This window comes from Pantoea sp. PNA 03-3 (assembly GCF_003201175.1).
Taxonomy (GTDB): Bacteria; Pseudomonadota; Gammaproteobacteria; order Enterobacterales; family Enterobacteriaceae; genus Pantoea; species Pantoea stewartii.
This window is the reverse complement of sequence record NZ_QICO01000001.1, coordinates 1,265,496-1,322,643: the sequence shown is the minus strand read 5'-3', so window position 1 is coordinate 1,322,643 and position 57,148 is coordinate 1,265,496. Positions and strand designations below refer to the sequence as shown.

Here is a 57,148-nt window from a genome sequence, read left to right as displayed (position 1 = left end):
CATTCCGCCCAGGGTGGCGATCAGGATCAGGTAATCAGGCATTTTGGTGTCTTTGCCGACCAGCAGTGGGCGCAGGATGTTATCCACCAGCCCGACGATGACTACAAAGAAGCCCACAAGAAACAGCCCCTTCCACAACGCCCCGGTTGCGAAGAAGAAAATCGCAGCGGGCACCCAGATAATAGCGGAGCCGACGGCAGGAATAAGCGACAGGAAACCCATCAAGGCCCCCCAGAGCAGGCTGCCATCAATATCGGTAATCCAGAAGGCGAGCCCACCTAAAATCCCCTGTACCACACCGACCACGACCGTGCCTTTTACCGTCGCGCGCGACACGGCGGCAAACTTCTTAAACAGATGGTGTTTTACATAGGTAGACAGCGGCAGCGCTTCCAGAATCAGATGGACCAGGTACGATCCATCTTTCAACAGGAAGAACAGCAGATAGAGCATGATGCCGAAGCCGACGGTGAAGCTGAATGTCCCCTTACCGATGATAAAGGCGCTACCGGCCAGGTACTGGCCGCCTTTGAGGGCAAAGGCCGACAGCTTTTGCTGAATCTGCGTAGCATTGTCCAGGTTGTTTTCTGCAAGGTAATGTTTGGCCCAGCCTGGCAGATGTTGCAGCAGATCGGCGAAAACGACCGGGAACTGGGCCGAGTTGGTTTGCAGCTTGTGGTAAACCGTATTTACTTCGACCACCAGCGATGACGCAATAATCGCTAAAGGCGTAAAGACGATCAGACAGATGCACAACAGCGTCAGCAGGGCGGCAAGCCCGTTACGATCGCCCAGCTTGCCTCGCAAATACGTTTTCAGCGGATGGAAGATCACGGCCAGCACGGCAGCCCAGAGAATCGGCGAGAAGTAAGGCGCTAATACCTCGAAAAAAGCCACCGTCGCGATGGCCAGTATCAGCAGGAAAAACCCGATAGTAAGTCCTTTAAAGCGCATAGGATAACCTCATGTAAACATCCCTTGATAAGCACGTATGCCGATGCGGGCATTGGCCACCCGAAAGTGTATGAATGTGGCATCGGGAATCAACGATCAATTCTGTTTTTATTTTCTCCTCACGCTGCGTTCGCCAGCGCATTCTTCAGTCGCAGACAACCGACGAGAGACAGGCCATGTCGCGCCCCCGGCCGCGGCCGCGAACGATGCCTACCTTAGCGTAGCGGGTTCGGGCGGTTTTGCTGGCGCAGCGCGACAGATTTCTGAGATAAGCCTGCCACTGACGGCTGACGCGCGGCCCAGGCTTGCGAAATAAAACTGTCATACAGCAATGCTAGCGTGACAACCGGCAAGGTCAGAGAAAAAAGGAATAATAATGAAAATGCACATTACCCTGATTGCGGCGGCGCTGTTCATGACGCAACAGGCGCAGGCAATCCCGTTGTCTGAAGCCAGTGCGCTGGCGAACAAAACGTCTCAGGGCTCATCCAGTCCGGTATTCAATGCGCTTGAACTGCAGGCGCTGGCGGCAGAGCGCACGGCCATCCAGAACGGTGCACCTACGCTCAGCCGTGACCAGCTAAAACAGGCGAAACAAAGTGACAAACTCGCCGACTATCGCTGGCTGAAAGCCAGTGGCTACAATTTCCAGACCCAACCCCTGCAACAGGCGGGCATTGCGCTGTTATCGGGATTCAGTACGCTGCCGGATAACGTGATGAACGCTAACCGGGCCACAGTGACATCAATTAATCTTAATGCCACGCAGGGCGAACGCCGTCAGGCGCTGGCGGACGCCGAAGGGATTAGCTATCTGTATTTCCTTGCCGATGCCCTGGGACCGCGCTTAGGTAAAGCTTTTCTTGCGGCCTATGAAAAAGGCGAGCTGAGTAAAGCTGCCGCGCTGATAAAAGCCAGTGAAGTCAGCACCAGCGCGGCAAAAAAACACTTCGACTATCCACGTCCTTTCCTGCACAAAGGCAATACGATTCATCTGGTGCCGGATGACACGGTGATCAAAGATAACCAGCCTTATACGGCCGATGGGGGTTCTTTTCCCAGCGGACATACCAATACCGGCTACACCGATGCGTTATTGCTGGCTGAGATGATCCCGGAACGTTTTGATGCGTTGCTGCAACGGGGCGCGCGTTACGGGTATTCGCGGCTGGTTCTGGGCGTACATTATCCGCTGGACGTGATGGGATCGCGCATGGTGGCCCAATATAACGTCGCACATTATCTGAATGATGCTGCTTACCGGACGTTATTCGCAGAGGCTCGCCAGCAACTGCGTAGTGCGCTGGAAAAAGAGTGTGGTACCACATTAGCGGTGTGCGCAAAACCTGCGGGACAGGATGATCCCTATGGCACTGGCAGCATGAAGCCGTTTTACCGTTTCACCATGAGCTATAACCTGCCGAAGGTGGCAGGCAATAAGGCCAGGTTAACGGTTCCCGACGGCGCAGAGGTGTTGCTTGAAACCGCCTTGCCTCAACTGTCGGCGAAGCAGCGCCGTGCGCTGATGGTGAAAAGCGCGTTACCCGCCGGTTACCCACTGGGTGGGCCGGGCGCGGATCAGGCATTCTGGCAGCGGCTGGATTTAGATGCGGCCTACGCCCAGGCGAAGCACCGTTAACCTGTAACGGGCGGGAAACCCCGCCCGTGTTTGCTACAGCGTCGCCTGGGTTGGCGTCATGCCCGGCACCAGAATTACTTTTCGGCACGCTTCTTCCCGTTTTTCAAAGATGGCATAGCCCCGTGCCGCATCCTCCAGCGGCATATGGTGCGTCACAATCTCTTCCGGGGTTAAATGCCCTTTTTCGATGAGGCTGAGCAGGTCGGGCAGATAAGCATGAACATGCGTCTGGCCCATTTTGAAGGTCAGGCCCTTGTCAAACGCATCGCCGAACAGGAAGCCGTGAATAAAGCCGGCGTACACACCGGGCACGCTGACAATCCCGCCCCGGCGAACGGCCGCAATACACTGACGTAACGCTTTCCCGCTGCTGCCTTCCAGTTTCAGGTTAGTTAATACCGTTTCTGTCAGGCTGCCCTTGGCTTCAAAACCAACGGCGTCAATGACCGCATCCACGCCGCGATGGCCCGCACTGTGCTCAATGATCCAGGCGGCGGGATCGTCAGTTTTATCGAAATTAATCGGGATCACACCATAACGTTCCCTGGCAAAGTCCAGCCGGTAGTCATTATGATCGATCATATAGATCTGTTCTGCGCCCTCCAGGCGGGCGCAGGCGGCGCTGAGTAAGCCAACGGGGCCAGCACCAAAGATCGCGACGCTTGAACCCGACTTGATTTCAGCGTTTTTGACCGCCTGCCAGGCGGTCGGCAGGATATCAGACAGAAACAGCACTTTCTCGTCCGGGAGCGTTGCAGGCACTTTAAACGGACCGGTATTCGCTTTGGGAACTCGGACATATTCCGCCTGACCGCCGGGGATACCGCCGTACAGTTTGCTGTAGCCAAACAGGGCCGCAGGTGGCGTAATTTTTTTGCGGTTTAAGATCGCGCCTCTTCCGCTGTTGGTGTTTTCGCACGCGGCGTACTGATGCAGATGACAAAAAAAGCAGTCGCCGCAGGCAATCACAAACGGAATCACCACCCGATCACCTTTTGCCACGGCGGTCACTGCGCGACCTGCTTCCACCACTTCGCCCATGAACTCGTGGCCAAAAATGTCGCCATGATCCGTACCCGGGATTTTTCCCCGGTACAGGTGCAGATCTGAGCCACAAATAGCCGTGGCGGTAACGCGAAGAATAATATCATCGGCCGCTTCCAGACCGGGATCGGCAACATTATCAACGCTGACTTTATGCGGACCATGCCAGGTTAAGGCTTTCATGTAGTTGACTCCTGTAAACCGTTGAAGGACAGCAACGGCGCGGTCGGCGATACCAGCCCGACAACAGTCGTCGCCAAAATTTGTAAGGGTGCTTGAAGTGTAGTGAGGGAAAAACGGGTAAGCAGAGCGGTGGGGTGAAACCAGGAAACAACCACGGCCTGTAAAGCCTTTCCTGTAGGGGATGATGCGCATAACCCGCCCGGAATCTGCACGATATGACGCATTACTTGAACTCAGGTCGTCAGATAGTGTAAAAAAACGCACGCGCAATCGATTACGCAGCGGCAGCCTGAGGCATTCCTGTCGCCCGCGTTTACCTGTTCCCTCTGAGAACGGCCACACTTTTACCCGCAACTGGCCGCCTTTGCGGCTGATGCATACTCTGGAAAAGCTAATGAAAACCTCGCACACCCGCCCCCTGGAATCTGCCCGCATTACAGAAGAAACGGGCTGGCGTAAAACGGATACCGTCTGGATGCTGGGGCTTTACGGCACCGCAATCGGCGCAGGCGTCCTGTTTCTGCCCATCAATGCGGGGATGGGCGGTCTGTTGCCGCTGATAATTATGGCGCTGCTGGCTTTTCCGCTGACATTTTTTGCCCATCGCGCCTTAACGCGTTTCGTGCTGTCAGGCAGTCATCCGGCGGGCGACATCACGGATGTGGTGGAGGAGCATTTTGGGGCTGGCGCAGGCAGGTTGATCACGCTGCTCTATTTCTTTGCTATCTACCCCATTTTGCTGATGTACAGCGTGGCGATGACGAATACGGTCGAAAGCCTGATGGTCAATCAACTTGGGTTGACTGCGCCCCCGCGCGCCTTACTGGCGCTGCTGTTAATTGTAGGCATGATGACGGTGGTGCGCTTCGGCCAGACCATGATTGTCAAGGCGATGAGCGTGCTGGTTTATCCCTTCGTCGCGGTGCTGATGTTGATGGCCGTCTGCCTGATTCCTCACTGGCACGGCGCTGCACTGCAAACGTTGCACAGCGGCGGCGGCAACCTGTGGAGCACCTTGTGGCTGGCCCTGCCGGTGATGGTCTTTTCTTTTAATCACTCGCCGATTATCTCATCATTTGCGGTGGCCAAACGTCAGGAATACGGCGCCCAGGCTGAGCAAAAATGCTCACGGATTCTGGCCTGCGCGCACCTGTTAATGGTGCTGACCGTCATGTTCTTTGTGTTCAGCTGTGTGCTGAGCCTGTCCCCTGATGACCTGCGGTCAGCGAAAGCTCAGAACATTACGATATTGTCCTATCTGGCGAACCATTTTAATGCGCCGCTGATCGCCTGGACGGGGCCGGTAATCGCCATGGTCGCAATCGCTAAATCCTTTCTCGGGCACTACTTAGGGGCACGCGAAGGGTTTAACGGCATCGTTAACAAAGCGCTGCGTAGCCGGGGCAAGACGATTGCGCCTCAGCGGCTGAATCGCCTGACGGCAGGCTTTATGCTGCTGACGACCTGGCTGGTGGCGACGCTCGATCCTAATATTCTGAGCATGATTGAAACCCTGGGCGGCCCGGTGATTGCGGTCATTCTGTTTTTAATGCCGATGTACGCTATTCATCGTATTCCTGCCATGCGTCAATACAGCGGCAAGCTCAGTAATGTCTTTGTGGTGGCCAGTGGGCTGATTGCCATTTCCGCTATTTTCTATTCGCTTTTGCAGGCGTGACTGACGCGCGGCTGGCAACGCCGCCCTGTGTTTCTGCCGGACAGCGATCCTCTGTTCACGGCTTCAGACGTATTCGTTAAAAAAAGTTTTAAATTTTTTACGAATTTGCATGTTAAAGTTAACGAGAATAATTCTTATTCCTTAACAGGGTTACTAAACATGAAATTCGGTATTTTTGCAGCAACATTGTTGGCCTCAACCGTCTGTTCGGCAACGACGTATCCTGTCACCGTCACCGACATGGATGGCCAGCGTATCACGCTGCAGAAAGAGCCCCGGCACATCATTTTGCAGGACGGGCGCGACATTATGGCGCTGGCGTTGCTGGATCGTGATAATCCGTTCAAACGCGTCGTGGCCTGGAACAATCTGCCCAAAAAGCAGGACACGCAAACGTGGGCGCTGCTGGAGAAAACCTGGCCGCAGGCTGCCAGTATTGTGGATATGGGATTCAACGATCAGGGACAGGTAAACCTTGAAAGCGTGCTGGCGCAGAAGCCGGATCTGATGATTGCGCAACTGCGTGCCAAACCGGCGCTGATGCAATCTGGGGTACTGACCACGCTGAAAAGCCTGAATATCCCGGTCGTGTTTGTCGATGACGAACTGCATCCTAAGCAAAACACGGTGCCAGGGATAACGTTGCTGGGCAGCGTGCTGAACCGTGAAGCGGAGGCGAAAGCCTATACAGATTTTTATCAACAGCGCTGGCATGCGCTGCAAACGAAAATCGATCAGGTCAAAAACAAGCCTACCGTCTTTATTGAACCGATCGCCGGTAACAGCGACAGCTGCTGTTTTACCCACGCTCACAGCGGCTGGGGCGGGCTGGTTGAGGCGGTCGGCGGCAAAAATATTGGCTCGTCACTGCTGCCCGGTAATGCCGGTTTTGTGTCGCTGGAGAAGATCATCGCCATGAAGCCGGACGTTTACATTATGACCGGCTCGAAACGGTCCAACAGCAACGTGTTGCCGCTGGGCTACGGGGCGAATAAACAGGATGTCGCCACCACTTTTACCACATTACTAAAACGCACAGGGCTGGCGCAGATTGAGCCGGTGAAACAGGGAAAGACCTACGGGATTTATCACCACTTTTATAACCATCCCTACAACATTATTGGTATGGAAATTCTGGCAAAAGATCTTTATCCAAAGCAGTTTAGTGACCTGGATCCTACCGCGGATTACCACAACATTATCCGCCAGTTTACTAAATTACCGGATGCGCCCGTCATGCTGAGTTATCCCTGATACCTTTCCCTGAGGCGCGAACCTGTTGACCGCCGCGTGCAGGCTGAATTATGTGTTGAGTCAGCCTGCATCACGCGCGGCGGTTGAGGCTGATCCGCTTATCGGAAAGGATTCCGTTACGTTGCCGATGACCGCGCGCCTCTGGCTGACGCGCTTTCGTGCCGTTTAACATCATGGTCGGGCTGACCCTGCTCGCCTGATTACGCGTGAGTCTCTGCTGTCACCCTGTTGTTCTTCTACCTGCGGCGTCGTTCAGCGCGTCCTGAGACACGGCGCTTTCATCTGCTGACTTTTAAGAGTTTTGGCGATACTTATTGTGACGCCTCATGCCGATAGTAGTCATAACGGCGCGTCGTCGCCGTTACACTGGAGGCAGTACCATGAAAAAAATAAAATCAGTTTTAGTGAGTGTCCTTTTAGCATACAGCACCCTGTACAGCCTGCCGGGACTGGCGGATGGCCCCGGTGGTCCTGGTGGCCCATGGCATCATCCGGGACACGGTCCTGATGGTTTCGGCCCGCCGGGCCTGCGACGCGAAGGACCGCCGGGACCGGGTGGACCGCCACCGCCTGATGCGCGTCGTGACTACGACCACGATCGGTTTGCGTGGGAAGGGCATGAATTCCGGCGCGGCCGACCCGTTCCACGGGAATATTGCGGCGACAGATACCGGATCGATGACTGGCGTGAGCGCGGGTTGAGAGAGCCACCGGAAGGGCAGCACTGGGCGGATATCGATGGTAACTATGTGCTGATTGCAGCGGCCACCGGCATTATCACCTCACTCATCCTCAACAACGCGTTTCATTGATCACCATACAGGGATGGCAGATGCCATCCCTTTTTTATGCCACATGCGCTGCATTATCAGGCTATTCTGACAGTGAATCCTGAACGTTTCCCTGCTAAGGAGTTCTGATGACCACGGTAAAAATGGTTGCCGTTGATATGGACGGCACCTTTCTGGATGACAAAAAGCAGTACAACCGCGCCCGTTTTCTTGCCTGTTACCACCAGCTCAGCCAGCGAAACATCAGGTTTGTGGTCGCCAGTGGCAATCAATACCACCAACTGCGGTCGTTTTTTCCTGAGATCGCCAGCGAGATCGCGTTCGTCGCTGAAAATGGCGCACTGATTATCGACAGGGATGAAGAGCTGTTCTGTGGCGCGTTCTCACGCAGCGACATTGATGCCGTGCTCGATACGTTGAAAAACGGACACTATCCCGACCTGCGTTATCTGCTTTGTGGACGAAACAGCGCCTATTATTTTGAGGGAATGGATGAAACGTGGCTGGTGAAGATGCGTCACTACTGTCACCGGCTTAAGCCAATACGTACGCTTGATGAGGTGGCTGACGATCGGATACTGAAATTTGCGCTGAATCTGTCAGACGATTACGTCGAGCCTTTAATGGCGGATATTGGTCGCCTGCACGCAGGATCGGCAGCAGCCACATCCAGCGGTCACGGCTCGGTAGACTTAATCGTGCCCGGTCAGCATAAAGCCAATGGCCTGAACCTGCTGGCACAGCGCTGGGACATTTCCCACGATCAGGTGCTGGCCTTTGGTGATGGCGGTAACGATCTGGAAATGCTCCAGCAGTCCGGGTACAGCTTCGCCATGCGCAATGCGCCGCAACGAGTAAAGCAAACGGCGCGTTTTTTGGCTCCCGGAAACAATGAGGAAGGTGTCCTGCAGGTGATTGAACAGATGCTGGCAGGGGAAGCGCCGTTCAATACAGCGGCAGCGCAGCAGAGGTAGTGGCCTGATGCGGGCGGGCAAAACGCCCGCCCGTGGGCTACGCGGTGACGGTCCAGGCACGAACAAGCATGTCGTGCATCTCATCTTTACTGTAGCTGATCAGACTGTTTTTACTGTTCGCGCGGGCCAGAATCCAGGCCACGTCCGCTTCGCTCAGCGTCGGGCCATCCAGCCAGAATGCGGTAATCGCGGTACGTTGCAGCCAGGCTTTCAGGTCACGTGCCGGAGAGTCCGTGTGCGTGCCAAACAGCTGCTGATGCATGTCGGCCATCAACTGACGTTGTTCAGGATGCTGGCTCACGGCCAGATGGTCCAGAAACGTGAATAACAGCCTGCCGCAGACTTCGCCATGATGGAAAGGCTTTATCGCCCCCAGCTCGCCCGCAATACCGTGAATCACGCCCAGACCGGCAGTGCTCAGGCTGACACCGCCCAGCCAGGAAGCCATCATCATCGCCTCACGCGCCCGATCGCCTGTTTCATCCAACTGGTTCAAGGCCGGCCAGGCCTGGATAAACTGACGCAGCCCGCTCAAGGCCATCTGACGGGTAAAGTGGTTGCCCTTGCCAGACAGGTAGGCTTCAAACAGATGTGTGAAGGCATCGATCCCGCAGGTCGCCAGCACAGTATCGGGGGCGCCTTTGAGTAAGTCGGGATCCAGGATGGCGACCTGCGGCACAAATACCGGATGACGCAGCGACGCTTTGATCTGGATATCCTGCTGGTCGGTCACCACCGCGTTTTGGGTAACTTCGCTGCCGGTGCCCGCCGTGGTCGGAACGGCGATGAGGGGAAGGGTAACCGGGTTGACCGCCGTATCGCCGACTTTTTCCAGATAACGGGCCGTGGAGAGTGGATGCTGAATCATGGCGCTAAAGGCTTTAGCCGCATCCAGTACGCTTCCGCCGCCTATCGCGACGACCCGATCAACATGCCCTCGCCAGCGGGTGACCCAGCCATCAATATCCGCCGGGGAAGCCTCATGGCTGACAATTTCATAACCCACAATATGATCGTTCAGGGTGGTTTTGATACGTGCATAAGCTTCCCCCTGCAAAAATGACCGGCCGCAAAAGAGCAGAGTGGCCTGGGGTTGGGCAGCCAGCAGAGGAATCAGCTTGCTGAGGCTTCCCCGGCCAAAAAGGGTATGTTGATTGCTGTACAGCTCACTCAGATTGTCACTCACCCGCGCATCCTTTTGTCTCTTCGCTAAGCTTTGAGTGTAACGAAAACCCAACGTCAGGCCTTAAGAAACTTTCTGATAGCGGTCGGTTAAAAAGTTGATCACCTTCGCAAAACGTAAATTCATCCCTGGCGGGGTGATGCGCGAGTCGGGATGTTACCCTTAACATGTTATCGGTAACAGGGTGTGTCAAAACATGAATGTCACGACATTTCCCTGATTTTAAGCGTCCTCCGGGACCACGATAACCAAGCGGCACTGACATCATTCAGGGCATCAGGTGGAGAAAAATTATGCCATTACTCTATGTGGCGATTGGCGTGGCATTACTGTTACTGCTGATGATTCGCTTTAAACTTAATGGTTTTATCGCGTTGATTCTGGTTGCGCTGGCGGTGGGCGTGATGCAGGGCATGCCGGTCAACAAAGTGATTATTTCAATTAAAAATGGCGTGGGCGGCACGCTGGGCGGTCTGGCGCTGATTATGGGTTTTGGCGCGATGCTCGGTAAACTGCTGGCCGACTGCGGCGGCGCGCAGCGTATTGCCACCACGTTGATTGCGAAGTTTGGCACGCGGCATATTCAGTGGGCGCTCGTGCTGACCGGCTTCATCGTGGGGTTTGCGTTGTTTTATGAAGTCGGTTTTGTCTTAATGCTGCCGCTGGTGTTTAGCGTCGCCGCATCAGCACGTGTCCCGCTGCTGTTTGTGGGCGTGCCGATGGCCGCGGCACTGTCCGTAACCCACGGTTTTCTGCCTCCCCATCCGGGCCCGACCGCCATTGCGACGCTGTTCAACGCAGATATGGGGAAAACGCTGCTGTTTGGCACCTTACTGGGCATTCCAACGGTGATTCTTGCGGGGCCGGTTTATGCCCGTTTCCTGAAAGGCATTGATAAACCGATTCCGGAAGGCCTGTACAACCCCAAAACATTCACGGAAGCGGAAATGCCGGGCTTTGGGGTCAGCGTCTGGACATCGCTTGTGCCTGTAATACTGATGGCGCTGCGCGCGGTGGCCGAAATGGTTCTGCCTAAAGGGCATGCCTTGCTCCCTTATGCTGAGTTCTTTGGCGATCCCATCATGGCGACACTGATTGCTGTGCTGATTGCTATCTTCACCTTCGGTCTGAATCGTGGTCGCAGTATGGAACAGGTCATGGATACCCTGAGCGACTCCATCAAGATTATCGCCATGATGCTGCTCATCATTGGCGGCGGCGGTGCCTTTAAACAGGTCCTGGTGGACAGCGGCGTGGATAAATACATCGCCGGTATGATGCATGCAACCAGTCTGTCGCCTCTCTTCATGGCATGGTCAATCGCTGCTGTGTTACGTATTGCACTCGGATCCGCTACCGTTGCGGCCATTACGGCAGGCGGCATTGTGGCACCACTGATTGCGACCAGCGGTGCCAGCCCTGAACTGATGGTCATTGCGGTGGGCTCGGGCAGTGTGATTTTTTCACACGTTAACGATCCGGGGTTCTGGTTATTTAAAGAGTATTTTAACCTGACGATAGGCGAGACGCTTCGCTCCTGGTCTGCGCTGGAAACCATTATTTCGGTGTGTGGGCTGGTGGGCTGTTTGTTGCTCTCTTACGTGGTATAGAAATCAGAGCGTAGAAAACAAAAGGGCCGCACAGAACGGGCGGCCCAAAAGGTTAATCTGCATCTTCAAAACCCGCTTTCACCATTTCTTCTCGCAGTGCGCGGGCAATCTCACGGTTACCGCCCGTAACCGGATAAATCACATTGTTGACCACATCATCAAGGTAATGCTCCGCAAACTCTTGTCGGGTCAGTTGCGTGCCGCCTTCATCATTGATGGCGAAAAAACCTTTGATTTTGTCGCCGCTGTACTTTGCCTTAAGGCTGTAGCGGCCCATACTGGTATTAATACTGCTCATAAGGTCTCTCCCTGCTCTGCATTTGGACTGTCAACATTCTCGGGCTTTCCTGTCGGCATAAATTTTAGCCAGGAATAATCTGCAAAACGAAACGGCAGGCCGCACTAAAGCCACGCGATGCGATACTTCTCACAGAAAGAAACCGCTAAAACCGATTATTGCCTTCCGGGATGCGATCACGGCTGGCAAAAAGCAAACGGCAAAATCTCGCCTATACTGTCAGGGGATTGTTTTATTAGGTAAGGGATATGAAATGAAAATAATTTTGTGGATCATCGCCATCATTTTTATCGTCGGACTGCTGACGCTGACAGGCGTGTTTAAGCTCATCTTCTGATCGTGTTTTTACGGGCATCCAGACGGGTGCCCGATGCCTAAAATTTTCCTGTGTGTTGTTTCTTTCCCCTTCGTATTTCAGCCTGCATCTCTGCGTCATCCCGACCGGCTGTGCCATCCCCAGGTATGTTGTGGCCGCAATCGCTGTTCTTCTCATCAAGGCCCTTGTACGCCCGCACAAGCAGGATCAACGCCCGGTTTCATAGAGGAGTAGGACAGGGACACACCATATTTTAGCGGGCTTCTCAGTAAGCCCGGTTGCCTGTAAGTTGCTGTTTCGCTAGCTGAAGGGCAGGTAAGCGGCTATTTGCCCTTGCCGTTTGGGATGTGTTCAGATTTTTTACGTTAAAATTTCCCCACTTTTCCGTAACATGAATGATAATTACATGCTGAAAATACCCGGAGAGGGACACGTATCCGGGATCGAGGCGTTTTTCCGTTACTGAGTTTCAGTGTGGAATACTGAATTTAATCGAAACGATACAGGTAGCATTGACGTGAATAAATCTCTTTTTTCAGGCCCCTTTTTGGCCCTGTTTGTCTCTTTTTCCCTCCAGGCCGCCACATTTACCCAGCAAATCAAATCCGGCTGGAACACCTTTAGCGATAATGTTCAGCAAACCTGGGAACAACCGCAGAGCATCGATCTTTATGTGCCTGCCATCACCTGGCACAACCGTTGGACCTATGACAGAGAGCATATTGATCGCTACAACGAACGTCCCTGGGGAGCGGGCGGTGGCGTTTCCCGTTACGACGAGAAAGGGAACTGGCATGGCCTTTATGCGATGGCGTTCAAAGACTCCTTTAATCATTGGGAACCCTTTACAGGCTATGGCTGGGAAGCGACCTGGCGCCCGCTCACTAATCAGGCATTTCATTATGGACTGGGCTATACGGTTGGGGTAACGGCAAGGGATAACTGGGGATATTATCCCATCCCGGCTATATTACCTCTGGCATCAGTAGGTTACGGCCCGGTGAACTTTCAAATGACTTATATTCCAGGGACTTATAACAACGGGAACGTGTATTTTGCCTGGGTGCGCTGGCAGTTTTAACTGTCCGCGCCAGTGAATAAGTCACCGAAGGGTAAATAAAATGGATATTTATCACTTTTTCATCAAATCAGGCTGGACAAAACCTTCAGCAATTGCTGTACTAGATGACGACACAGTTTAGTGTCCATTTTTCATGTAAAGGTAATATAGATGTCTAAGATTAAAGGTAACGTTAAGTGGTTTAATGAATCTAAAGGATTCGGTTTCATTACTCCTGAAGATGGCAGCAAAGATGTATTCGTACACTTCTCTGCGATCCAGAGCAATGGCTTCAAAACTCTGGCTGAAGGTCAGCGTGTAGAGTTTGAAATCACTGACGGCGCAAAAGGCCCATCTGCTGCTAACGTTATCAGTCTGTAAGTTAACAGTCAGAATTCTAAAAACCCGCCTTCTGGCGGGTTTTTTTATGCCTGCGTTAATCTGATTTTTGCGGCGGCGAGAACCCTACTTGCGGTGCTGCTCACTTTAACCTCACGAACGGCTGCTTTCCTGCTACCTTTCTTAATCCAGCCAGCCGCTTATCCGCCGTCAGGACGGTATTTCAGCGCATAAATTGCGCTACCAGTCACAGATAGCTCCTGTAACATAATTATAACAACCTCCCGAGGCAGCATTTTCGGGCTGATCGGGTTATAACTACCTTTCTACATCGCAGAGGAAGAGGTGACAGGATGAATATTCGCCCCGCCCAGGCCAGGGACAGTTTCGTGTTGAGCGCGCTGTTAAGTGAATTAGGTTATGGCGGCACAGAGTCGTTTATTGAACAGCGCCTTGCCCAGTTGATAACCGATCCCAGTGAAACGCTGCTGGTGGCCGAACACGGTAATCAGGTGCTGGGTTTTCTCTCTATGCACTTCATCCCACAACTGGCCCTGGCCGGTGATTTTGCCCGTATTAGCTATTTTTGTATTGCCGATGGTGAGCGCAGCAAAGGGGTGGGACAGACGCTGCTTAAGCAGGCTGAAGCGCTGGCGGCGCACCATGGCTGTGATCGCATGGAAGTACATTGTCATGCGTCACGCCTTAAAGCCAACCAGTTTTATGGCCGCGAAGGGTATGTTGAATCACCACGCTACCATGTGAAAGCCTTACAGCCATTATAAGCGCCACAGCAGGGCTGCTGTCGGCAGGGAGGATGACGAATGAAAGTCGCGCTGGGTCAGTTTGTCGTTAAACGGGAATGGCAGGAGAATGCGCAAGCCTGTATAAACATGATGGCACAAGCCCGGGAAGCCAGCGCCGATCTGCTGGTGCTACCGGAGGCCGTGCTGGCCACAGATATGACCAACCCTGACTGGATACGGGAAGCGGCCCAACCGCTGAACGGCCCGTTTCTGACCCAGTTACTGACCGCCAGCCAGGGGCAGGCGCTGACGACCGTGTTCGGGATGCATGTGCCGGGCGACAGCCATAAAGTCTTTAACGTTCTGGTGGCCATTCGCGACGGCAAGATTCTGGCGGAATACCGCAAGCTGCATCTGTACGACGCCTTTTCAATGCAGGAATCGGCGCGGGTTGAGGCCGGTCAGGACGTGCCGCCGTTGGTGCCCGTGGCGGGCATGAACGTTGGGCTGATGACCTGCTATGACGTGCGGTTTCCGGAAATGGCACGACGTCTGGTGCTGGATGGTGCTGACGTGCTGGTCGTGCCATCAGCGTGGGTCAGAGGACCGCTAAAAGAGATGCACTGGGATTTACTCACCCGAACGCGAGCGCTGGAAAATACCTGTTATGTATTGGCGGTGGGCGAGTGCGGCGCACGTAATATTGGCAACAGTATGGTGATCGATCCGCTGGGCGTACCCATAAGTCGCGCCGCGGAGTCGCCTGCTTTGATCGTTGCCGATCTGGACCCACAGCGCATTGCGGCGGCGAGGGCTATGCTGCCGGTGCTGGAGAACCGTCGCTTTGCCCGGCCAGAGCTGGATCCGGCGCGTTGATCCCCGAGGCGCGGGGGGAACGGGCAAAGCGTAGCGCATAAAATGCGTCGGACGTTTTCTTACTCTGTTACAGATTCCGCTTGAGGTTGCCCCTAAACTGCGCCTAAATAGTCATTACCGTTATTCGTCAGATTATAAGGTTAAATATGGAAGGTATCAGTATTGCCAAGCTGCTGATTATCGGTGCGCTTATCGTACTGCTTTTTGGCACCAACAAGTTACGTTCTCTGGGTGGCGATCTGGGCTCCGCAATCAAAGGCTTTAAAAAGGCTATGAAAGACGAAGATTCCAGTGCAGCACGTACCTCAGCGGAAGAAACCCCTGCAGAACGCGTTTCTCATAAAGAGTAAGACCGCGTCAAAATGACAGAAGTGTTACTTTTTATTTCTGACTGCAGAAAAAAACCAGATTGCGGACAATCTGGTTTTTGTTTTTTCTGCACCTGACACAACGGCAAATGCTTATTTCACTTCCAGCCCTTTTGCCTGCATATCCGCATGATAAGAAGAACGCACAAAGGGTCCACAGGCCGCGTGGGTAAAGCCCATCGCCAGCGCTTCTTCTTTCATTTCATCGAACTCCGCCGGGCTGACATAACGCTGAACAGGTAAATGGTGACGGCTGGGCTGTAAGTACTGTCCCAGAGTAAGCATTGTCACACCGTGACGACGCAGATCGCGCATGACCTCAATGATTTCAGCATTGGTTTCACCCAGACCAACCATTAAACCGGATTTCGTCGGTACATCAGGATGCGCCTCTTTAAAACGCTCCAGCAGCTTCAGCGACCATTCATAGTTGGCACCCGGACGCACCTGACGGTATACACGCGGCACGTTCTCAAGGTTGTGGTTAAACACATCTGGTGGGGTGGCGGTCAGAATCTCGAGCGCACGATCCATGCGACCACGGAAGTCGGGTACCAGCGTTTCGATCTTGATATTAGGGCTTTTTTCGCGGATGGCGGTAATACAGTCCGCAAAATGCTGAGCACCGCCGTCGCGCAGATCGTCGCGGTCCACGGAGGTGATTACCACATAGCGCAATGCCATGTCGGCAATGGTCTGTGCCAGCTTACCGGGTTCATTCGCGTCGGGCGCGTTGGGGCGACCGTGTGCCACATCGCAGAACGGGCAACGGCGGGTACAAATTGCACCCAGAATCATAAAGGTGGCGGTACCGTGGTTAAAGCATTCGGCAAGGTTAGGGCAGGAGGCTTCTTCACAAACAGAGTGCAGACCGTTTTTACGCATCGCCGCTTTAATGCCCTGAATACGACTGGAGTCCGCAGGCAGTTTGATTTTCATCCACTCCGGCTTGCGTAAGATTTCTTGCCGGTCAACGGCCACGGTTTTCACCGGGATCAGCGCCATTTTGTCTGCGTCACGGTATTTGACGCCGCGTTCCATCTGAATTGGTTTACTCATAAATCAGCAGGTTCCGGTCGGATTGCGATTTGAAAGCTGTCTCACTCAACCCGAGAAGGCGGCTTTCAACTTTATTTGAAAAAAGTGCAAAAATTATATCATCTCAGCGGCCATTAAGCAGCCACAGACGTGCGTGATAAGTTACATATTTGTAAATACGCACGCACCGTCAAGGTAAGGCCGGTTCCGTCTCATGCCATTCCACCTGCTGATAACCTAACTGGCGGGCGAAGGTCTCGGCAAGCCGTGGGCGGACATCCGCCAGCGTGACCTCCGGGCAAAAATGTTTTAACTGCGTCATGTGCATGCCCGCGTAACCGCAGGGGTTGATACGCAAAAAGGGGCTGAGATCCATATCGACATTGAGAGCCAGCCCATGAAACGAGCACCCTTTGCGAATGCGCAGGCCCAGCGAGCAGATTTTTTCTTCTCCGACATAAACGCCGGGTGCATCGGCGCGCGCCCGAGCCGCCACACCAAAGCTGTCCAGTACGGCGATCACCGTTTCTTCTAACGCGGTGACAAGCTGACGCACGCCGGTTTTGCGACGTTTAACATCGATCAGCACATACATGATCTGCTGGCCCGGACCGTGATAGGTCACCTGGCCGCCGCGATCGCTCTGTACCACCGGAATCGAGCCGGGCATCAACAGGTGCTCGGCTTTGCCTGCCTGGCCCTGGGTAAAGACCGGCGGGTGTTCAACCAGCCAGACTTCATCACGGCTTTCGGCGTCGCGCTGGTCGGTGTAGCGATGCATCGCGTCTGAGGTTAACTGCCAGTCACATAAACCAGGCTGGCGAATAAGGAGCGTTTCAGCTGACAAAACGAATATCCGTTAAGAGGGCAGAGGCTGAGTATAACGCCGGCCGCGCGGAAGTGAAATGATGAGCGTAAAAGGAAGGCTGAGACGTTTTCCGCCGCACCGGCGCGGTCAGCAAACAAAAACGGGCCAGCCGGTAGCACCGACATGGCCCGTTGGCAGTATGACTGACAGTGTTACAACACCATGCGCACGATTTCAATTTTGCCCAGTTCTTCATACAGGGTTTCAACCTGTTCGATATGTGTCGCATTAATGGTGACGTTGACCGAGTGATAGTTACCCTTGCTGCTCGGTTTCACTTCAGGGCTGTAATCGCCGGGAGCATGGCGCTGCACCACTTCAAGCACCAAATCAACCAGCTCCGGTTGTGCCAGCCCCATCACTTTATAGGTAAACGGGGTCGGGAATTCGAGCAGTTCATTCAGTTTGGTTTTCATAATCACTCCGGTACTTAAAAAACAGGCTCCCGCCGAAGCGGGAGCATCATATTAACCTGTAATGGGGGCGAGGTGGCGGTTTTTCAACCGCCGCCATGCACCTTTAACCAAACCAGTGATGGAACATCAGTTTGATGTAGTCAACGATACGGCTAAAGAAGCCGCCTTCAGAGACTTCGTTCAGCACCACCAGAGGGCGTTGATCGATGGTTTTGCCATCTAACTGGAAGTTGATGCTGCCCACAACCTGATTTTTCTTCAACGGCGCATGCAGTTCAGTATTGCTCAGCACATAGCTGGCTTTCAGGTCTTTCATACGGCCACGAGGAATGGTCAGATACGCATCTTTTTCCACGCCCAGCTGTACGCGATCGCTGTTACCAAACCACACGGGCTCAGAGGCAAACTCTTTGCCGGCTTTCAACGGTGCAACCGTTTCAAAGAAGCGGAAGCCCCAGGTCAGCAGCTTTTTGCTTTCGGTTTCACGGCCCTTAAAGGTATGTCCACCCATTACGGCGGAAATCAGGCGCATCTGACCTTCTGTCGCAGAGGCAACCAGGTTATAGCCCGCCGCTGCGGTGTGGCCGGTTTTGATCCCGTCGACCGACAGACTGGTATCCCACAGCAGACCATTACGGTTCATCTGGCGAATGTTGTTGAAGGTAAACTCTTTTTCTTTGTAAACCGCATACTCTTCCGGCACATCACGGATAAGCGCCTGACCAATCAACGCCATATCACGGGCGGAGCTGTATTGGCCTTCGGCGTCCAGGCCATGGACGGTCTGGAAGTGCGTGTTCTGCAGACCCAGCGCTTTCACGTAGTTGTTCATCAGCCCTACGAAAGCATCCTGGCTGCCGGCAACATAGTCCGCCATCGCGACGCAGGCATCATTACCAGACTGCAGGACGATACCGCGCGTTAACTGAGAAACCGGTACGCGATCGCCGGGTTTCAGGAACATCAGTGATGATCCTTTAAAGACCGGATTGCCCGTTGCCCAGGCATCCTGACCAACAGTCACCATGTCGTCCTGATGAATTTTCCCGGCTTTCACTGCCTGACCGATCACGTAGCTGGTCATCATCTTTGTCAGACTGGCAGGATCGCGGCGTGCATCGGCGTTCTTTTCAGCCAGCACTTTGCCTGAGTTGTAGTCGATAAGAACGTAGGCTTCCGCATCAATATCCGGAACGCCCGGAATCATGGTCTTAAGATTGACATCATCAGCAATGGCGGCATGGCTGAGAGAGAAAGCGATCAGTGATCCCACTGTCAGGCGTTTTAACAAACGAGAAGGTTTCAGCGTGTTCATGTGTGGGACGACAACATCCATGGGTTTAGGGTTAAAAAAAGTCATTCATCATAACAAATGCCTGATTAACAGGCATCCGGCTTGATAACTGGGTTGTTAACAGACGTTACCAGTCATGAGTAAAGCTGTTGTTTAACGACCTGCGGTGGTCACAAAAGCCGCGCTCTGACCCTCACGGCTCAGGCGCTGCTGTAGCGCCACAGCTTCGGTACGGGTTTTGTAACCGCCGAGCTGTACGCGATAAACGTTGTTCCCCGCGTTTTCCACTGCGCCGGGTACGCCGAAGCGCTGGCGCAGACTGCTGAGCAGCTGGCGCGCACGTGCTGCATCATTGATAGCGCTGACCTGGACGACATAGCCGGACAGCGAAGCGCTGCTGCTCTGGCTGGATGAAGCGGCGTGAGGCGCGGCGGCGCTGGCAACCACCGGTGCGGCAGTGGCGGGGGCCGCCTCTGGCTCACTGCCTTCCAGAACACCGCTCGGTAAGGGCTGAGGGGCCCCCAGAAAACCACTGCTCTGAACGGGCGCGCCCATGGCATTGTCCGTTTTCAGAGTCGCATTACTGATGGGCGACACGTCCTGTGCGGCAGGTGCCGTTTCCATTGCCGGTGCCGTTTGCGTCTGACCGCCGCCGTTCATGACGGAGGGCGAACTCATGACGGGGCCGTTCAGATCGGGGCGCGCGGGCAGGGCGTAACTCTGTTTTGCCACAACAGTGCCGATAGTACCCGGACCCGAGAGCGTGCCATCTGGCGCGACGCTAATGTAATCCACACGGACGCGGGTGTTATTGGAGATGTTCAGACGATCGCCGGCCGCACGCGACAGATCGATAATGCGTCCTGGCGTGTAAGGGCCACGATCGTTAACGCGCACGACAATCTGACGTCCGTTGGCCAGATTCGTGACGCGCACATAACTTGGCAGCGGCAGTGTCGGATGCGCGGCGGTCAGGGCATCCGGATCAAAAGCCTCGCCGATGGCGGTACGGCTGCCCTGGGCTTCGTCGCCATACCAGGCTGCTAATCCGACTTCACTGTAGTTAGCCGGATTTTTGATGATGTGATAAGTCTTGCCATTGACGCTGTAGTCCTGACTGGTCGACGGATTGACCGGCTCATAACGCGGCTCAACGCCAGGAATTTCCACCACCGGGCCATTGTAGGCGGGCTGGGGTGGAGCACTCTGCTGTTGCGGTTCCTGGGTAGAACATGCAGCCAACACCATTGAAGCCAATACAACGCCAAGCCAGTCCTTACGCATCTGCGACCTCTTAAACACTTTTAGATAACATTTTTCGGTGTGTGTGGATCGACATTACGATGCCAAATCCCGCCATAAGCACAATAAGCGCCGAGCCGCCATAGCTGACCAGCGGCAGCGGAACGCCAACCACCGGTAAGATACCACTAACCATGCCAATGTTAACGAAAACATAGACGAATAAAATCAACATTAATCCGCCCGCCATGACGCGCCCAAAGGTGGTCTGTGCCCGTGCGGCGACGATCAGGCCGCGCATGATTAACAGCAGGTAGAGCACCAGCAGTAACAACACGCCGACCAGACCCAGCTCTTCGGCCAGCACGGCAAAAATAAAGTCCGTATGACGTTCCGGCAAGAATTCCAGCTGTGACTGAGTACCGTGCAGCCAGCCTTTACCGCGCAAGCCGCCGGAGCCAATGGCGATTTTTGACTGAATGATGTGATAGCCCGCGCCCAATGGGTCGCTTTCCGGATCAAGCAGCATCATCACGCGGTCTCGCTGATAATCATGCATCAGGAAGAACCACAGGATAGGAATAAAGGCTGCGACCAGCAGGACGGCAATGCCAATCAGTTTCCAGCTCATGCCCGACAGAAACAACACAAACAGCCCGGACGCGGCGATGAGAATCGAGGTGCCGAGGTCAGGCTGTGCGGCCACCAGCAGTGTGGGAAGAAAAATCAGCACCAGCGCAATTGCGGTATTCTTCAGGGTAGGTGGACAGACATCGCGGTTAATAAAACGCGCCACCATTAACGGCACCGCAATTTTGGCGATCTCGGAAGGCTGAAAGCGGACAAACCCCAAATCCAGCCAGCGCTGTGCGCCTTTACTGATTTGCCCAAAAGCATCCACCGCGATCAGCAGAATGACGCAGATAATATACAGATAAGGTGCCCAGCCTTCATACACTCGCGGCGGGACCTGCGCCAGCACCAGCATCACCACTAATCCCATGGCGATCTGGCCCAGTTTACGTTCCATCATGCCGGGATCCTGGCCGCTGGCACTCCAGATAACAATGGCGCTGTAGGTCAGTAGCGCAAGGATGATCAGCATAAACAGCGGATCAATGTGCATGCGCATCCAGATCGTCCGCTTCTGCGGGCTGTCATTCATCGACATGATTATTCACCTTCATAGCCAGGTGGTGTAGGCGCAGCATCCGGCAGGACAGTATTGTTATCGCCTAACATAATGTGATCCAGAATCTGGCGCATGACCGTGCCCACTGCCGGACCGGCCCCGCCGTTTTCCAGAATCATGGTGACGGCAACGCGTGGTTTATCGTAAGGCGCGAAAGCGGTCATCAGCTTATGGTCACGTAAGCGTTCAGCGATTTTATGCGCATTATACGTTTCGTTCTCTTTCAGACCGAAGACCTGTGCGGTACCGGACTTCGCGGCAATTTTGTAAGGCGCATCGGCAAAGCTTTTGTGGGCCGTGCCGTTTGGTCGGTTGGCGACGCCGTACATGCCGTCTTTGGCAATTTCCCAGTAGCCAGAGTGGATATCGCCAATCGGCTGGGAAGGCGGCTGACGATAAGGCACCAGCGTACGGCCTTCACGGGTCGCGCGCAGCAAATGCGGCACTTTGATGATGCCGTCGTTGATAAGAATCATCATCGCTTTGTTCATCTGCAACGGTGTCGCTGTCCAGTAACCCTGACCGATGCCGACTGGAATGGTATCGCCTTGATACCAGGGCTTTTTAAAGCGACGCATTTTCCAGTCACGCGTCGGCATGTTGCCAGCGCTTTCCTGAGGCAGGTCAACGCCGGTGCGCATGCCATAGCCAAATTTCGTCATCCACTCCGACAGGCGATCGATGCCCATGTCATAGGCAACCTGATAAAAGAAGGTATCAGCGGACTCTTCCAGCGATTTGGTGACATTCAGGCGACCATGTCCCCATTTTTTCCAGTCACGGTAGCGTTTCTCGGAGCCGGGGAGTTGCCACCAGCCAGGATCGAACAGGCTGGTATTGCGGTTAATCACCCCCGCACTCAGGGCGGAGACGGCAACATAGGGTTTAACGGTAGAAGCAGGCGGATAAGCGGCCTGAATCGCACGGTTATAGAGTGGGCGATTTTCATCGTTCAGCAAGCCGCGATAGTCTTTGCTGGAAATGCCGTCAACGAACAGGTTGGGATCGTAGCTGGGAGTCGACACCATCGCCAGAATCTCACCGGTGCGCGGATCGCTGACCACGACCGCTGCACGACTACCGGCCAGCAGCGTCTCGATATACTGCTGCAGTTTGAGATCGATAGTCAGATAAATATCACGACCGGCCTGGGGCGACTGCTCGTGCAACTGCCGTATGACCCGGCCACGGTTGTTAACTTCGACCTCTTCATAGCCGGTTTTGCCATGCAGCAGGTCTTCGTAATAGGCTTCGATACCGAGTTTGCCGATATCATGCGTTGCCGCATAGTTGGGCCATTTTCCCTCTTTATCCAGACGGGCCACGTCGCGGTCGTTAATTTTCGACACATAGCCCACAACATGAGTCAGTGTCTGGCCATAGGGATAATAGCGGCGCTGGTAGCCTTTCACTTCTACGCCAGGAAAGCGATACTGATTCACCGCAAAGCGCGCCACCTGCACCTCATTCAACCCGGTTTTAACCGGAATCGACGTGAAGCGGCGCGAACGTTTACGCTCTTTTTCAAACGCCTCGATATCCTCATCGGTGAGTTCGAGGACCGGACGCAAATTTTGCAGGGTTTGTTTCAGGTCATCGACCTTTTCCGGCACCAGTTCCGCCTGATAAATGGTCCGGTTCAGGGCCAGCGGCGTACCCGTGCGGTCATAGATGATGCCGCGGCTGGGCGCGACCGGCACCAGTTTGATTCGGTTTTCGTTGGAGCGGGTACTGTAATCGTCGAAACGTAAAATCTGCAGGTGATAGAGATTAACCACCAGCACGGAGGAGAGCAGTAAGACGCCGACAAAAGCAATAAAAGCCCTGCGGACAAAGACTTTTTGTTCGGCGCTGTAATCGCGAAAGGCGTTGCTTTGTAATTTCATCCGCTACTTGTAATGTCTGGAGTGAGCTTATCGGTTATTCACGATGATAAGGATGATTTGTCGTAATGCTCCATGCGCGATAGAGGCTTTCGGCAACCAGCACGCGCACCAGCGGATGAGGCAACGTTAAGGCCGAAAGCGACCAGCTCTGTTCCGCCGCCGCTTTGCAGGCTGGCGCTAACCCTTCCGGGCCGCCAATCAGCAGGCTGACATCGCGGCCATCCTGTTTCCAGCGTTCCAGCTGTTGGGCCAACTGTGGGGTTTCCCAGGGCTGTCCGGGAATATCCAGCGTGACAATCCGGTTGCCTTTACCTGTGGCGGCCAGCATCGCTTCACCTTCCTTTTCCAGGATGCGTTTGATGTCGGCATTTTTACCCCGTTTGCCCGCCGGAACTTCCGTCAGTTCAAACGGCATGTCTTTGGGAAAACGACGCAGGTATTCCATAAAACCGGTCTGCACCCAGTCAGGCATTTTGGTGCCGACGGCAACAAGCTGCAATTTCACCGCTTAACCCCAGAGCTTTTCCAGTTCATATAACTGACGGCTCTCTTCCTGCATCACATGCACGATGACTTCACCGAGGTCGACCACAACCCAGTCAGCGGCCGTCTTGCCTTCAACGCCCAGCGGCATCAGGCCGGCGGCGCGGGATTCCTGCTCAACGTGTTCAGCGATTGAGGTAACGTGGCGCGTCGAGGTGCCGGTGCAGATGATCATGAAATCAGTAATGCTTGATTTACCCTGAACGTCGAGGGTGACGATGTTCTGACCTTTCAAATCATCAATCTTATCAACAACGAACTCTTGGAGTGCTTTACCTTGCAAAAGGTTCCCCTTTAAAAACTGGTGAGAGCGGGCTGGCTGACGCCCGGGATACAGCCGAAAAATTTAGCGGCGTAGTATATCACGCCCATATCAGTCGCGATATAAGCCGGCGCGGTCGATATAGTCGATTACCGAGGCGGGCAGTAAATCGTCACAGGCGAGATGCTGATGACGACGCTTGCGAATTTCGGTAGCTGAAATGGCATAGCGCGGGGTTTCTGCCAGCCAGATGCCGCCGGCCGGACGCTGCTGCAGTTCCTGAGGATCGTGGATCACGTGTCTGTCCAGCCAGTCCTGCATGTCCGGCGTCGCCATTTCAGTCGGATAGCCTGGTCGCTGGCACACCAGCAGATGACACAGGCTCAGTAAATCCTGCCAGCGATGCCATTTTGCAAGCGTCAGTAATGAGTCCTGACCGATAATAAACCCTAACGGCTGATCGCCACGTTCAGCCCGTATGGCTTCTAACGTATCGACAGTCCATGAGGGCGTGTCCCGTTGCAGTTCGCGCGTATCGATATCAAAAAGCGGCCGCTCGCGAATAGCGCACCGCAGCATCGCCAGGCGCTGTTGCGGACTGGCTTCCGGCTGCGGCCGGTGCGGCGGCACATTGTTGGGCAACAGGGTAACCCGGGCCAGGCCAGTTTGCTGCGCCAGCGCTTCTGCCGGGCGTAAATGGCCGAAATGGATCGGGTCGAAGGTGCCGCCAAACAGGGCGTGTAAATCAGACATGGGCAAAACTCGCGGGAAAAGCACGGTTGGCAATCAGCATCGACAGCGTTTGCAACTGTGGCCAGACCGATTGTCCATAATCCTGTTTCAGCGTAATTTCGATTTGCGTCAACAGATGGATTGCCTGTTGTAAGCGCGCTGCATCAAGGCGCTGCAACGCCTCAGTAAAGAGAGGACGGCGATTTTGCCAGATGCGCTGTTGATCCATCAGTGTACGCAGAGGTTGCTGTGTCTGATGACGTTGCAGGTGCAGCAGAGTCATCAGATCGCGCTGCAGCGTCCGCAGCAATATCGTCACTTCGCTGTCTTCACTTTCCAGCTGTTGCAGGATATGCAGTGCGCGACGGCTCTTGCCTGCCAGTAGCGCGTCGACCCAGTGATAAGGCGTAAAGTGCGCGGCATCACTGACTGCGGCTTCAACGCGCGGTAGCGTGAGCTTGCCATCGGGCCACTGAAGAGACAGACGTTCAAGTGCCTGCGCCAGCGCCAGCAGGTTACCTTCGTAGCAGTAACAGAGTAGCTGGACCGCCGCATCGTCGATCGCGAGCCTCATCGCTTTGGCCCGGCTGGTGACCCAGCGCGGCAGTTGCGCCTGCTCCGGCGTCTGGCAGGGGACCAGCACCGCATGGGCTGACAGCGCTTTAAACCAGGCGCTGTTTTCCTGCGCTTTGCTGAGTTTCGCCATCCGGCAAATCAGCAAAATATCCTCATGAAGCAGCGAGGCGAGCGTGATCAGATGTTCGGCGATGGCGGCATTGGGACCATTTTCAGGAAACTGCAATGTAAGCGTCTGTCGCTGAGTAAACAGGCTCATTGACTGGCAACTGACAAACAGGCTGTCCCAGTCTGTTTGTGCATCCAGGGTAAAACTCACATGTTCTTCAAAGCCCTGCGCCACGGCGCTGGCGCGAATGGCATCCGCACTTTCCTGCAACAACAGAGGTTCATTGCCGGTTAATAAATAACAGGCGCGCAGCCCCTCACGGAGCTGCGCGCTGAGTTGTTCCGGATAAATCCTGATCATTGCGTCAGGGGTGCCGCGGAAGAGGCCGTTCCCGCAGCAGAGTGAACCGGTTTTGCCACCGTTGACGAAGAGGATGTCTGCGGGCTGTCCATCTGGGCCGCATGTACCGCCAACAGCTTACGAACCAGTTGTTCGGCTGCACGTTGACGCATCTCCTGGGTGATCATGTCCTGTTCCGCATCTTTCGCCAGGGCCGCGTTCGGGTTATCAAAGAACGAGCGATAAACGGTCGTGCTGATAGGGTAGATCCCTTTGTTGGGAATCAAGACCTGAGCCGTAACCACCATCGCCATCTGATATTCAGCGGTTGTGCCGCTGATGAAGACGGATGCGGTGCTTCGGCCCTGAGATTCCCCGCCCAGACGCAGGGTCGGTACGACCATGCTGTTTTTCTGCGTCGCTTCAACGATGTTAACGTTGTTGATTCGCAACTGCTGACGCACCACGCGCGTCAGCGGCCCGTAAGGATCGCCCGTTTCTAAGACCAGCGTTCGCAGTTCCGTCGGCACCTGAGTGGTGCCGCGCGGGTGAAAACCACAGCCAGCGGTGATCACCGCCGCCAGCATGACAAACAACCTGATAATCGGATGTCGCACAGTTCCTCCTGAACTTAACCCACAACCAGGTTAAGCAGTTTGCCCGGTACATAAATGACTTTACGAATGCTCACACCATCAAGGTATTTCGCCACCAGGGGCTCCTCAGCAGCGCGCGCCTGAACCTGCTCCTGTGTAGCCTCGGCTGCCACAGTAATTTTACCCCGCACTTTACCGTTGACCTGCACCACGACCAGCAGAGAATCTTCGACCATTGCGGCGTCATCCGCCACTGGCCATTCCGCATTGTCGATAGTGCCTTCGCCGCCCAGCGTCTGCCACAGCACGTAGCTGGCATGCGGGGTGAACGGATACAGCAAACGCGTCACGGCCAGTAAGGCCTCCTGCATCAACGCACGATCCTGCTCGCTGTCCTGCGGCGCACGCGCCAGCTTGTTCATCAGCTCCATGACCGCCGCAATCGCGGTGTTAAAGGTCTGGCGACGACCAATATCATCCGACACTTTGGCAATGGTTTTGTGCAGGTCGCGGCGCAACGCTTTCTGATCGTCATTCAGGCTGGCGACGTCCAGGGCAACCGTTGCACCTTTCTGTGAATGATCGTAGACCAGTTTCCAGACACGTTTCAGGAAGCGGTTTGCCCCTTCCACACCGGATTCCTGCCACTCCAGCGTCATATCCGCAGGCGAGGCAAACATCATGAACAGACGGACGGTATCGGCACCATAGCGCTCAACCATCAGTTGGGGATCGATGCCGTTGTTTTTCGACTTGGACATTTTGCTCATGCCCGCGTAAATCACCTCGCGGCCCTGAGTATCTACGGCTTTAACAATGCGGCCTTTCTCATCGCGCTCGACGGTCACGTCAACCGGCGAAACCCAGTTACGTTCGCCGTTAACGCCCAGATAATAGAACGCATCCGCTAACACCATGCCCTGGCACAGCAGACGTTTGGCTGGCTCATTCGAATTCACCAGGCCTGCATCACGCAGCAGTTTATGGAAGAAGCGGAAATACATCAGGTGCATGATGGCGTGTTCGATACCGCCGACATACTGATCTACCGGCAGCCAGTAGTTTGCTGCAGCCGGGTCCAGCATACCGTCCTTGTAGTCTGCACAGGTATAACGCGCGTAGTACCAAGACGATTCCATAAAGGTATCAAAGGTATCGGTTTCGCGCAGCGCAGGCTGACCGTTCACGGTGGTTTTTGCCCAGTCCGGATCGGCTTTAATCGGACTGGTAATGCCGTCCATGACCACGTCTTCCGGCAGAATCACCGGTAACTGGTCTTCTGGTGTCGGCATGACGGTGCCATCTTCCAGGGTTACCATCGGAATCGGCGCGCCCCAGTAACGCTGACGAGAAACGCCCCAGTCGCGCAGGCGATAGTTGACTTTACGCTCGCCAACGCCTTTTGCCGCCAGCGCATCTGCAATGGCGTTAAAACCGGCACTGTGATCCAGGCCGCTGCACTCGGCAGAGTTAAACAGCGTACCTTTGTCGGTCATCGCGGCGGCGCTGACGTCAGGCTCGCTGCCGTCCAGATTGAGGATAACCGGTTTGATCGGCAGATCGTATTTGGTCGCAAATTCCCAGTCGCGCTGGTCATGCGCCGGCACGGCCATGACCGCACCCGTACCGTATTCCATCAGGACGAAGTTCGCGACCCACACAGGAAGACGTTCACCCGTTAACGGATGCACGACAGACAGGCCTGTCGCCATGCCTTTCTTTTCCATGGTGGCCATATCGGCTTCGGCTACCTTGGTATTGCGGCATTCTGCGATAAAATCAGCCAGAGCAGGGTTGCTGGCCGCCGCCTGTGCCGCCAGCGGATGACCGGCGGCGACAGCGACATAGGTCGCGCCGTAGAAGGTGTCCGGACGCGTGGTATAAACTGTCACTTTTTCGCTGCTGTCTGCCACGTCAAAGGTGATTTCCACCCCTTCAGAACGGCCGATCCAGTTACGCTGCATGGTTTTGACCTGCTCAGGCCACTCTTCCAGCGTATCCAGATCGTTTAACAGCTCTTCGGCGTAATCAGTGATTTTAATGAACCACTGTGGGATCTCTTTGCGCTCGACTTTGGTGTCACAGCGCCAGCAGCAGCCATCGATAACCTGCTCGTTAGCCAGTACGGTCTGATCGTTCGGGCACCAGTTCACCGCCGAGGTTTTTTTGTACACCAGGCCTTTTTCATACAGTTTGGTGAAGAACCACTGTTCCCAGCGGTAATACTCCGGTTGACAGGTCGCCAGCTCGCGGCTCCAGTCATAGCCAAATCCCAGCAGCTTAAGCTGGTTTTTCATGTACGCGATGTTGTCATAAGTCCAGGGCGCCGGCGCGGTATTGTTTTTGACCGCCGCGCCTTCCGCAGGCAGACCGAAGGCGTCCCAGCCAATTGGCTGCAGCACGTTTTTGCCGAGCATGCGCTGATAACGCGCAATGACGTCGCCGATGGTGTAGTTACGAACGTGGCCCATGTGCAGGCGGCCAGAAGGATAGGGCAGCATAGACAGGCAGTAGTACTTCTCTTTGCCTTCCTGCTCAGTCACTTTAAACGTTTCGTTTTCATCCCACTGCTGCTGAACGCGGGATTCAATCTCTTCCGGGCGGTATTGCTCTTGCATGGCTGCCTGTGGTCCTTAATAGATGACACTTTGCTGACTTTACGATCCGCATAGCATACCCATAAGGCCGCACATCAACAACACTTCCCACTTTTACGGGGGCGATTTATCGTCAACGCATCCCTGCTTTCACTCTTTTACGCTTCCTTACCCAGCGAGCCGGGCAAATGTGACAAAGTAGCTAAACTTAGTACAGGTACTGAGCGCAAAAAGGAGAATAAAATGAATAAAGTGGCCCAGGAATATCACGCCTCACTGGCGGTATTAACCGAACGTCTTCGCCACGGCGATCGCGATCTGGATACATTAGTAGACGATCGGCGCCGTCATTTACAAGCGCACTCCGATCTGACGCCGGACGAAATCGATCGGGCGCTGACGTCGGTGCGTCGCGATCTGGCAGAGTTTGGCCGTAACTATGCAGAGGCGGAAGAGCCGGTCGCCGACTCCGTTTTTATGCGCGTGATTCGGGAAAGCATCTGGAAGGAGCTGGCAGATATTACGGATAAAAGTCAGTTAGAGTGGCGTGAGGTTTTTCAGGATTTGCAACATCACGGTGTGTACCAAAGTGGTGAGGTGGTGGGCCTGGGCAATCTGGTCTGCGAAAAATGCCACTTCACTCGCGCCATTTATACGCCGGAAACGCTGTCACGTTGCCCCGAATGCAATCACGATCAGTTTTATCGTCAGCCTTTTGAGCCGTAGAAGAAGCAGGCGGGCTTTGTGCCCGCCTGACGTTTAGTGCAGAATTTTTGCCAGGAAATCCTTTGCCCGCTCAGACTGTGGATTATTAAAGAAGTCATCTTTATGGGTGTCTTCGATAATTTTTCCTTCGTCCATAAAGATCACCCGATTGGCCACCTTACGGGCGAAGCCCATTTCATGTGTCACGACCATCATGGTCATGCCTTCCTGGGCCAGTTCGACCATAACGTCCAGCACTTCATTGATCATTTCGGGATCGAGTGCGGAGGTCGGCTCATCAAACAGCATGGCAATCGGATCCATACAGAGTGCCCGCGCAATCGCGACACGCTGCTGCTGACCGCCCGAGAGCTGGCCGGGAAATTTATCTGCATGCGCTGACAGGCCCACGCGAGTCAGCAATTTGAGGCCTTTCTCGCGGGCGGCGGTTTTGTCGCGCTTTAAGACTTTGACCTGCGCCAGCACCAGGTTATCAATAATGCTCAGGTGAGGGAACAGTTCGAAGTGCTGAAACACCATGCCGACCTTACTGCGCAGTTTGGCCAGATTGGTTTTTTTATTGTTCACTTCAGTACCGTTTACCGTAATGCTGCCCTGTTGCACAGGTTCCAGGCCATTCACGGTTTTGATCAGGGTCGATTTGCCCGAGCCTGACGGCCCGCATACCACAACCACTTCACCGGTCTTGACTTCGGTAGAGCAGTCGGTCAGCACCTGAAATTGACCATACCACTTAGAAACGTTTTTCAGGCTAATCATTTAAACCGTCCTTTTTCTTTTTAGATAGCTGACCAACAGTGACGCGCTCAGGCTGATCACGAAGTAGACCAGACCGGCAAACAACACCATCTCAACCTGGGTACCGTCACGCTCACCGATGGTGGAGGCGGTGCGGAAGAAGTCCGCCAGGCTCAGCACATACACTAACGAGGTATCCTGGAACAGGACGATGCCCTGGGTCAGTAACAGCGGAACCATGGCACGAAACGCCTGAGGCAGAATCACCAGGCGCATGGACTGCCACTGCGTCATGCCCAGCGCCAGCGCCGCGCTGGATTGCCCACGCGCAATACTGATGATGCCGGCGCGAATGATTTCCGAATAATACGCCGCTTCGAACAGCGAAAAGGCGACCATTGCCGAAATCAAACGAATGTCGGTTTTAGGGGAAATACCCAGCACCTGCTGCAGGAAACTCGGCACCACCAGATAAAACCACAGCAGGACCATAACCAGCGGTACCGAACGGAACAGGTTAACGTACAGTTTGGCAAACCAGCTGATGGGCCTGAAGGTCGACAAACGCATCACCGCCAGCAGCGTGCCCCACAGGATGCCGAAGACCACCGCCGTAAGCGTGATTTTAAAGGTAATGACCAGACCATTAAGCAGGTAAGGCAGGCTGGGAGGAATGGAACTCCAGTCAAACGCGTACATCACTTGCCTCCCATATTGCCGGGCAGACGCACTTTGCGCTCAACCAGGCTCATCAAAAACATAATCACCAGGTTGATGGCAATGTAGGCCAGCGTAATGGCCGTAAACGATTCATAGGCGTGTGCGGAATAGTCCAGCAGCTTGCCCGCCTGCGCAGCCATGTCCACCAGGCCGATCGTCGACGCGATCGCCGAGTTTTTAACCAGGTTAAGCATTTCTGACGTCATTGGCGGCACAATCACGCGGTAAGCATTAGGAAGCAACACATAGCGATAGGTTTGCGGCAGCGTCAGGCCCATTGCCAGCCCGGCATTCTTTTGTCCCCGCGGCAAAGACTGAATCGCCGCGCGCACCTGCTCGCAGACGCGTGCGGCGGTAAACAGGCCCAGACAGATCACCGACGAGATAAAGAACTGCAGGTTGGGATCCAACTCCGACTTAAACCACATGCCAAGCTTCTGACCAACCAGCTCTGGCGCCACCAGATACCAGAAGAAGAACTGCACGATCAGGGGGATGTTACGAAACAATTCCACATAGCAGGTGCCAATCGTTGCCAGCAGCCGATTAGGTACGGTACGCAGAATGCCAAAGAATGAACCTACGCAGAAAGCGATAATCCAGGCACAGCAGGAGACAGCAATTGTCACCTGAAAACCGGACCACAACCAGCCGAGATAGGTGGTATTTCCGAACGGGGCCTGTTCGAGAAAAATGCCCCAGTTCCAATCGATACCCATAACGAACTCCGGTAAAAAAGGGTAGCAGAGCTACCCTGAAGATTGATGAACGGCTTAATGCGCCTGAGTCAGGGGAACGACCCGATCAGGCGGTCTGTCCACGCCGCGGTTTCAGCAATCGAGAGGGCGACAGCGCCGCCCTTGTTATCGTTGTTAATTCAGCGCTTTATCATTCGGCGTTTTGAACAGGGCTTTCATGTCATCAGACAATTCAAAGTTCATGTTCAGGTTTTTAGGAGGAATAGGCTGTTTAAACCAGGTGTCGAACCATTTTTCTGCCTGGCCGGAGGTCTGGGCTTTTGCAATGGTGTCATCAACCAGCTTTTTGAACTGCGGATCGTCTTTGCGCAGCATACAGCCATAAGCTTCTTTAGACTGTGGCGTACCGATAATGACCCAGTCATCCGGTTTTTTCGCTTTAGCGCGTTCGCCAGCCAGCAGGGCGTCATCCATCATAAAGGCCACGGCACGACCGGTTTCCAGCGTACGGAACGAATCACCATGGTCTTTGGCGCTGATGATGCGCATATCCATCTTTTTCTCGTCGTTCAGTTTATGCAGCAGCACTTCTGACGTCGTACCTGAGGTCACCACGACAGTCTTGCCTTTCAGATCGTCAAAATCCTTAATTGGGCTGCCTTTTTTAACCAGCAAGCGGGTACCGATAACAAAAATGGTGTCGGAAAAGGCCGCCTGTTTCTGGCGCTCAAGGTTGTTGGTCGTTGAGCCACATTCGTAGTCATAGGTGCCGTTTTGCAGCAGCGGAATACGGTTCTGTGAAGTAATCGGGATCATTTTGATCTGCAGATCAGGTTTATTCAGCTTCGCTTTAATGGCATCAGCAATCGCATTTGAATAAGCCTGTGAATAGCCAACGACTTTCTGTTGGTTGTCGTAATATGAAAAGGGAACTGACGATTCGCGATGCCCGATAACAATGACGCCACTGTCATTAATTTTTTTCAGGGTACCGCTGAGATCTTCCGCCTGGGCCGCTCCCGCTGCTGCGCTCAACAGCAAAAGAGATAATGCCACTTTGCGTAATTGCATGTTCCAACTCCTTCGTGTGGAAATTGCACAGGATCAACCCTGTACTGAGTGTGATGTTGTGTGTATTTTGCACTGCTTTTCTTATTATTCCCTCGCGCGTCTGCACTTAAGAATATTCACTAACATAGCGGATTGTTAACCTAATGAAACAAAAAAGTTTCTTTTTTGCGATGGCATTCGCACCAAAAAAAGGCAATCGCGCGTCCATGCACGCGGAAGGTGCGCAGATTGAGCGTTAATGGTGCATTACGCCCATGCCATCGTGGGTAACAAGCCCCGCGTTGCAGGAATACAGAAACATTTAGCAATCATCGTGCCAGAATAAAATGACAGTGGGGTGAACGGGCGGTTTGACTGAAGAAGCAGAAGCAGAAGCAGAAGCAGAAGCAGAAGCAGAAGCAGAAGCAGAAGCAGAAGCAGAAGCAGAAGCAGAAGCAGAAGCAGAAGCAGAAGCAGAAACAAAAGCAGTAAAAGGGGGAAGGGAAACAGCGTGCGGATTAAGACACCGCGAAAGGCTGTGGCGAAGCAGCGCTTCACCACAGCGTGTCAGCGCTGACGTCGGATGAAGGCCAGTAACCCGGCCAGCACTGTCGCTATCCATACCGGCCAGAGCCCGGCTTTCGAGTATGGCGTTTCGCCGCGGGTAGGCGTTACCTTATCCACGAGTACGCCGCGCGTGAACTGCGGCAGAACCTTTTCCACATCGCCATTGGCATTCACCACGGCGGTTACGCCATTGTTGGTGCCGCGCAGCAGCGGTCTGCCCAGCTCAAGTGCGCGCATACGCGCCATCTGGAAGTGTTGCCAGGGACCAATCGAGTGACCAAACCAGGCATCATTAGAGACGGTCAGCAGAAAGTCGGTGTCCGGACGGAAGTTCGCCCGCACCTGCTCACCCAACACGATCTCGTAGCAAATCGCCGTCGTAAGGTGATAATTCGCCACATTGAGCTGAGGCTGCAAATAGGCACCGCGGCTGAAGGCAGACATCGGCAAATCGAAGAAGGGGGCAAGCGGGCGCAGCAAATCCGCCATGGGAACAAACTCACCAAATGGCACCAGATGGTTTTTCTGATAGCGGTTAGTGCTGAAGTAGTTGTAGGGCTTCGGCCCGCCCAGCACAATAACCGTGTTGTAATCATGATAACGATTCTGCTCCAGGCGCGAATCCACGATACCGGTCACCAGTGCGCTACCGCGCGCGCGGAGTTCGGCATCCAGCGAACGCAGGAACGGTTGCTGGTTACTTTCCAGATCGGTAATTGCCGACTCCGGCCAGATAATAATGGGGGCTTTCCCCATCAGCGGCTGGCTTAAATCATTATAAATGCGCAGCGTGTTCAGCAACTGCTGCGGGTCCCACTTCATCGACTGGGGAATATCGCCCTGCACCAGCGCGACATCGACCGCCTGCTGGGGTAAAGGTTGATACCAGTGCAGATAACGCAACGGCCAGCATATTGCCAGTACCGCGAGCGCGCCCACCAGGCTTTTCACCTGACGTCGCTGCTGCGCATAAACCAGCAAACCCGCAATGACCATCAGCAGGAAGGTAATACTTTCCACGCCAGCCAGCGGCGCAATCCCCTTTAGCGGGCCATCAATCTGACTGTAGCCAAACTGCAACCACGGAAAGCCGGTTAAAATCCAGCCGCGCAAAAACTCCGTCACCTGCCATAACGCGGGAGCGGCCAGCGCCAGTCGCCACAGTGTGGGACGTGGCCAAATCCGGTTCAGGATGCCGGTAAACAGCGCCGGATAAACCGCCAGGTAAGCCGCCAGCAGGACCACCAGAAAAACGTTCACCGGGCCAGGCATGCCGCCAAAAGTGGCAATGCTGACATAAACCCAGTTAATACCGCTGCCAAACAGGCCAAACCCCCAACTGAAACCAATGGCGCTGGCCTGAGGACTGGTGCGGTTCAACGTCAGAAGTTGCAGGCCGAACAGCGAAAGCAGGGCGGCAGGCCAGAAATCGTAAGGGGAAAAGGCGAGCGTGCCACAAGCGCCGCTCAGTAAAGCCAGCAGCAGACGGACCCGCTGCTGCTGGTAAAAGGAGGCTAATGCCATAGCGTTATTCGTCATCCAGTTGAGGTAGCGCCGAATTTTCCGGGATTTTTACGTGGACCTGAATGATACGGCGGCTGTCGGCCATGGCAACTTTGAACTGGTAACCATCAATGTCGATGCTTTCACCGCGCGCCGGCAGATGACCAAAGCCCTGCATTACCAGTCCACCAATGGTATCCACTTCGTCATCGCTGAACTGGGTGCCGAACACCTCATTGAAATCCTCAATGGGGGTTAACGCACGCACCGTGTAGGTCTGGCGGTTGAGCTGGCGGATATCCCGATCTTCCTCATCGTCATATTCGTCTTCAATTTCGCCAACAATCAGTTCGAGAATATCTTCAATCGTGACCAGTCCGGACACGCCACCAAACTCATCGATCACAATCGCCATATGATAGCGCTGGGAACGAAACTCTTTCAGCATACGGTCAACGCGCTTGCTCTCAGGCACAACCACCGCAGGACGCAGCACTTTTTCGACGCTGAAGGCTTCTGATTCGCTGCTCATAAACGGCAGCAGATCTTTCGCCATCAGGATGCCTTCAACATGGTCCTTGTCTTCGCTGATCACCGGAAAGCGGGAGTGTGCGGAGTCAATGATCACATCCAGGCACTCTTCGAGGTTCTGGTTGCGTTTCAGGGTGATCATCTGAGAGCGCGGAATCATGATGTCGCGTACGCGCTGTTCTGCAATATCCAGCACGCCTTCCAGCATGTCGCGGGTATCCTGATCAATCAGGTCCTTTTGATTGGAATCACGGATAAGGCTCAGGAGCTCGTCACGGTTTTTGGGTTCACCGTGAAACAGTTGGTTGAGCAGTAGGGAAAAAAATCCCTTTTTACTACTGGGTGCATCGCTGTTTTGAGAATGGTCGTCGCTCATGGCGGTTTTTAAAGATCTCTCTGGTCAGTAAGTGATGCTGCCGGTCGGGTTACCGGCAGCAGGATGGCCTGAGTCCACAACTCAGGCGTTTTCTTTCTCCGAAATGTACGGATCAGGATAACCAAGAGCAAGCATTATCTCGGTCTCCAGACCTTCCATCTCTTCGGCTTCGCTGTCTTCAATGTGATCATAACCCAACAGATGCAGCGTACCGTGAACCACCATGTGCGCCCAGTGGGCTTCAACGCTTTTCCCTTGTTCCTGCGCTTCCTGTTCCACGACCTGACGACAGATGATCAAATCGCCCAGCAGGGGCAATTCAATACCGGGTGGCGCTTCAAAAGGAAATGACAACACATTGGTGGGTTTATCTTTGCCACGATAGGTCAGGTTAAGCTCATGGCTTTCCTGTTCATCCACCAGACGAATAGTCACTTCGCTTTCCGGCTGAAACGGCGTCACCGCAGCTTCCAGCCAGCGCTGAAACTGGCTTTCCGTGGGGAGATTTTCTGTTTGTTCACAGGCCAGCTGCAGGTCGAGAATCACGTCGCTCATGGTTTCTCCTGAACGCTATGTTGGGCGGCAAGGGCTTCACGCTTACGCTCTTCAGCCTGCTGATCGCGACGTTTCTGATCGGCTTCTTCCCAGGCTTCATAAGCGGTCACGATGCGTGCCACGACCGGATGACGCACAACGTCTTCACTGTGAAAGAAGTTAAAGCTGATTTCTTCCACTTCAGACAGGACCTCAATCGCGTGACGTAAACCCGATTTTGTGTGGCGGGGCAGGTCAATCTGCGTGACGTCGCCGGTGATGACCGCTTTCGAGTTAAAGCCGATACGGGTCAGAAACATCTTCATCTGCTCGATAGTGGTGTTCTGGCTTTCATCAAGAATGATAAACGCGTCATTCAGCGTACGGCCGCGCATATAGGCCAGCGGCGCGACTTCGATAACGTTGCGTTCCATCAGCTTCTCGACTTTTTCAAAGCCCAGCATCTCAAACAGGGCGTCGTAAAGCGGACGCAGGTAGGGGTCCACTTTCTGGCTCAAATCGCCCGGCAGGAAGCCCAGTTTTTCACCGGCCTCGACGGCGGGGCGCGTGAGCAGGATGCGACGAATCTCCTGGCGTTCGAGCGCATCGACCGCGGCAGCGACAGCCAGGTAGGTTTTACCGGTACCCGCCGGGCCCACGCCAAAGGTGATGTCGTGGTCGAGGATATTGGCAATATACTGTGCCTGATTTGGGGTGCGCGGCTTGATGACGCCACGCTTGGTCTTGATATTGACCGCTTTACCGTAGTCGGGCACGCTTTCTGCCGTTTGTTCCAGCACCCGGCTTTCTTTGATCGCCAGATGAATCTGCTCGGGTTCGATATCCGGAATTTCGCCGCGCACGGGCGCGGTATCGACATAAAGTGTTTTCAGGATCTCGACCGCGGCATTCACGCACAGCACCCGACCAACCAGTTTAAACTGATTGTCCCGGCGGTTTATCTCAATGCCAAGACGACGTTCCAGCTGTTTTACATTGTCATCAAATGGACCGCACAGGCTCATCAGACGGCGGTTATCAGCCGGTTCAAGGGCGATTTCACGGGTTTCAATATTCAAACGAATCCTTTGGGTCACTCAGGGCCAGTTGAAAGGGATTGCGGGTGCATCAGATGTGTTAAGCGGATGCATCATAACGAAATTATTTATGCGGTCACGCCGGGGCGCAAGCTTACGAGGTGATATTTGGGCGGCACCGGCAGAAACCAAGTGCAAAACAGCAGAATGTGCGGCAGCCGACGGTTAGCTGCCGCACATAACGGAAGATCAGGGCTGGAAGACGCCAACGCCGATATCATTTTCTTTGCGGGTACGGGCGATAACGGAGGCCGGGCTTTCAACCACACGTAAGCCCATTTCCTCTTCAGTCCGCACCAGCTTGCCGCGCAAGGAGTTGGTATACACATCGACAATTTCAACGTCGACAAACTTACCGATCATCTCTACCGGACCTTCGAAATTCACCACTCGGTTGTTTTCGGTCCGGCCGGTCAGCTCCATCACATTTTTACGTGAAATGCCTTCTACCAGAATCCGCTGCACGCTGCCCAGCATACGGCGGCTGATCGCCATGGCCTGCTGGTTGATGCGATCCTGCAGAATATACAGACGCTGTTTTTTCTCTTCGTCGCTGACGTCGTCAGGCAAGTCTGCCGCAGGTGTGCCCGGCCGCGCTGAGTAGATAAAGCTGTAGCTCATATCAAAGTTAATATCACCAATCAGCTTCATCGTTTGCTCAAAGTCCTGCTGTGTTTCACCCGGGAAACCTACGATAAAGTCAGAACTGATCTCAATGTCAGGGCGTGCAGCGCGCAGTTTGCGAATGATAGCCTTGTACTCCAGCGCAGTGTGCGCACGCTTCATCAGTGTCAGAATCCGGTCGGCGCCGCTCTGCACAGGCAGGTGGAGGAAGCTTACCAGCTCTGGCGTATCGCGATAGACATCAATGATGTCATCGGTGAACTCAATCGGATGGCTGGTGGTGAAGCGAATACGGTCAATGCCGTCAATCGCCGCCACCAGACGCAGCAGTTCAGCAAAGGTGCACACGTCGCCGTCAAAGGTTTCGCCGCGATAAGCGTTCACGTTCTGCCCTAACAGGTTCACTTCGCGTACGCCCTGCGCAGCCAACTGCGCGATCTCCAGCAGAATATCGTCTGACGGACGGCTGACTTCTTCACCGCGCGTATAAGGCACCACGCAGAACGTACAATATTTGTTGCAGCCTTCCATGATGGAGACAAACGCGGTGGGGCCTTCGGCCCGCGGTTCTGGCAGGCGGTCGAATTTTTCAATTTCCGGGAAGCTGATGTCCACAACCGGACTTTTGCTGCCGCGCACGGTATTAATCATTTCAGGCAGGCGATGCAGGGTTTGCGGACCAAAGACAATGTCCACGCAAGGCGCACGCTGGCGAATATGATCCCCTTCCTGCGACGCGACGCAGCCGCCAACACCGATGATCAAATCCGGGTTGCGCTCTTTGAGTTTTTTCCAGCGCCCCAACTGGTGGAAAACCTTCTCCTGCGCTTTCTCGCGGATTGAGCAGGTGTTGAGCAGCAGAATATCCGCCTCTTCGGCTTCCTCTGTCAGGGTATAGCCGTGCGTGCTGTTCAGCAGGTCAGACATCTTAGATGAATCGTACTCATTCATCTGACATCCCCAGGTTTTGATATGCAGTTTTTTTGTCATCGAGCTAGCCATTAAATCAGTGCAGTGAAGTGCTGGGCGCGTATTGTAATGCTTTGCTGCGGATGTGACCAGCCTGAGGGCTTTTCTGATCGTGCCTCATTTTTCCGGTACACTTTGCAGGAATACCACCGCGCTGAAAAGTGGCGGCCTAAGAGAGGGATACAAGTGATGCAGGATAACCAGTTTGATGTGGTGATTGTCGGCGGCGGCATGGTCGGAGCGGCGCTGGCCTGTGGTTTAGCGCAGCACCGCTTCCGGGTGGCGGTGATTGAGCGGGCAACCCCGCCACCTTTCGATCCCGACAGCCTGCCGGACGTGCGCATTTCCGCTGTCGGCGCCTCGTCGGTGGCGCTCCTGAAACAACTGAACGTCTGGCAACGCGTAGAGGCGATGCGCTGTGCGCCTTACCGCAAACTGGAAACCTGGGAGTGGCAGACGGCGCAGGTCAGTTTCGATGCGGAGTCGCTGGGTTTGCCTGAACTGGGTTATATGGTGGAGAACACGGTGCTGCAACGTGCGCTGTGGGAAGATATGACGCAGCGAGGGATCACCTTGCTGTGCCCGGCGACGATGGAGGCTCTTCAGCCCTGTAATGCGGGCTGGACGCTGTCATTAAGCAATGGCACGACCGTAACCGCAAAATTAGTGGTGGGGGCAGATGGCGCAAGTTCACAGGTGCGACAGATGGCGGGTATTGGGATTCACGGCTGGAGTTACGCACAGTCCTGCTTACTGATCAGCGTCACCTGCGAGCATCCGGCTGGCGATGCGACCTGGCAGCACTTTACGCCCGACGGTCCACGCGCTTTCCTGCCGCTGTTCGGTCATCATGCCTCGCTGGTATGGTATGACGCCGCCGCCCGTATCCGACAGTTACAGGCCATGCCCGTTGCACAGCTGGAGAAAGAGATCGCCCATCACTTTCCGGCCCGACTGGGCCGTTTTCATGTGCATGCAGCCGGTGGCTTTCCCCTGGTGCGTCGACATGCCGCGCGTTATGTCCTGCCGGGGCTGGCGCTGGTCGGCGATGCGGCGCACACCATTAATCCTCTGGCAGGGCAGGGCGTGAATCTGGGATATCGTGACATTGATGCGTTGATGGATGTATTAATTGCTGCGCGTGACAATGCTGAAACCTGGTCGTCGGAACGGGTGCTGTTACGTTATCAGCGCCAGCGCCGCCACGATAATCTGCTGATGCAGAGCGGGATGGATCTGTTCTATTTTACGTTTAGCAACCGCGTCGGCCCGTTAAAGCTGGTACGCAATCTGGGATTGATCGCCGCTGAGCATTCCGGCGTGCTGAAACGTCAGGTCTTGCGCTATGCGTTAGGCTTGTAAGCCTCAGCCACGCGTCGCATGGATCTGACGCGTGGTCATGAGCCGGAAGCCAGAAACAAAAAAGCCCGCTATTGCGGGCTTTTTTGCTTAATTTGGCTGGGGTGCAGGGATTCGAACCCCGGAATGCTGGTATCAGAAACCAGTGCCTTACCGCTTGGCGACACCCCAATGGTGTCAAATCAAATTGTCTAAAATGGCTGGGGTGCAGGGATTCGAACCCCGGAATGCTGGTATCAGAAACCAGTGCCTTACCGCTTGGCGACACCCCAAGAAAATGGTGGCTACGACGGGAATCGAACCTGTGACCCCAGCATTATGAGTGCTGTGCTCTAACCAGCTGAGCTACGTAGCCAAATTGTATTACCTTTCGATGATGGCTGGGATACCTGGATTCGAACCAGGGAATGCCGGTATCAAAAACCGGTGCCTTACCGCTTGGCGATATCCCATTCGTCCACTCGCAGCCGCGAGATACATCGAAATTGGCTGGGGTACCTGGATTCGAACCAGGGAATGCCGGTATCAAAAACCGGTGCCTTACCGCTTGGCGATACCCCATCCATGCTGCCGACTCGTGAAATGGTGCGGGAGGCGAGACTTGAACTCGCACACCTTGCGGCGCCAGAACCTAAATCTGGTGCGTCTACCAATTTCGCCACTCCCGCAAAAAAAAGATGGTGGCTACGACGGGAATCGAACCTGTGACCCCAGCATTATGAGTGCTGTGCTCTAACCAGCTGAGCTACGTAGCCATCTTTTTTCGCGCAACCTTCATCGGCGTTGCGGGGCGCATTATGCGGAGTTGACTACACAGCGTCAACAAGTTTTTTGCCGTTTTTTGCCTTCAAACGCCTGTTTGTCTGGCTTATAACCAGGGTGGTGCTTTATTCGGCAATTTTTCAGTGAATACAACGGCAACTCCACAAAAAATGGGCCATTACTGGCCCATCTGTTCACTCAGTATAGCACTTATTTGTAAGCGGACTGGTGCACGCCCACGGCACGTCCTGAAGGATCGTCCATGTTTTTGAAGGCTTCATCCCACTCAATCGCTTTTGCCGACGAACAGGCAACAGACGGCCCACCTGGCACGCACTCGGCAGCACTTGGCAGTGGGAACAGTTCTTCGAAAATTTCGCGATAGAGATACGCTTCTTTCGAACCCGGCGTGTTATACGGGAAGCGGAAATGCGCCGTCGCCAGTTGCTGATCGCTAATCTGCTTAGCCGCCACTTCTTTCAGCGTGTCAATCCAGCTGTAACCTACGCCGTCAGAGAACTGCTCTTTCTGACGCCAGGCAACGCTTTCAGGCAGATAGGAAGAGAAACATTCGCGCAGAATGTGTTTTTCCATTTTACCGTTGCTGCCGCACATCTTGTCCTGTGGGTTGATACGCATGGCGACATCCAGGAATTTCTTATCCAGGAACGGCACGCGCGCTTCTACGCCCCAGGCGGACATCGCTTTGTTGGCGCGAGCACAGTCAAACATGTGCAGAGCCAGCAGCTTACGCACGTTCTCTTCATGGAATTCTTTGGCATCAGGCGCTTTATGGAAATAGAGGTAGCCACCGAAGACTTCATCTGCGCCTTCGCCTGACAGCACCATTTTAATGCCCATCGCTTTGATCTTACGCGACATCAGGTACATCGGCGTGGAGGCACGAATGGTGGTCACATCGTAGGTCTCAATGTGGTAGATCACGTCACGAATAGCATCCAGACCTTCCTGCACCGTGAAGTGGATTTCATGGTGAACCGTACCCAGGTGCTCGGCAACCAGTTTGGCTGCTTTCAGATCCGGTGAGCCTTCCAGACCGACGGCAAAAGAGTGCAGCTGTGGCCACCAGGCATCGCTTTTGTCCTGATCTTCAACGCGCTTAGCGGCAAAACGCTTGGTCACGGCTGAAATAATAGAAGAATCCAGACCGCCAGACAGCAGCACGCCATAAGGAACGTCTGACATCAGATGACTTTTTACCGACTCTTCCAGCGCATGTTTCAGGCCAGCCGCGTCAGTCACGTTGTTTTCAACGTTTTTGTATTCCATCCAGTCACGCTGCCAGTAACGACGAATTTCACCGTCAGTACTGGAAAGGTAGCTTCCCGGTGGGAATTCTTTAATGGTGCGGCAAACCGGCACCAGCGCCTTCATTTCAGACGCCACAAACAGGTTGCCGTGCTCATCGTTGCCCATATACAGCGGAATGATACCGATATGGTCGCGACCAATCAGATACGTTTGCTTCACGGTGTCGTACAGGATAAAGGCAAACATGCCCTGCAACTCGTCCAGGAAATCGACGCCTTTTTCCTGATACAGCGCCAGAATGACTTCGCAGTCCGAACCGGTCTGGAAACTATAACGATCGCTTAACTCTGCGCGCAGGGCCTGATGGTTGTATATTTCACCGTTGACGGCCAGAACGTGAGTGTGATCGGCGTTATACAGTGGCTGTGCACCGTTGTTGACGTCGACAATTGAGAGACGTTCGTGAGCAAGGATCGCGTGGTCGTCAGCATACACACCTGACCAGTCCGGCCCACGGTGACGCATTAAGCGTGAGCTTTCCAATGCTTTTTTACGTAACTCAACGGGATCGCTTTTCAGATCCAGCACACCAAAAATAGAACACATATCTGACTCCTGAACTCACCTGCGGCGATGTAATTTTACGTTTGTCCGGCAGCCGTTCGCTGCGTGATGTATAAGAAAATGCGTTATTTCAGGTACACAATGCAAGAGGAATCGTGTTTCACTGATAAAAAGGTTATTGAATAACCCTGGATATTGAGTTTTATCTAATGAAAATGTCTTTTTATTGATGAATCGGCAATGAAAGGTGATTTTGGGGTGTTTTTTGAACGATCTCAAGCCAGCAGAGAGGGGCAACGAAGGGGGATGCACTGCCTGAGGCGGCAGTGCATCATAAGCTGAACGTTTAGAAGAGATCGATATCGGCCACGGAAGGGAAAATCCAGTCAGGACGGAAAGGCATCGCGTCAATATCGCTCAGGGTTGACACCCCAGACAGGACAAGAATGGTTTCCAGTCCGGCCTGAAAACCGGCCAGAATATCGGTGCGAAGGTTGTCACCCACGATCACCGTGTCCTCTGAGTGCGCCTGCATTTTATTCAGCGCGGCACGCATGATATACGGGCTGGGTTTGCCGACATAAAACGGCCTGCGACCTGAGATCTTTTCAATACCGGCACACAAGGCACCGCAGGCGGGCACGAATCCCCTGGCGTGCGTGTCGGGGTTGGTGGCAATGAAACGCGCCCCGTTTGCCACAAAGAAAGCCGCCTTATGCATCATGTCCCAGTTAAACGACCGGGTTTCGCCCACGATGACAAAGTCCGGGTTAACGTCAGTGATGGTAAAGCCCGCTTTGTAGAGTTCGTGCACCAGCGCACCCTCACCAATGACATAGGCTTTTTTGCCTTCCTGACGACGCAGAAAGTCAGCGGTCGCCATGGCTGAGGTGTAAAACACCGAATCCGGTATGTCGATGCCCGCGGAGGAGAAGCGATTGGCTAAGTCCCGCGCCGTCTGGGAAGGGTAGTTGGTCAGCACCACTAATGGCATATCTTTAGCCAGAATGCGCTGCAAAAACTCTTTTGCACCGGGCACCGCGGTATTGTCGTGCATCAGCACGCCATCAATGTCACAAATTACATTTTTAATCGTCATAAATGTGTTCCGATGCGCGCTGTCAGAAAACAGGCTGCGCTTAGTCTTCCAAAAGATGTTGCAGCAGGATGCCGTTTAACATCGCTCGTTTCGCCAGCGCAAAGGCGCCGATCGCCGAGCGATGATCGAGTTGTGAACGCACCACAGGCAGATTTTTACGAAAGGCCGCCAGTGTCTGCGTATTAATGCAACTTTCAATCGCGGGTAGCAAGACACGTTCTGCTTCGGTGATCTCGCCTGCCAGCACGATTTTTTGCGGGTTAAACAGGTTGATCGCAATCGCAATCGCCTTACCCAGATAACGCCCCACATGCTCGACAACTTCGCAGGCTAACGCATCGCCCTGATTGGCGGCCTGGCAGATATGCTGCATCTGGCACGCCGCCTGAGTCAGGATGCTCGGGTAGCCTTTATTCAGTAGCTCGCTTACACGATGTTCAATGGCGCTGTTTGCCGCAATGGTTTCAAGACAGCCAAAGTTGCCACAGTGGCAGCGTTCCCCCAGGGGATCGACCTGAATATGACCGATTTCACCGACATTGCCATTACTGCCCAAAAAAATCTGCCCGTTGGCGATAATGCCTGCGCCGGTTCCCCGATGCAGGCGCACTAATATCGAGTCGGCACAATCGCGCGTTGCGCCAAAATAGTGCTCAGCCAGCGCCAGGCTGCGAATATCATGGCCCACAAAACTGGTGACGTTAAACCGGTGCTTTAGATTAGCAACCAGCGGCCACTGATTCACATGAATATGCGGCATGTAGCGGATAACGCCATTAAGCGGATCAACGAGGCCGGGCAAAATCACGGAAATCGCGATTAGCTCGCGAATTTTCGCTTCACTCTGCTGGATAAAATGCGCAATGGCATCGAACAACGCCTGTTCGAGTGCTTCCTGCGTGCGCTGGGGCAGGGGATAATCCTGCTGAGCCAGGGATTTACCGCTTAAATCGAACAGGGTTAGCGTGGCATCATTGCGGCCAAGGCGCACACCGATGGTGTGAAAGTGGCGGGTTTCCGTCACGATAGAAATGGCGCGGCGACCGCCAGTGGACGCCTGCTGGTCCACTTCTTTAATCAAACCGCGCTCAATAAGCTGACGTGTAATTTTGGTGACACTGGCGGGGGCAAGTTGGCTTAAATCCGCAATCTGAATACGTGAAATCGGCCCTTGCTGGTCGATTAACCGGTAGACGGCCGCGCTATTCAGTTGTTTGACAAGATCGACATTTCCAATTTGAGTCTGGCCGCCAGTGGTCATTCAGTGCTTACTCGCTCAGGACGTTATCTCCATTGACTAACGTCTTAATAATTTTAAAGTCGCGTGTAAAAACTGTCAGGTTGGCGAGTTTCCCTGCCTGAATCGTACCTGACTGTTTTTCAACGCCCATTGCCTGTGCGGGATAAAGTGATGCCATGCGCAGGGCTTCATCCAACGCAATGCCCGCATGCTCAACGCAGTTTTGTACGGCTTCAATCATTGTCAGTGCTGAACCGCTTAGCGTGCCCTGCTCATCCACGCACAGCCCGTTACGATAATAGATTGTTTTACCAGCAAAAATAAACTTATCGATGGCAGCGCCTGCCGGTGCTGTCGCGTCGGTGACCAACACCAGTTTGTCACCTTTGATGCGTTTAGCATTGCGGACGTTAGCGTAATGGACATGTAAACCATCTGCAATAATGCCGCAGTATACATCAGGCGCATCAAACAGCGCACCGATGAGGCCGGGCTCACGTCCGGCAAAGGCAGGCATCGCATTATAGAGGTGCGTGGCGAACGTAATGCCCGCCGCAAACCCCGCTTTTGCCTCTTCATAAGTGGCACTGGAATGTCCGGCTGAGACCACGATACCCGCTTCGCTCAGTTGGCGAATCACCGCGCTGCCCACCACTTCGGGTGCCAGCGTAACTTTGCTGATCACGTCTGCGTTGTCGCAAAGGAATTGCACCATCTGCGCATCGGGCTCACGGATCAGGGCAGGGTTATGTGTGCCCTTTTTCGCCACACTCAGCCAGGGGCCTTCCAGATGTAAGCCCAGCATAACGTGAGGATACTTCTGCAAAAAGGCGCGCATTGTTTCCACCGCGCGCACCATCAGCGCGTCACTGCTGGTAATCAGCGTAGGCAGAAAGCTGGTGCAGCCCGATTTCACATTGGCGCGATGCATGGTTTCCAGCGTTTCCACGCTGATGGCGTCTATATCGTCATTAAACTGGACGCCGCCACAGCCGTTAAGCTGCAGGTCGATAAAGCCGGGCGCGATAATGGCGCCGCTTACGTCCTGCTGTTCAATGCCTGACGGCAAGGCAGTAACAGGGCAAACCCGTTCAATGCGTCCGTCAGCGATCACCACGGCATGGTGATCCAGAATTTCGTAGCCGCTGTAGATTCGGCCATTGACTAATGCGTACATCTTCTTCTCCCGGCTTACCTGCCGCTCGTGCATCTGACAGCAGGTGACGTAATAACGGTATTAAACGCCCTGCATATTTTCCGCTTCCATTTCACGGAAGTACTTCACCGTTTTAACTTTCAACTCCATGGTCGCGGGCTCGTCGCAGACCACCACGGATTTAGGATGGAGTTGCAGGCAACTGATTGTCCACATGTGGTTCACGTTTCCTTCCACGGCAGCCTGCAACGCCTGTGCTTTAACGTGACCAGTAACCAGAATCATCACTTCTTCAGCGTCCAGCAGCGTGCCCACGCCAACGGTCAGGGCATATTTCGGCACCTGATCAACATCACCGTTAAAAAAGCGGGAATTTGCCACACGTGTGTCGTGAGTCAGCGTTTTGATACGAGTGCGTGAAGATAATGACGACGCGGGTTCGTTAAAGGCGATATGGCCATCATTACCGACGCCGCCCATGAACAGGTGGATTTTGCCCAGAGACCGAATTTTATCTTCATAACGGCGACATTCTGCGTCAATATCGGGCGCATTACCATTCAGCAAATTGATGTTTTCGGGTTGAATATCAACGTGGTCAAAGAAATTACGATGCATAAAGCTGTGGTAGCTTTCCGGATGCTCTTTCGGCAGCCCGACATATTCATCCATGTTGAAGGTAATGACATGTCTGAAGCTAACCTGGCCCGCTTTGTGCATATCGATCAGGTGCTTGTACGCTTCCAGAGGCGTACCGCCCGTAGGCAGTCCCAGAATAAAGGGCTTGTCAGCGCTGGGATTAAACGCATTAATACGGTTCACAATATGGCGCGCTGCCCATTTGCCGACCTGAGTGGGAGTAGATAAAGGAATCAGTCTCATGTTGCACCTCAAATGTGAGTGAAGGATTCGACGCGCAGCAAAGCCATGTTGCCGGTGAGGACAGGCGAATGGGAAGGAAACGCGCGTCTTGATATTTCGCATCATAAAATAAGTGGGCGTTCATAGCCAGTCATGTCGATGTTAAAAATCAATTTTTGGTGATTTTTGTCACAAATGGCTGCTATTAATTTGTAGAGCGAATTAATTTGTTATTACACTCCTCAGCACTGAGTGTAATGCCGTCAGAAGCGGGCTGCTGACATAACAACATTAAGTGGCAGCCATGCAATAAGTCAGTTTCAATGGGGGAAAAGGTCAATGTTAAGTTACTTACAACGTGTGGGGCGGGCCCTGATGGTGCCGGTCGCTACGCTGCCCGCAGCAGCAATTTTAATGGGAATAGGGTACTGGATCGATCCTGACAGCTGGGGTGCAGGCAATGCCTTTGCCGCGTTGTTAATTAAATCCGGTGGCGCGATCATCGAAAATATGTCGGTGCTGTTCGCCATTGGCGTTGCATACGGCATGTCAAAAGATAAAGACGGTGCGGCTGCACTGACCGGCTTTGTGGGCTTCCTGGTCGTCACTACGCTGTGTTCACCGGCTGCTGTAGCCATGATCCAGAAAATCCCGGTGGCGGACGTGCCGGCGGCGTTTGGAAAAATCAGCAACCAGTTTGTCGGTATTCTGGTAGGCGTGCTGTCCGCAGAAGTCTATAACCGTTTTAGCCATGTAGAACTGCCCAAAGCGTTCTCATTCTTTAGCGGGCGTCGGCTGGTGCCTATTCTGGTGTCCTTCCTGATGATTCTGGTGGCATTTATCCTGATGTACATTTGGCCTGTCATCTTTAATGGTCTGGTGAGCTTCGGTGAGCATATACAAAAACTGGGATCGGTTGGTGCGGGTGTTTACGCCTTCTTTAACCGTTTGCTTATTCCGGTTGGCTTGCATCATGCGCTGAACTCCGTTTTCTGGTTCGACGTAGCAGGCATTAACGATATCCCTAAATTCCTCGGCGGTGCGCAGTCACTGGCAAATGGCACTGCTATCCCGGGCATCACTGGCCGCTATCAGGCGGGTTTCTTCCCAATTATGATGTTCGGTTTGCCGGGCGCGGCGCTGGCAATTTACCATTGCGCTCGCCCTGAAAACCGGGCAAAAGTGGGCGGTATCATGCTGGCGGCCGCTTTCGCAGCATTCTTTACCGGTATCACCGAACCGCTGGAATTCTCCTTTATGTTCGTGGCACCGGTACTGTATGTCATCCATGCTGTACTGACCGGCATCTCGGTCTTTATCGCTGCCAGCATGCACTGGATTGCCGGCTTTGGCTTCAGTGCGGGATTAGTGGATATGGTGCTCTCTACCCGTAATCCCCTGGCGACGCAATGGTACATGCTGATTCCGCAGGGCCTGGTGTTCTTCGTGATTTATTATCTGGTCTTCCGCTTTACCATCAAAAAATTCAACCTGATGACCCCAGGTCGTGAACTGGCGGTAGCGGGGGATGAAGCGGACGGTTATGACGTGAACGTTGATACCACTGATAATGGTGAAAGCGCCACGGAATCACTGGCACGCCGCTACATCGGCGCGGTGGGCGGTTCAGACAACCTTACCGCCATTGATGCCTGTATTACCCGTTTACGTCTGAACGTGAAAGATGCGGGCCAGGTTAACGAAGGTGTGGCAAAACGGCTGGGTGCGTCGGGTGTGATTCGCCTCAACAAGCAAAGTGTCCAGATTATCGTGGGTACCCAGGCGGAAAGTATCGCCACGGCCATGAAAAAAGTGCTGGTGAAAGGTCCGGTTGCTGGCGCAGCCAGCAGTGGCAGTGCGCCAGCCCCCGCTAACGAGGCCAAACCCCAGGCCGTCCTGAACAGTGAAAAACGCGTTATCGCAACGCTGGTGGCCCCGGTGAGCGGTGAGGTTATCGCACTGGATGCGGTGCCGGATGAGGCTTTCGCCAGTAAAGCCGTGGGTGATGGCGTGGCGATTAAGCCGAGCGACAAGCGCGTCGTTGCGCCTGTAGCCGGTACGGTGGTGAAAATTTTCAACACGAACCATGCTTTCTGTCTGGAAAGTGAAAACGGGGTAGAGATCGTCGTGCACATGGGGCTGGATACCGTGGCGCTGGACGGTCAGGGCTTTACCCGTTTAGTGGAAGAGGGTGCACAGGTCACAGCAGGCCAGCCGGTGCTGGAGATGGATCTGGACTATCTTAACGCCCATGCCCGCTCAATGATCAGTCCGGTGGTGGTGAGCAATATTGAAGACTTCGCCGGTTTAACGCTGCTGACGCAGGGCCAGGTCATCGCCGGTGAAACCCCGCTGTATGAAGTAAAAGGCTAATTCCCTGTATCCTCAACAAAAGGCAGGAAGCGATTCCTGCCTTTTTTATTTTAATCGCCCAACAAACGGTTGTTTCTCTGCAACGCTTTGTGGATCATACCCGGATATTACGTGGTATAAACCACCCATTCTATGCGTTGAGGATTTTGAGATGAGTGAGGCTGAAGCCCGCCCAACGAACTTTATTCGTCAGATTATTGACGAGGATTTGGCGAGCGGTAAGCACAGCAGTGTGCATACCCGTTTTCCGCCAGAGCCAAATGGTTATCTGCATATCGGCCATGCTAAATCAATCTGCCTGAATTTCGGTATTGCACAAGATTATCAGGGCGAGTGCAATCTGCGTTTTGACGATACCAATCCGGTCAAAGAAGATATGGAGTTCGTCGAATCCATTAAGCGTGACGTGCAGTGGCTGGGTTTTACCTGGAGCGGTGAGGTTCGTTATTCATCTGACTATTTCGACCAGCTTTATCACTATGCCGTTGAACTGATCAACAAAGGCCTGGCCTACGTTGATGAACTGACGCCAGACGAAATTCGTGAATACCGCGGTACCTTAACGGCACCGGGTAAAAACAGCCCTTACCGCGACCGCAGTGTGGAAGAGAACCTCGCGCTGTTTGAAAAAATGCGCAATGGCGAGTTCGCAGAGGGCAAAGCCTGTCTGCGCGCGAAAATCGACATGGCTTCCAGCTTTATCGTCATGCGCGATCCGGTGCTGTACCGCATCAAGTTTGCCGAGCATCATCAAACCGGCAATAAGTGGTGCATCTACCCGATGTACGATTTCACCCACTGCATTTCGGATGCGCTGGAAGGCATTACGCACTCCCTTTGCACGCTGGAATTCCAGGACAACCGCCGCCTGTATGACTGGGTGCTGGATAACATTACTATTCCTGTTCATCCGCGTCAGTATGAGTTTTCGCGCCTGAATCTGGAGTATGCGGTGATGTCAAAACGCAAACTGACGCAGTTGGTCAGCGAGAAGCATGTTGAAGGCTGGGACGATCCGCGCATGTTAACCGTGTCGGGTTTGCGTCGTCGTGGTTACACCGCGGCCTCCATTCGTGAGTTCTGCCGCCGCATTGGTATCACGAAGCAGGACAACATCGTTGAAATGGCTTCGCTGGAATCCTGTATCCGCGACGATCTCAACGAAAATGCGCCGCGGGCGATGGCGGTGCTGGATCCGGTGAAAATTGTGCTGGAAAACCTGCCTGCCGGGCACAATGAAGTGCTCAGCATGCCAAATCATCCTAACAAACCGGAAATGGGCACACGCGATGTTCCCTTTAGCCGCGAGATCTGGATCGATCGTGCCGACTTCCGCGAAGAGGCGAATAAGCAATATAAGCGCCTGGTGCTGGGTAAAGAAGTGCGTCTGCGTAATGCCTATGTCATCCGTGCGGAACGGACCGCGAAAGATGAAGAAGGCAATATCACCTGCATCTACTGCACCTGTGACGTCGATACGCTGAGCAAAGATCCTGCTGATGGCCGTAAAGTCAAAGGGGTTATCCACTGGGTCTCAGCTGAACATGCACTACCGGCAGAATTCCGTCTGTATGACCGTCTGTTCAGCGTCCCGAATCCGGGTGCGGCGGATGATTTTCTGACGACAATCAATCCGGATTCGCTGGCGATTAAACACGGCTTCGTTGAACCCGGTCTGCGTGACGCAGAAGCCAGTGCGCCTTATCAGTTCGAACGTGAAGGCTATTTCTGCGCTGACAGTGTGTATTCAACACCGTCGCAGTTAGTGTTTAACCGTACTGTTGGTCTGCGCGATACCTGGGCGAAAAACGGCGAATAATTTACGCCGCATGGTCATCAGATGATCGGTAAAGGGCGAGCAATCGCCCTTTTTTATTGGGTGGATTTTTTTTAGCGCCGACATTTGTCCTGAACCCGTTTAATTCGATTAATTTTACTTCTGTGGAATCGCTCTCAGTTTAATTTTTTTAATAACTTTCCCGGTGTGAATTATTTTTTTTCAGGTACGCTAACCCTCTGTAGTCTTTGTTTGCGGGTTAAAAAGGAAAAAAATGACAGTTTTCGCACAGGAAGCCAAACACAGCGTTGTCGTCTTACATCAACTCATTGAACATATTTTTAACCACAGCCGTGACAGTGGTGACAGCTTTCATCTGCTGCTTTCTCATTTTCATCCTGACTTCCAGATGGTCACGCCACAGGGCAAGATGCTGAACCTCAATGAGGTTGAAGAACTCTTTCGCCGCTTACAGGGCGCACGGGAAGGGATGCGCATCGCGACCAGCGAACATGTGATCCTGTCAGAGCACGCTAACGAGGTTACCATTCAGTATCGGGAAGTGCAGATGATGAATGGGGAAAACAAAAGCCGCATTTCCGTTGCGATTCTGGACTGCTCCACCTCGGTGCCCCGCTGGCGCTACCTGCAGGAAACGCTGGTGGCGTGACTGACAGGCACAAAAAAGCCGATGCAGGCATCGGCTTTTTCTTTACCGTCTGACAAACGTTACTTGTCGTGCAGTGTTTCGTCTTCGCGGCAATCGCCCAGGGCACAGTGACCATACAGGTACAGGCTGTGGTTGGTGAGCTTAATACCGTGACGGGTCGCGATATCACGCTGACGCGTTTCAATAGACTCATCACTAAATTCAATGACTTTACCGCAATCCAGACAGATCAGGTGATCGTGATGGTGCTGCTGCGTCAGCTCAAACACCGATTTACCGCCTTCAAAGTTGTGGCGGGTCACAATGCCGGCATCGTCGAACTGGTTCAGTACACGGTAAACCGTGGCCAGTCCAATCTCTTCGCCCATATCAATCAGGCGTTTATACAGATCTTCCGCGCTGACGTGATGGCATGCAGGTTCCTGAAGCACTTCCAGAATTTTGAGTCTGGGCAGGGTGACTTTCAGGCCAGCCTTCTTTAATGCGGTGTTGTTGTCAGTCATGCGGATATTGTCCTGTTACTTTGGTCACTCTTGTGGCATGTAGCCTGTATGTCGATCGACCGCCATTCTCATTTGCGTCTCATTATAGAACTGATGCGCTGAAATGAAAACCGATGCTGCCTGCGATGAAACCGTGGCGATGTTCGCGGTACAAAGCATGGAGGGCGGGCTGGCTACCATTTCGCGTTGTGTCATCTCAATTCCAGGGAAATAAGCAGATGATCGATGCGGGTATTCTACAGACTAAATGCGGAAAGTTACAAAAATGTAGCTATTATTTTTATAGGAAAAGCCATTGATGCAGTGTGGACCAGCGCCCACACTGCGCTCACGGCTATCAGGCTTCGATAATTTCTTTGAGTTGCAGTTCATCGAAGATCTGCTTAACCCACTTGTCGACGCGTTCGTTCGTCAGTTCTGGCTGGCGATCTTCATCAATCGCCAGGCCCAGGAAGTGGTTATCGTCTGCCAGACCTTTTGAGGCCTCGAAGTGGTAACCCTCGGTTGGCCAGTGGCCCACGATAATGGCACCGTTAGGTTCGATGATGTCACGAATGGTGCCCATCGCGTCACAGAAGTACTCGGCGTAGTCTTCCTGATCGCCACAACCGAACAGCGCCACCAGCTTACCGTTGAAGTCGATCTCTTCCAGCGTCGGGAAAAAGTCATCCCAGTCGCACTGTGCTTCACCATAGTACCAGGTCGGAATACCCAGCAGCAGGATGTCAAAGGCTTCCAGATCTTCTTTAGTGCTTTTCGCGATGTCGTGAACCTCTGCAACGTCTTTGCCCAGTTGTTTCTGGATCATTTTTGCAATGTTTTCGGTGTTACCGGTATCGCTGCCAAAGAAGATGCCTACGATTGCCATGGGTAAAATAACCTCTTAAATCCTGATGATAGAATGAATGCCTGAGCATATTCAGCAAATGATAGCAGACCACGCAAAAGGGCGGAACTTGTAAAGCCGCGACATTTGTTTCTGTGTGCGGTTTGCGTGCGTTAGTCCAGTTTGAGTTGCGCCAGCAGCATTTGTTCAATTAATTCACTGCGGCTGAGATTACGCTGTTCAGCCAGCGTATTAAGCGCTTCTACCGCCTGGCTGTTCATTTTGAGTTCGACACGGCGAAGCCCGCGCCCTTTGTCACGTTTCAGTTGATTGCGTTTATTGATACGCAGTTGTTCATCACGCGTAAGCGGACTGGTTTTAGGGCGACCAGGGCGACGCTCGTTAGCGAACAGATCGAGCGTCGTGCGGTCAGTGTTTTCTTTTGCCATGGCTTAGTACAACTGAATGGGCGCAAACGGATCGTGCCGCTGCGCAGATTAAATTACTGGCTTTTACCGTGGATACGCGCCCACGGCAAAAATTTAGCGCGCCATCATACTCCAGGCTAACCATGGACGCCAATCCTAAACTTTTACAGCCAGTTAAGCGGGTTTATCGTGCAAAAAACCGGCGAATGCTGCGTAAAACAGCATCAGGTTTTTCGGCGTGGACCCAGTGACCTGCACCGCCAATCACGTGCGCCTGCGCGGCGGGAAACTGTTGCAGTATCGCGTCACGGTACTGATTGTCCAGATAAGGGGAGTCACCACCGCGAATGAACAACGCCGGGTGCGGCCACGCGGGCACCGTTTCCCAGCCGGTGATATGCGCATAGTTGTCCCAGAGCGCTGGAACGTTAAAGCGCCATTCACCGCTACTGAACGATTTCAGGATGAACTGAATCACACCTTCTTCATTAAGATGCTGACGCATAATTTCGGCCGCCTCACTGCGCAGCGTCACGCCCGCGTCGGTGACGGCTCGGATCGCGGCAAAAATTTCGTCGTGGCGGCGCGTCTGATAGTCGACGGGCGCAATGTCGATCATCACCATCTGTTCTATCCGCTCAGGGGCCAGGGCGCTCATCGTCATGGCAATTTTACCGCCCATGGAGTGACCAATGACGGAAAGGCGCTCAATGCCCTGCGCATCAAGCGTGTCCAGCATATCCTGGGCCATAACCTGATAGGTCATCTCGTCAGCGCGCGGAGATAAGCCATGATTACGCACATCAACCTGGATAAGCGGATGGTCATCTTTCAGACCGCGCGCCAGAACGCCGAGGTTATCAAGACTGCCAAACAAACCGTGAATGAGCAGAACGGGTGTGGAATCAGCAGAAGATTGTTCAGTTTGCAGACGGGCATTCAAAATCATAGCAAAGTTCTTAAGTGTGAGACCTGCGCTTAGGTTATCATGGTTTCACCTTTTCAGGTGCGCTGCTTCCGGTGGCATTAGGACATATTCTGACTTTTGCCCCTAAACCGTTTGAATGCTATCAGCCTGTCTGAATTTAACTTTATAATCTTCATGTTAGAACCTGCACACGGCCTGAAACCCCGGTGTTTACCTCTGGATTTTCAGAAAATCGCGGGTTCTGTCGTGAGTCAAAACCGTACGGAATAAGATGAAAACGATCGAAGTTGACGAAGAGCTCTACCGTTATATTGCCAGCCACACGCAACATATTGGCGAAAGCGCATCCGATATTCTGCGCCGTATGCTGAAGTTTACTGCGGGTCAGACAGCCACCGCGACCGAAACACAGCCTGTTGCCGCCTCGCAGCCGTCTAAAACGGCACAGTCGGCAGGGAATGAGTCACGCCCTCAGGATCGTGTTCGTGCGGTGCGCGAGTTGCTGCTTTCTGATGAATATGCAGAGCAGAAGCGGGCGGTAAATCGCTTTATGCTAATCTTGTCAACGCTCTATCGTCTGGATACGGCCGCGTTTGCTGAGGCGACCACCTCCATGCAGGGCCGTACGCGCATCTATTTTGCAGGCGATGAGCACACGCTGCTGCAAAGCGGCACCCATACCAAGCCGAAGCATGTGCCCGGCACGCCGTACTGGGTCATTACGAATACCAATACCGGTCGTAAACGCAGCATGATCGAACACATTATGCTGTCGATGCAGTTCCCATCGGAACTGGCTGAGAAAGTTTGCGGCACCATTTAAACTGAAGCGTCAGGGAGAAGCGCCAATGGCCAATCACCCCCGTGCCGGGCAGCCTGCCCAGCAGAGCGATTTGATTAACGTTGCACAATTAACTTCACAATATTATGTCCTGCAGCCCGATGTGGCGAATCCAGAACATGCGGTGAAATTTGGCACATCAGGCCATCGCGGTAGCGCAGGACGTCACAGCTTTAACGAAAAGCACATTCTGGCGATTGCGCAGGCGATTGCGGAAGAGCGTAAAAAGAACGGTATTACCGGCCCGTGCTATGTGGGTAAAGATACGCACGCGCTGTCTGAGCCCGCGCTGCTGTCCGTGCTGTCCGTGCTGACCGCAAACGGGGTTGATGTGATCGTTCAGCAGGATAACGGTTATACGCCAACGCCTGCGATTTCGAACGCTATCCTTGAACACAACAAATCCGGCGGCCCACTGGCAGATGGCATTGTGATTACGCCGTCGCACAATCCCCCGGAAGATGGCGGCATTAAATACAATCCGCCAAACGGTGGGCCGGCAGATACCAACGTCACCAAAGTGGTGGAAGACCGCGCGAATCAGCTGTTGAAAGACGGCCTTAAAGACGTTAAACGTCTGTCACTGGATCAGGCCTGGGCCAGCGGCCACATCCATGAAAAAGATCTGATTCAGCCTTACGTGGAAGGTCTGTCACAGATCATCGACATTCCTGCGATTCAGAAAGCGGGCCTGAAGATTGGTGTCGATCCGCTTGGCGGTTCCGGGATCGCTTACTGGCAGCGTATCGCTGAGCACTACAAGCTGGATCTGACGCTGGTGAATGACGCTGTCGACCAGACTTTCCGCTTTATGCACCTGGATAAAGATGGTGTGGTGCGCATGGACTGTTCGTCCGAATGCGCCATGGCGGGGCTGCTGGCCTACAAAGACAAATTCGATCTGGCCTTCGGAAACGATCCAGATTATGACCGTCACGGCATTGTTACCCCTGCCGGGCTCATGAATCCAAACCATTATCTGGCCGTTGCGATCAACTATTTGTTCCAGCACCGTCCGCAGTGGGGTCAGGACGTTGCCGTGGGTAAAACCCTCGTGTCCAGTGCGATGATTGACCGGGTCGTAGACGATATTGGCCGCAAGCTGGTAGAAGTTCCGGTGGGCTTTAAATGGTTCGTGGATGGCCTGTTTGATGGCAGCTTTGGTTTTGGCGGCGAAGAAAGTGCGGGCGCGTCATTCCTGCGCTTCGACGGCACACCCTGGTCAACCGACAAAGACGGGATCATCCTGTGTCTGCTGGCGGCAGAAATTACGGCCGTAACGGGCAAGAACCCGCAGCAGCACTATGATGAACTGGCTGCACGCTTCGGTGCGCCAAGCTACAACCGCCTGCA

The 57,148-nt window shown here is 53.8% G+C and carries 54 protein-coding genes and 7 tRNA genes (2 of these 61 only partly in view); 19 read left to right on the top strand and 42 right to left on the bottom strand.

Annotated elements, in window-relative coordinates:
* A protein-coding gene (locus tag C7433_RS06195; protein WP_033737441.1) for an AI-2E family transporter crosses the window boundary here: on the bottom strand, window positions 1-954 show its 5' portion. The gene continues 240 nt to the left of window position 1, outside the view; only the first 954 of its 1,194 coding nucleotides appear in the window; the start codon lies at window positions 952-954; the stop codon falls past the left edge of the window.
* A 376-nt stretch (window positions 955-1,330) separates the two neighbouring features.
* Here C7433_RS06195 and C7433_RS06190 point away from each other — a divergent pair, with 376 nt between their 5' ends.
* Complete coding sequence (locus C7433_RS06190; protein ID WP_039342912.1) at window positions 1,331-2,593, top strand: phosphatase PAP2 family protein; 1,263 nt, start codon at window positions 1,331-1,333, stop codon at window positions 2,591-2,593.
* Window positions 2,594-2,626: 33 nt separating this feature from the next.
* On the opposite strand, the gene C7433_RS06185 is transcribed toward C7433_RS06190, so the two are convergent.
* Complete coding sequence (locus C7433_RS06185; protein ID WP_039342910.1) at window positions 2,627-3,820, bottom strand: zinc-dependent alcohol dehydrogenase; 1,194 nt, start codon at window positions 3,818-3,820, stop codon at window positions 2,627-2,629.
* A 394-nt stretch (window positions 3,821-4,214) separates the two neighbouring features.
* Between C7433_RS06185 and C7433_RS06180 the strand changes: the two genes are divergently transcribed.
* The 4 genes from C7433_RS06180 to C7433_RS06165 all read left to right on the top strand — a co-directional run bounded on the left by C7433_RS06180 (window position 4,215) and on the right by C7433_RS06165 (window position 8,517).
* Window positions 4,215-5,498, top strand: a complete 1,284-nt coding sequence (locus tag C7433_RS06180) for an HAAAP family serine/threonine permease (protein ID WP_039342909.1) — start codon at window positions 4,215-4,217, stop codon at window positions 5,496-5,498.
* Between the two features lie 159 nt (window positions 5,499-5,657).
* Entirely contained in the window at window positions 5,658-6,752 is a 1,095-nt protein-coding gene (locus C7433_RS06175) for an ABC transporter substrate-binding protein (protein ID WP_039342958.1), read from the top strand.
* Between the two features lie 380 nt (window positions 6,753-7,132).
* Window positions 7,133-7,564, top strand: a complete 432-nt coding sequence (locus tag C7433_RS06170; protein ID WP_054688003.1) for an RcnB family protein — start codon at window positions 7,133-7,135, stop codon at window positions 7,562-7,564.
* 107 nt (window positions 7,565-7,671) lie between these two features.
* On the top strand, window positions 7,672-8,517 hold the full coding sequence (locus tag C7433_RS06165; RefSeq protein ID WP_039342908.1) for a Cof-type HAD-IIB family hydrolase: 846 nt from the start codon (window positions 7,672-7,674) through the stop codon (window positions 8,515-8,517).
* Between the two features lie 37 nt (window positions 8,518-8,554).
* Here the strand turns inward: C7433_RS06165 and C7433_RS06160 are convergent, their stop codons facing one another.
* Entirely contained in the window at window positions 8,555-9,703 is a 1,149-nt protein-coding gene (locus tag C7433_RS06160; protein WP_039342907.1) for an iron-containing alcohol dehydrogenase, read from the bottom strand.
* A gap of 290 nt (window positions 9,704-9,993) precedes the next feature.
* Here C7433_RS06160 and gntT point away from each other — a divergent pair, with 290 nt between their 5' ends.
* Window positions 9,994-11,310, top strand: coding sequence for a gluconate transporter (gene gntT / locus C7433_RS06155; RefSeq protein WP_110267785.1), 1,317 nt, complete (start codon window positions 9,994-9,996; stop codon window positions 11,308-11,310).
* Between the two features lie 52 nt (window positions 11,311-11,362).
* On the opposite strand, the gene C7433_RS06150 is transcribed toward gntT, so the two are convergent.
* A complete protein-coding gene (locus C7433_RS06150; protein WP_006118397.1) occupies window positions 11,363-11,608 on the bottom strand; it encodes a hypothetical protein in 246 nt (81 codons plus the stop codon).
* An 863-nt stretch (window positions 11,609-12,471) separates the two neighbouring features.
* Here C7433_RS06150 and pagP point away from each other — a divergent pair.
* The 5 genes from pagP to tatE all read left to right on the top strand — a co-directional run bounded on the left by pagP (window position 12,472) and on the right by tatE (window position 15,295).
* Window positions 12,472-13,005, top strand: coding sequence for a lipid IV(A) palmitoyltransferase PagP (gene pagP / locus C7433_RS06145; protein ID WP_110267826.1), 534 nt, complete (start codon window positions 12,472-12,474; stop codon window positions 13,003-13,005).
* A 150-nt stretch (window positions 13,006-13,155) separates the two neighbouring features.
* Window positions 13,156-13,365: a transcription antiterminator/RNA stability regulator CspE gene (gene cspE / locus C7433_RS06140; RefSeq protein ID WP_006118399.1), complete on the top strand. Its 210-nt coding sequence runs from the start codon at window positions 13,156-13,158 to the stop codon at window positions 13,363-13,365.
* 311 nt (window positions 13,366-13,676) lie between these two features.
* Window positions 13,677-14,108: a GNAT family N-acetyltransferase gene (locus tag C7433_RS06135; protein ID WP_110267784.1), complete on the top strand. Its 432-nt coding sequence runs from the start codon at window positions 13,677-13,679 to the stop codon at window positions 14,106-14,108.
* A 39-nt stretch (window positions 14,109-14,147) separates the two neighbouring features.
* The gene (locus C7433_RS06130; RefSeq protein ID WP_110267783.1) at window positions 14,148-14,945 is read left to right on the top strand and encodes a deaminated glutathione amidase; all 798 of its coding nucleotides are present in this window, start codon (window positions 14,148-14,150) and stop codon (window positions 14,943-14,945) included.
* A 146-nt stretch (window positions 14,946-15,091) separates the two neighbouring features.
* Complete coding sequence (gene tatE, locus C7433_RS06125) at window positions 15,092-15,295, top strand: twin-arginine translocase subunit TatE (protein ID WP_006118401.1); 204 nt, start codon at window positions 15,092-15,094, stop codon at window positions 15,293-15,295.
* Between the two features lie 111 nt (window positions 15,296-15,406).
* Here tatE and lipA read toward each other — a convergent pair whose 3' ends face one another.
* The 13 genes from lipA to leuS all read right to left on the bottom strand — a co-directional run bounded on the left by lipA (window position 15,407) and on the right by leuS (window position 29,024).
* The gene (lipA, locus tag C7433_RS06120) at window positions 15,407-16,372 is read right to left on the bottom strand and encodes a lipoyl synthase (protein WP_006118402.1); all 966 of its coding nucleotides are present in this window, start codon (window positions 16,370-16,372) and stop codon (window positions 15,407-15,409) included.
* A gap of 169 nt (window positions 16,373-16,541) precedes the next feature.
* A complete protein-coding gene (gene lipB / locus C7433_RS06115) occupies window positions 16,542-17,198 on the bottom strand; it encodes a lipoyl(octanoyl) transferase LipB (RefSeq protein ID WP_039342901.1) in 657 nt (218 codons plus the stop codon).
* 173 nt (window positions 17,199-17,371) lie between these two features.
* Window positions 17,372-17,635 carry a DUF493 family protein YbeD gene (ybeD, locus tag C7433_RS06110; protein WP_006118404.1) on the bottom strand — a complete coding sequence of 88 codons (264 nt, stop codon included), beginning with the start codon at window positions 17,633-17,635 and terminating at the stop codon, window positions 17,372-17,374.
* Between the two features lie 103 nt (window positions 17,636-17,738).
* Window positions 17,739-18,950, bottom strand: a complete 1,212-nt coding sequence (gene dacA, locus C7433_RS06105; protein ID WP_006118405.1) for a D-alanyl-D-alanine carboxypeptidase DacA — start codon at window positions 18,948-18,950, stop codon at window positions 17,739-17,741.
* A gap of 132 nt (window positions 18,951-19,082) precedes the next feature.
* Window positions 19,083-20,213 carry an endolytic peptidoglycan transglycosylase RlpA gene (rlpA, locus tag C7433_RS06100; RefSeq protein WP_110267782.1) on the bottom strand — a complete coding sequence of 377 codons (1,131 nt, stop codon included), beginning with the start codon at window positions 20,211-20,213 and terminating at the stop codon, window positions 19,083-19,085.
* 10 nt (window positions 20,214-20,223) lie between these two features.
* Complete coding sequence (gene mrdB / locus C7433_RS06095; RefSeq protein WP_006118407.1) at window positions 20,224-21,336, bottom strand: peptidoglycan glycosyltransferase MrdB; 1,113 nt, start codon at window positions 21,334-21,336, stop codon at window positions 20,224-20,226.
* An 8-nt stretch (window positions 21,337-21,344) separates the two neighbouring features.
* Window positions 21,345-23,249, bottom strand: a complete 1,905-nt coding sequence (mrdA, locus tag C7433_RS06090; protein ID WP_033737455.1) for a peptidoglycan DD-transpeptidase MrdA — start codon at window positions 23,247-23,249, stop codon at window positions 21,345-21,347.
* Between the two features lie 34 nt (window positions 23,250-23,283).
* Complete coding sequence (rlmH, locus tag C7433_RS06085; protein ID WP_006118409.1) at window positions 23,284-23,754, bottom strand: 23S rRNA (pseudouridine(1915)-N(3))-methyltransferase RlmH; 471 nt, start codon at window positions 23,752-23,754, stop codon at window positions 23,284-23,286.
* Window positions 23,755-23,757: 3 nt separating this feature from the next.
* Window positions 23,758-24,075: a ribosome silencing factor gene (gene rsfS, locus C7433_RS06080; protein WP_006118410.1), complete on the bottom strand. Its 318-nt coding sequence runs from the start codon at window positions 24,073-24,075 to the stop codon at window positions 23,758-23,760.
* Window positions 24,076-24,165: 90 nt separating this feature from the next.
* Window positions 24,166-24,807, bottom strand: coding sequence for a nicotinate-nucleotide adenylyltransferase (nadD, locus tag C7433_RS06075; protein ID WP_110267781.1), 642 nt, complete (start codon window positions 24,805-24,807; stop codon window positions 24,166-24,168).
* Window positions 24,800-25,831, bottom strand: a complete 1,032-nt coding sequence (gene holA, locus C7433_RS06070; RefSeq protein WP_039342893.1) for a DNA polymerase III subunit delta — start codon at window positions 25,829-25,831, stop codon at window positions 24,800-24,802. Before holA ends, nadD begins: the two co-directional genes overlap by 8 nt.
* Window positions 25,828-26,427 (bottom strand): LPS assembly lipoprotein LptE, encoded by a 600-nt coding sequence (gene lptE, locus C7433_RS06065; RefSeq protein ID WP_006118413.1) that lies wholly within the window; start codon window positions 26,425-26,427, stop codon window positions 25,828-25,830. Before lptE ends, holA begins: the two co-directional genes overlap by 4 nt.
* Window positions 26,428-26,441: 14 nt before the next feature.
* Window positions 26,442-29,024, bottom strand: a complete 2,583-nt coding sequence (gene leuS, locus C7433_RS06060; RefSeq protein ID WP_039342889.1) for a leucine--tRNA ligase — start codon at window positions 29,022-29,024, stop codon at window positions 26,442-26,444.
* A 222-nt stretch (window positions 29,025-29,246) separates the two neighbouring features.
* Between leuS and C7433_RS06055 the strand changes: the two genes are divergently transcribed.
* Window positions 29,247-29,729, top strand: coding sequence for a zinc ribbon-containing protein (locus C7433_RS06055; protein WP_006118415.1), 483 nt, complete (start codon window positions 29,247-29,249; stop codon window positions 29,727-29,729).
* Between the two features lie 33 nt (window positions 29,730-29,762).
* On the opposite strand, the gene C7433_RS06050 is transcribed toward C7433_RS06055, so the two are convergent.
* The 4 genes from C7433_RS06050 to C7433_RS06035 all read right to left on the bottom strand — a co-directional run bounded on the left by C7433_RS06050 (window position 29,763) and on the right by C7433_RS06035 (window position 32,956).
* Complete coding sequence (locus C7433_RS06050) at window positions 29,763-30,488, bottom strand: amino acid ABC transporter ATP-binding protein (protein ID WP_039342886.1); 726 nt, start codon at window positions 30,486-30,488, stop codon at window positions 29,763-29,765.
* Window positions 30,489-31,166, bottom strand: a complete 678-nt coding sequence (gene gltK / locus C7433_RS06045; protein WP_006118417.1) for a glutamate/aspartate ABC transporter permease GltK — start codon at window positions 31,164-31,166, stop codon at window positions 30,489-30,491.
* Window positions 31,166-31,906 (bottom strand): amino acid ABC transporter permease, encoded by a 741-nt coding sequence (locus C7433_RS06040; RefSeq protein WP_006118418.1) that lies wholly within the window; start codon window positions 31,904-31,906, stop codon window positions 31,166-31,168. The genes gltK and C7433_RS06040 overlap by 1 nt, the downstream gene beginning before the upstream one ends.
* A gap of 153 nt (window positions 31,907-32,059) precedes the next feature.
* Window positions 32,060-32,956: an amino acid ABC transporter substrate-binding protein gene (locus tag C7433_RS06035; protein WP_033739290.1), complete on the bottom strand. Its 897-nt coding sequence runs from the start codon at window positions 32,954-32,956 to the stop codon at window positions 32,060-32,062.
* Between the two features lie 350 nt (window positions 32,957-33,306).
* Between C7433_RS06035 and C7433_RS23715 the strand changes: the two genes are divergently transcribed.
* Window positions 33,307-33,522 carry a hypothetical protein gene (locus C7433_RS23715; RefSeq protein WP_199227838.1) on the top strand — a complete coding sequence of 72 codons (216 nt, stop codon included), beginning with the start codon at window positions 33,307-33,309 and terminating at the stop codon, window positions 33,520-33,522.
* Here C7433_RS23715 and lnt read toward each other — a convergent pair.
* The 5 genes from lnt to miaB all read right to left on the bottom strand — a co-directional run bounded on the left by lnt (window position 33,503) and on the right by miaB (window position 39,157).
* The gene (lnt, locus tag C7433_RS06025) at window positions 33,503-35,026 is read right to left on the bottom strand and encodes an apolipoprotein N-acyltransferase (protein ID WP_110267825.1); all 1,524 of its coding nucleotides are present in this window, start codon (window positions 35,024-35,026) and stop codon (window positions 33,503-33,505) included. The two genes, C7433_RS23715 and lnt, sit on opposite strands and share 20 nt — an antisense overlap.
* A gap of 4 nt (window positions 35,027-35,030) precedes the next feature.
* Entirely contained in the window at window positions 35,031-35,912 is an 882-nt protein-coding gene (gene corC / locus C7433_RS06020) for a CNNM family magnesium/cobalt transport protein CorC (protein ID WP_033739293.1), read from the bottom strand.
* Window positions 35,913-35,993: 81 nt separating this feature from the next.
* The gene (ybeY, locus tag C7433_RS06015; RefSeq protein WP_033739295.1) at window positions 35,994-36,467 is read right to left on the bottom strand and encodes an rRNA maturation RNase YbeY; all 474 of its coding nucleotides are present in this window, start codon (window positions 36,465-36,467) and stop codon (window positions 35,994-35,996) included.
* The gene (locus C7433_RS06010) at window positions 36,464-37,525 is read right to left on the bottom strand and encodes a PhoH family protein (protein WP_033739297.1); all 1,062 of its coding nucleotides are present in this window, start codon (window positions 37,523-37,525) and stop codon (window positions 36,464-36,466) included. The genes ybeY and C7433_RS06010 overlap by 4 nt, the downstream gene beginning before the upstream one ends.
* A 207-nt stretch (window positions 37,526-37,732) precedes the next feature.
* Window positions 37,733-39,157, bottom strand: coding sequence for a tRNA (N6-isopentenyl adenosine(37)-C2)-methylthiotransferase MiaB (miaB, locus tag C7433_RS06005; protein WP_033739300.1), 1,425 nt, complete (start codon window positions 39,155-39,157; stop codon window positions 37,733-37,735).
* Window positions 39,158-39,325: 168 nt separating this feature from the next.
* Between miaB and ubiF the strand changes: the two genes are divergently transcribed.
* Window positions 39,326-40,498: a 3-demethoxyubiquinol 3-hydroxylase gene (gene ubiF, locus C7433_RS06000; RefSeq protein ID WP_110267780.1), complete on the top strand. Its 1,173-nt coding sequence runs from the start codon at window positions 39,326-39,328 to the stop codon at window positions 40,496-40,498.
* Window positions 40,499-40,591: 93 nt separating this feature from the next.
* Here the strand turns inward: ubiF and C7433_RS05995 are convergent.
* The 12 genes from C7433_RS05995 to nagB all read right to left on the bottom strand — a co-directional run bounded on the left by C7433_RS05995 (window position 40,592) and on the right by nagB (window position 47,470).
* Window positions 40,592-40,666: transfer RNA gene (locus C7433_RS05995), tRNA-Gln, on the bottom strand.
* 26 nt (window positions 40,667-40,692) lie between these two features.
* Window positions 40,693-40,767, bottom strand: a tRNA-Gln gene (locus tag C7433_RS05990).
* A 6-nt stretch (window positions 40,768-40,773) separates the two neighbouring features.
* Window positions 40,774-40,850 (bottom strand) — tRNA-Met (locus C7433_RS05985).
* Between the two features lie 22 nt (window positions 40,851-40,872).
* Window positions 40,873-40,947: transfer RNA gene (locus tag C7433_RS05980), tRNA-Gln, on the bottom strand.
* A gap of 34 nt (window positions 40,948-40,981) precedes the next feature.
* A tRNA-Gln gene (locus tag C7433_RS05975) sits at window positions 40,982-41,056 on the bottom strand.
* A gap of 22 nt (window positions 41,057-41,078) precedes the next feature.
* Window positions 41,079-41,163: transfer RNA gene (locus tag C7433_RS05970), tRNA-Leu, on the bottom strand.
* A gap of 10 nt (window positions 41,164-41,173) precedes the next feature.
* Window positions 41,174-41,250, bottom strand: a tRNA-Met gene (locus C7433_RS05965).
* 217 nt (window positions 41,251-41,467) lie between these two features.
* The gene (gene asnB, locus C7433_RS05960; RefSeq protein WP_006118422.1) at window positions 41,468-43,135 is read right to left on the bottom strand and encodes an asparagine synthase B; all 1,668 of its coding nucleotides are present in this window, start codon (window positions 43,133-43,135) and stop codon (window positions 41,468-41,470) included.
* Window positions 43,136-43,439: 304 nt separating this feature from the next.
* Window positions 43,440-44,192 (bottom strand): HAD-IIA family hydrolase, encoded by a 753-nt coding sequence (locus tag C7433_RS05955; protein ID WP_033739305.1) that lies wholly within the window; start codon window positions 44,190-44,192, stop codon window positions 43,440-43,442.
* 40 nt (window positions 44,193-44,232) lie between these two features.
* The gene (locus tag C7433_RS05950) at window positions 44,233-45,453 is read right to left on the bottom strand and encodes an N-acetylglucosamine repressor (protein ID WP_033739308.1); all 1,221 of its coding nucleotides are present in this window, start codon (window positions 45,451-45,453) and stop codon (window positions 44,233-44,235) included.
* 7 nt (window positions 45,454-45,460) lie between these two features.
* On the bottom strand, window positions 45,461-46,609 hold the full coding sequence (gene nagA / locus C7433_RS05945) for an N-acetylglucosamine-6-phosphate deacetylase (protein ID WP_033739310.1): 1,149 nt from the start codon (window positions 46,607-46,609) through the stop codon (window positions 45,461-45,463).
* A gap of 60 nt (window positions 46,610-46,669) precedes the next feature.
* Window positions 46,670-47,470, bottom strand: a complete 801-nt coding sequence (gene nagB, locus C7433_RS05940) for a glucosamine-6-phosphate deaminase (protein ID WP_006118426.1) — start codon at window positions 47,468-47,470, stop codon at window positions 46,670-46,672.
* A 318-nt stretch (window positions 47,471-47,788) separates the two neighbouring features.
* On the opposite strand from nagB, the gene nagE reads away from it, so the two are divergent.
* From nagE to C7433_RS05925, 3 genes are all read left to right on the top strand, one after another.
* A complete protein-coding gene (gene nagE / locus C7433_RS05935) occupies window positions 47,789-49,822 on the top strand; it encodes an N-acetylglucosamine-specific PTS transporter subunit IIBC (RefSeq protein WP_058701104.1) in 2,034 nt (677 codons plus the stop codon).
* 151 nt (window positions 49,823-49,973) lie between these two features.
* Window positions 49,974-51,641: a glutamine--tRNA ligase gene (gene glnS, locus C7433_RS05930; protein ID WP_006118428.1), complete on the top strand. Its 1,668-nt coding sequence runs from the start codon at window positions 49,974-49,976 to the stop codon at window positions 51,639-51,641.
* A gap of 232 nt (window positions 51,642-51,873) precedes the next feature.
* Window positions 51,874-52,269, top strand: coding sequence for a hypothetical protein (locus C7433_RS05925; protein ID WP_033739315.1), 396 nt, complete (start codon window positions 51,874-51,876; stop codon window positions 52,267-52,269).
* A gap of 59 nt (window positions 52,270-52,328) precedes the next feature.
* Here C7433_RS05925 and fur read toward each other — a convergent pair whose 3' ends face one another.
* The 4 genes from fur to ybfF all read right to left on the bottom strand — a co-directional run bounded on the left by fur (window position 52,329) and on the right by ybfF (window position 54,975).
* Window positions 52,329-52,772: a ferric iron uptake transcriptional regulator gene (fur, locus tag C7433_RS05920; protein WP_033739317.1), complete on the bottom strand. Its 444-nt coding sequence runs from the start codon at window positions 52,770-52,772 to the stop codon at window positions 52,329-52,331.
* A gap of 337 nt (window positions 52,773-53,109) precedes the next feature.
* Complete coding sequence (gene fldA / locus C7433_RS05915; RefSeq protein ID WP_006118431.1) at window positions 53,110-53,640, bottom strand: flavodoxin FldA; 531 nt, start codon at window positions 53,638-53,640, stop codon at window positions 53,110-53,112.
* Between the two features lie 131 nt (window positions 53,641-53,771).
* Complete coding sequence (gene ybfE / locus C7433_RS05910) at window positions 53,772-54,047, bottom strand: LexA regulated protein (protein ID WP_006118432.1); 276 nt, start codon at window positions 54,045-54,047, stop codon at window positions 53,772-53,774.
* A 163-nt stretch (window positions 54,048-54,210) separates the two neighbouring features.
* Window positions 54,211-54,975 carry an esterase gene (ybfF, locus tag C7433_RS05905; protein WP_110267779.1) on the bottom strand — a complete coding sequence of 255 codons (765 nt, stop codon included), beginning with the start codon at window positions 54,973-54,975 and terminating at the stop codon, window positions 54,211-54,213.
* 250 nt (window positions 54,976-55,225) lie between these two features.
* Here ybfF and seqA point away from each other — a divergent pair, with 250 nt between their 5' ends.
* Entirely contained in the window at window positions 55,226-55,777 is a 552-nt protein-coding gene (seqA, locus tag C7433_RS05900) for a replication initiation negative regulator SeqA (RefSeq protein WP_006118434.1), read from the top strand.
* Window positions 55,778-55,802: 25 nt separating this feature from the next.
* Window positions 55,803-57,148: the 5' portion of a phosphoglucomutase (alpha-D-glucose-1,6-bisphosphate-dependent) gene (gene pgm, locus C7433_RS05895; RefSeq protein WP_033739321.1), read on the top strand. 295 nt of this gene lie beyond the right edge of the window; only the first 1,346 of its 1,641 coding nucleotides appear in the window; it begins with the start codon at window positions 55,803-55,805; the stop codon falls past the right edge of the window.

Excerpts from the sequence above, each read along its gene's own strand:
- C7433_RS06190 (WP_039342912.1), top strand. The coding sequence starts at position 1,331 with ATGAAAATGCACATTACCCTGATTGCGGCGGCGCTGTTCATGACGCAA.
- C7433_RS06185 (WP_039342910.1), bottom strand. The coding sequence starts at position 3,820 with ATGAAAGCCTTAACCTGGCATGGTCCGCATAAAGTCAGCGTTGATAAT.
- C7433_RS06180 (WP_039342909.1), top strand. The coding sequence starts at position 4,215 with ATGAAAACCTCGCACACCCGCCCCCTGGAATCTGCCCGCATTACAGAA.
- C7433_RS06175 (WP_039342958.1), top strand. The coding sequence starts at position 5,658 with ATGAAATTCGGTATTTTTGCAGCAACATTGTTGGCCTCAACCGTCTGT.
- C7433_RS06170 (WP_054688003.1), top strand. The coding sequence starts at position 7,133 with ATGAAAAAAATAAAATCAGTTTTAGTGAGTGTCCTTTTAGCATACAGC.
- C7433_RS06165 (WP_039342908.1), top strand. The coding sequence starts at position 7,672 with ATGACCACGGTAAAAATGGTTGCCGTTGATATGGACGGCACCTTTCTG.
- gntT (WP_110267785.1), top strand. The coding sequence starts at position 9,994 with ATGCCATTACTCTATGTGGCGATTGGCGTGGCATTACTGTTACTGCTG.
- C7433_RS06150 (WP_006118397.1), bottom strand. The coding sequence starts at position 11,608 with ATGAGCAGTATTAATACCAGTATGGGCCGCTACAGCCTTAAGGCAAAG.
- cspE (WP_006118399.1), top strand. The coding sequence starts at position 13,156 with ATGTCTAAGATTAAAGGTAACGTTAAGTGGTTTAATGAATCTAAAGGA.
- C7433_RS06135 (WP_110267784.1), top strand. The coding sequence starts at position 13,677 with ATGAATATTCGCCCCGCCCAGGCCAGGGACAGTTTCGTGTTGAGCGCG.
- C7433_RS06130 (WP_110267783.1), top strand. The coding sequence starts at position 14,148 with ATGAAAGTCGCGCTGGGTCAGTTTGTCGTTAAACGGGAATGGCAGGAG.
- tatE (WP_006118401.1), top strand. The coding sequence starts at position 15,092 with ATGGAAGGTATCAGTATTGCCAAGCTGCTGATTATCGGTGCGCTTATC.
- lipA (WP_006118402.1), bottom strand. The coding sequence starts at position 16,372 with ATGAGTAAACCAATTCAGATGGAACGCGGCGTCAAATACCGTGACGCA.
- ybeD (WP_006118404.1), bottom strand. The coding sequence starts at position 17,635 with ATGAAAACCAAACTGAATGAACTGCTCGAATTCCCGACCCCGTTTACC.
- dacA (WP_006118405.1), bottom strand. The coding sequence starts at position 18,950 with ATGAACACGCTGAAACCTTCTCGTTTGTTAAAACGCCTGACAGTGGGA.
- rlpA (WP_110267782.1), bottom strand. The coding sequence starts at position 20,213 with ATGCGTAAGGACTGGCTTGGCGTTGTATTGGCTTCAATGGTGTTGGCT.
- mrdB (WP_006118407.1), bottom strand. The coding sequence starts at position 21,336 with ATGAATGACAGCCCGCAGAAGCGGACGATCTGGATGCGCATGCACATT.
- mrdA (WP_033737455.1), bottom strand. The coding sequence starts at position 23,249 with ATGAAATTACAAAGCAACGCCTTTCGCGATTACAGCGCCGAACAAAAA.
- nadD (WP_110267781.1), bottom strand. The coding sequence starts at position 24,807 with ATGTCTGATTTACACGCCCTGTTTGGCGGCACCTTCGACCCGATCCAT.
- holA (WP_039342893.1), bottom strand. The coding sequence starts at position 25,831 with ATGATCAGGATTTATCCGGAACAACTCAGCGCGCAGCTCCGTGAGGGG.
- leuS (WP_039342889.1), bottom strand. The coding sequence starts at position 29,024 with ATGCAAGAGCAATACCGCCCGGAAGAGATTGAATCCCGCGTTCAGCAG.
- C7433_RS06055 (WP_006118415.1), top strand. The coding sequence starts at position 29,247 with ATGAATAAAGTGGCCCAGGAATATCACGCCTCACTGGCGGTATTAACC.
- C7433_RS06050 (WP_039342886.1), bottom strand. The coding sequence starts at position 30,488 with ATGATTAGCCTGAAAAACGTTTCTAAGTGGTATGGTCAATTTCAGGTG.
- gltK (WP_006118417.1), bottom strand. The coding sequence starts at position 31,166 with ATGTACGCGTTTGACTGGAGTTCCATTCCTCCCAGCCTGCCTTACCTG.
- C7433_RS06040 (WP_006118418.1), bottom strand. The coding sequence starts at position 31,906 with ATGGGTATCGATTGGAACTGGGGCATTTTTCTCGAACAGGCCCCGTTC.
- C7433_RS06035 (WP_033739290.1), bottom strand. The coding sequence starts at position 32,956 with ATGCAATTACGCAAAGTGGCATTATCTCTTTTGCTGTTGAGCGCAGCA.
- lnt (WP_110267825.1), bottom strand. The coding sequence starts at position 35,026 with ATGGCATTAGCCTCCTTTTACCAGCAGCAGCGGGTCCGTCTGCTGCTG.
- corC (WP_033739293.1), bottom strand. The coding sequence starts at position 35,912 with ATGAGCGACGACCATTCTCAAAACAGCGATGCACCCAGTAGTAAAAAG.
- ybeY (WP_033739295.1), bottom strand. The coding sequence starts at position 36,467 with ATGAGCGACGTGATTCTCGACCTGCAGCTGGCCTGTGAACAAACAGAA.
- miaB (WP_033739300.1), bottom strand. The coding sequence starts at position 39,157 with ATGACAAAAAAACTGCATATCAAAACCTGGGGATGTCAGATGAATGAG.
- ubiF (WP_110267780.1), top strand. The coding sequence starts at position 39,326 with ATGCAGGATAACCAGTTTGATGTGGTGATTGTCGGCGGCGGCATGGTC.
- asnB (WP_006118422.1), bottom strand. The coding sequence starts at position 43,135 with ATGTGTTCTATTTTTGGTGTGCTGGATCTGAAAAGCGATCCCGTTGAG.
- C7433_RS05955 (WP_033739305.1), bottom strand. The coding sequence starts at position 44,192 with ATGACGATTAAAAATGTAATTTGTGACATTGATGGCGTGCTGATGCAC.
- C7433_RS05950 (WP_033739308.1), bottom strand. The coding sequence starts at position 45,453 with ATGACCACTGGCGGCCAGACTCAAATTGGAAATGTCGATCTTGTCAAA.
- nagA (WP_033739310.1), bottom strand. The coding sequence starts at position 46,609 with ATGTACGCATTAGTCAATGGCCGAATCTACAGCGGCTACGAAATTCTG.
- nagB (WP_006118426.1), bottom strand. The coding sequence starts at position 47,470 with ATGAGACTGATTCCTTTATCTACTCCCACTCAGGTCGGCAAATGGGCA.
- nagE (WP_058701104.1), top strand. The coding sequence starts at position 47,789 with ATGTTAAGTTACTTACAACGTGTGGGGCGGGCCCTGATGGTGCCGGTC.
- glnS (WP_006118428.1), top strand. The coding sequence starts at position 49,974 with ATGAGTGAGGCTGAAGCCCGCCCAACGAACTTTATTCGTCAGATTATT.
- C7433_RS05925 (WP_033739315.1), top strand. The coding sequence starts at position 51,874 with ATGACAGTTTTCGCACAGGAAGCCAAACACAGCGTTGTCGTCTTACAT.
- fur (WP_033739317.1), bottom strand. The coding sequence starts at position 52,772 with ATGACTGACAACAACACCGCATTAAAGAAGGCTGGCCTGAAAGTCACC.
- fldA (WP_006118431.1), bottom strand. The coding sequence starts at position 53,640 with ATGGCAATCGTAGGCATCTTCTTTGGCAGCGATACCGGTAACACCGAA.
- ybfE (WP_006118432.1), bottom strand. The coding sequence starts at position 54,047 with ATGGCAAAAGAAAACACTGACCGCACGACGCTCGATCTGTTCGCTAAC.
- ybfF (WP_110267779.1), bottom strand. The coding sequence starts at position 54,975 with ATGATTTTGAATGCCCGTCTGCAAACTGAACAATCTTCTGCTGATTCC.
- seqA (WP_006118434.1), top strand. The coding sequence starts at position 55,226 with ATGAAAACGATCGAAGTTGACGAAGAGCTCTACCGTTATATTGCCAGC.